This is a genomic window from Cellulomonas humilata, assembly GCF_030814415.1.
GTDB lineage: Bacteria > Actinomycetota > Actinomycetes > Actinomycetales > Cellulomonadaceae > Cellulomonas > Cellulomonas humilata_A.
In genome coordinates this window covers 1186550-1240892 of the sequence record NZ_JAUSVB010000001.1, presented here as the reverse complement: position 1 = coordinate 1240892, position 54343 = coordinate 1186550, and the positions used below count along the sequence as shown (strand labels likewise).

Below are 54343 nucleotides of genomic sequence, written 5' to 3'. Positions count from 1 at the left end.
GTTCTCCCCGGTCAAGCTGCCCTTCTGGCGCGCGACGCTGGTGCAGACCGCCGCGACGTTCGTCGGGCTGGCCGCCCCGGCCGGCATCGGCCCCGCCGCGCTCAACCTGCGGATGCTCACCCGCCGCGGCGTCTCGACGAGCCTCGCCGCGGCGACCGTCGCCCTGGTCCAGGTGAGCCAGTTCGTGGTGACCCTCGCGCTGCTCCTGGTGCTCAGCATCGCGTCCGGCTCCAACGAGTCCGCCCTGCCGATCTCGCCCGCCGTGCTGTTCGCCATCGGGATCGTCGCCGCGCTCATCGCGTCCGGCCTGCTGGTGCCCAAGGTGCGCCAGTGGGTGCTCGCCAAGACCATGCCAACCCTGCGGCAGACCTGGCCCCGGCTCATCGAGGTCCTCGGTCAGCCGTGGCGCCTGGCGCTGGCGGTCGCCGGCAACCTGCTGATGACGCTCGGCTTCATCTTCGCGTTCGACGCGAGCCTCGCCGCGTTCGGCCAGGAGGCCAGCCTGATCCAGGTGGCCCTCGTCTACCTCGCCGGCAACACCGCGGGCGCCCTCGTGCCCACCCCCGGCGGCATGGGCACCATCGAGCTGGCCCTCGCCGGCACGCTCACCAGCATCACCGGCATCAACGCCGGTATCGCCACGTCGATCGCGGTGCTGTTCCGGGTGGCCACCTACTGGCTGCGCATCCCGATCGGCTGGGCGGCCATGCGCTACCTGCAGAAGACCGGCGAGCTCTAGACACACCTCCGGGCCGGCACCTGTGCGGTACCGGCCCGGAGGGTCGAACTCGTCAGGCCAGCGCCTTGGCCTTCAGCTGGTTGAACTCGTTCTGGTCGATCGTGCCCGCGTCGAGGAGAGCCTTGGCGTCGGCGATGTGCTCCGCCGGCGACTTACCCGCGGCGACCTCGCGGATGTAGCTGTCAGTGTCCGACTTGGCCTGCTGCACGGCCTGCATCTGTCGCTCCGCCATCCCCTTGCCCCGGGCGATGATGTAGATCAAGGCCGTGAGGAATGGGACGACGATCAAGAAGATGATCCAGACGGCCTTCCACCACCCGCTGAGCGCGTGGTCACGGAAGAGGTCCCCGATGATCTGGAACAGGATGACGAGGTAGGCGAAGAACAGGAACCACCAGATCAGCAGCCAGAACCACTGTGCAAAGCTGTCCATGTGACCTTCTCTCAACGGCGGCTGTCCTCTACTGGCTAGCCCGCTGGGCAGAGGCTAACCGACGAGTCGCCCGAATTGCGAGAATGTTCACACACACGCCTGACCTGCGACATCGCAGAACCCCCCGGCCCGATGGGGCCGGGGGGTTCTGGGAAGAACGTCGTTGATCGCGGAATGCGACCGCTCTCAGGCCGCCGCGTGCTCGCGCTGCGCCGGCACCAGCTCGATCACGCTGCGACGAGCAGCGAGCCCGGCCCACGCCTTGACGCGAGGGGCCGGAAAAGCCGGGGTGGAGGTCTCGGACGGGTCTGCTGAGTACCCACGCTGGTCCATGACAGGTCCTGTCTGTTCGGTAGCCCGGCTGACCATGTAGGTCCCGTGGCTTTGCGTCCCCTCTTCGCAGAGGGTTTGCCGTTTTCGCTGACAAGTCAGACATTAGAGCAACATGAGAGTCCGTGGAAGCGTGTCAACAGACCAAAATCGGACATCCGTCCATTTCACCCGGTCGGGCGTATCACCGATAGTTTCGCGGGACTCCGCGTGGGCGTTCACCCGAACGTGAACGAGAAGGCCTGGACCCCCTCGGAGACGGACAGCTCGAGGGTCCCACGACCCACGGACTCGTCGGTGACCAGCGAGTATGCCCGCGGCGAGCCGCTGACGGCCACCTCCACGCGGTCCACCACCTGCCCGTCCTCGGCCCGAACGGTCGCCCGGACGCTCCCGGATCCTCCGAGCACCACCTGCACGACCTTCGCGTGGTAGCGCAGACGCAGCGCAGCATCGGCGCCCGCCGTCGCCCCCTGGTAGTCCGTCGTCCACGTGCCGCCGAACGACACGGTGTCCGCCGCCTGGTCCTGCGGGAGCGTGTAGGTGGCCTCCCCCTCGCGGTAGTCGCCGGCCACGTTCGACTTCTTGCTCACCGACAGGAACGTCTCCGGCGTCACGTCACCCTCGGGCGTCGTGTCGTCCACCTGGGTGCGGGCCGGCAGGTCCACCCCCGGATCGGCCTGCTGGAGCAGCTCGCGGATCAGGGACTCCGTGCGGGCGTAGCCGCCCTCGCCCTGGGACACCTGGCGGACCTGGCCGTCGGCGTCGATCAGGTAGTGCGCCGGCCAGTACCGGTTCCGGTACGCGGTCCACGTGGCGTACGCGTTGTCCTGCGCCACCGGGTATGTGATGCCCAGCCGCTGCGCACCGTCGACGACGTTGCGGGTCTCGCGCTCGAACGCGTACTCGGGGGTGTGCACGCCGATGACGACCAGGCCGTCGTCGCGGTACGCCTCCTCCCACGCCGTCACGTGCGGGACCGAGCGCTGGCAGTTGATGCAGGAGTACGCCCAGAAGTCGAGCAGCACGACCTTGCCCCGCAGGTCCGCCAGATCGACCGGCGCACCGTCCGGCGTGTTCAGCCAGGTATCGATACCTCGGATCGCCGGCGCCGGCCCGCAGTCCTCCAGCTCCGCGGAGCTGTTGGTGCACTGCGCCAGCTGCCGGTTCTCGTCCGTGACCAGCCCGCCGAGGTCGAGCTGCTCACGCACCGTCTCGTTGGCGGCGACCGACGCCTGCAGCGACTCTGTGTAGCCGGGCAGAGCGCGCTGGATCGCGTCGGTGAGGTTGAACGCCAGCGCGAGGGCCAGCGCGATCATCAGCACCCCGCCCGCCGCCCGGATCCCCCGCTGGTGCGTGCGGAACGCGGCGATGCGCTCGGCCACCTTGCGACCCGCGAGCGCGAGGATCAGCAGCGGGATCGCGGCACCGAGCGCGAACGACACCGTCAGGACGACCGTGCCCGGACCCACCGAGCCCGTCGCCCCCGCGACCGTGATCGCCGCGAGCACCGGGCCCGCGCACGGCACGTACACGGCGCCGAGGCCGAGCCCCAGCACGAAGCCGCCCCTGGCCGCACCCGGTGCCCGCTTCGGGGTCAGCCGCTGGAACGGACGCTCCAGGACCTCCTCGAACCGCGGGACCAGCAGCCCCAGGCCCAGGAGTGCCAGCACCGCGATGCCCGCCCAGCGCAGCAGGTCCTGCGGGAGGCCGAGCAGGTTGAGCAGCACCGTGCCGACGAGGGTGACCAGCGTGAAGCTGGTGACCAGCCCTGCGATGACGAGGTACGGGCGGCGGGCGGCGACGCGGTCACGTCGCCGGTCGTCCGACGTCGGGACGGGCCGGTCGAGGGTCGCGACGGAGCCGGCGCCTGCTGACCCGGCACCGCCCGACAGGAACGACGGTTGCGCCATCGCCCCCACCGACCCGGCGGCGCCCTTGGCGTTGTTCCCCGTCTTCACTGTGGGTCGCCCGCGTGCACCCTCCACGCCGCCCGCGAAGAACACCACGGGCAGCACAGGCAGGATGCACGGCGAGATGCCGGTGATGAGGCCACCGACGAGGCCGATGAGCGCGAGCGTGAGCAGGTCCATGGCCGGGGTTCGCCGCCGCGGACCCCGGGGATGGGTCGAACGGCGGTCGAGAACGGATCGAGAAGTCGTCGGCAATCCCACCCATCCGCTCCCCGGACCGCCCCGAACCCCACCCGAGAGATCACCGGGCGGGTACCCACCCGGACCACGATTCAAGGGAGAGCCACCATGCGCACCACGAACCGCACCCGCATCGCCGCCGTCCTGCTCGCCGGCGTCACGGGCCTCGCCCTGACCGCCTGCAGCTCGGGCTCGGCCGACGACACCGCAGGCTCCGACTCGTCCGCGTCGATGGAGGCGCCCATGGAGACCGAGACGCCCATGGACGACGCGATGACCGCCGACCCCGCCGCTGACCTCGTCGGCCCCGGCTGTGCCGACTACGCCGCCGCCGTCCCCGACGGCCCCGGCTCCGTGACGGGCATGTCGACCGACCCGGTCGCCGTCGCCGCGTCGAACAACCCGCTGCTCACCACGCTCGTGGCGGCCGTGTCCGGCCAGCTCAACCCGGACGTCAACCTGGTCGACACCCTGAACGGCGACGAGTTCACGGTCTTCGCGCCGGTCGACGACGCGTTCGCCAAGATCGACGCCGCGACCATCGAGGCCCTCAAGACCGACTCCGCGACGCTCTCCTCGATCCTCACGTACCACGTGGTGCCCGGGCAGCTGTCGCCGGACATGATCGACGGCACGCAGACCACCGTCCAGGGCGGCACGGTCGAGGTCACCGGCTCCGGCGACACCCTCATGGTCAACGGCGCCAAGGTCATCTGCGGCGGCGTCCACACCGCCAACGCGACCGTCTACCTCATCGACTCGGTCCTCATGCCGACGATGTGACGACCCGGCGGACCGGTCGCTGCGGCAGCCGGTCCGTCTGCGCACGCCCGGCACCCCTGACGCCGGACGAGCCGCGGAGCCCCCTCGCAGGGTACGGCGAGGGGGCTCCGTCGCGTCCGGCCGCGACTGCCGCCGCCCGGCCGCGCCCGCCGCCGCTCGCCGCGCGAGATCGTGAGTTTCCGACGAGATCGGCAGTTGCAACTGCCGATCTCGTCGGAAACTGCCAATCCCGCCGCCGCGGCGGTGGGGGTCGAGCTCGGTGGCGACAGACGCCGAGCCCGGCGCGGAGTGCCGAGCTCGAGGGTGCCGGAAGCGTGTGCCGCGACGGTCAGGTGCTGGTCAGGACGACCAGGGGGTCTGTCGTCGGCTGGGTGGATCCGCCTGCCGGTTCGATGGTGATCGCCAGGGCGTCGCCCGGCGAGAAGTCGTCGGTCAGCTGACGGACCGAGCCGGCGTCGTCGGCGAGCACGCCCGCGGACGTGGCGCCGTCGGCGTCGACGACCCACAGCTGGTAGGCCTTGTCGTCGCCGGGGTCCGGCAGGCCGGTCGCGCTGAACAGCGCGCGGTCGTCGGTGAGGATCGCCGTGGCAGCGCCGCCCCCGGTGACATCACCGTGCACGACGACCGCCGACGGGTCGGTCAGCAGGTCGGCGAGCGCCTGCTGCTGCTGCTCCGCCTGGTTCGCGCGCTGCGCCTGCTGCAGCGCGAGCGCGGTGGGCACGGCGGCGCCGACGACGACCGCGGCAGCGACGGCGAGCCACCGCGTGCGCGACGGTCGGCGGCGGTCGGCGAGGTGGGTGACCTCGGGCTGGTCGGACGTCGCGGCAGAGCGGTCGACGTGCCTGGGACCCGCGAGCGGGCCGAGCTGGGGGACGTCGGCGATCGCGTCGAGGACCGAGGCGCGCAGGGCGGCCGGGGGTTCGCCGGCGACGGCGTCGCCCAGGGTCGCGGCGACAGCGGTCAGCTGCGCCAGCTCGGCAGCGGCGGACGGGTCGGTGGCGACCAGGCGCTCGACCGCGGCGCGCTCGTCGGGGTCGACGGCGTCGAGCGCGTAGGCGCCGAGCAGGGAGCGCACGTCGTCGCCGGAGAAGGATGAGGACCCGGTCGTCATGACGTCACCCCCAAGCAGTCGCGCAGGCGGAGCAGTCCGTCGCGGATCCGCGTCTTGACCGTGGGCAGCGGCGCGGCGAGCTCGGCGGCCACCTCACGGTAGGTCCGGCCGCCGTAGTAGGCGAGGACCACGGCCTGCTTCTGCGTGGGGGTCAGCGTGCCGAGGCAGTCGCGGACGCGGACCTGCTCGAGGGCGGACTCCACCTCGTCGGCGACGACGTCGAACTCGCGCTCGGTGCTCTCGTCGAGGACCCGCTGGTCGCGGTCGCGCTGCGCCTGCACGGCACGGACGCGGTCGACGGCCCGCCGGTGGGCGAGCGTGAGGGTCCAGGTGCGAGCCGAACCGCGCGCGGCGTCGAACCGCGGGGCGGTGCGCCACACCTCGACCCACACCTCCTGGGCGACCTCGGCGGCGTGGTCCGGGTCCCGCAGGACGCCGAGGCAGGTGCCGAAGACGCCTCGGCCGAGGGTGTCGTAGAGGACGGCGAACGCCGAGTCGTCACCCCGCCCGACGTCCGAGAGCAGGGACTCGGCGGAGCGGGGCGCGTCGGCCTCGTCCGGTCCTCGCTCCACGCGGGCCAGTGTGCCCCACCGCTCGGCGGCCCGCCCTTCGGCGGGACGCGCCGGAGGCGCACAGAGCTGGGCGTGGGACATCGGGTCCTGTCGTCCGTCGCGGATGGGTCACTCGGAGTTCGTCGCCGACGGGCGCGCGGATTGCTCTGCGGCAGGAGCGGTCAGCGGTGGACGGCGAGCGCGGCGTCGCGATGGGCGTCGAGGCGCCGCTCGGACGCGACGCGCTCGGCGCGCTGCCACGGCTCGAGGATCCGACGGGCCGGACGGGCGGGCCTGCTCGGCGCACGCCGGGGGATGACGATCCGGGGGACAGGGATGCGCACGGTGCGCACGTCGTACGTCAGCGCGACCATGTCACGCCTCCTTCTGGGGCGAGGGCGGCTCGGGCGGCTCGGTGGCCGCGTCGGGGGCGTCGGACGCCTCCGGACCTGGTGCGGGAGGAAAGGTCAGATCGGGGTGGCTCGTCGCGAACCAGCGCATGAGGCGCGCGCCCGCGGGGCGGTCGGCCGTGTCCTGGACACGCCGGATGTAGGGCGCAAGCAGGGCGTTCACCGCCTGCATGAGCTCGTCGGTCTCGTCAGGCGTGGCCCAGAAGGAGTCCTTGGTCATCGAGACCGGCAGCGGGGTGCCCGCGAGCTCGTCGGCGCGGTCTGCCCGCTCCCGCAGGAAGCCGATGAACCCCTCGGCCTCCTGTCGCACGGTCACCTCGGCCAGCTCGACGACCGCCCGGATCGAGCCGGGCACCGACGGGTCGGGCTCGAAGTAGGTGCGCTCGGCGCTCCGCCACGGGCGCTCCCGGCCGCGCTGCTCCGCCGGCTCGATGAAGCCGTAGCGGGCGAGGAGGCGGAGGTGGAAGGAGCAGTTGGCCACGGACTCGCCCGTGTGCTTGGCGCACTGCGTCGCGGTCGCCTCGCCGACGTCGTCCAGGAACTCCAGGAGCGCGAGCCTCAGCGGGTGCGCGAGCGCTCGCATGCGCTCCGGGTCGCTGGGGCTGTGGCGGGTGTCGCCGGTCTCCGTGGTGCTCATGGTTCGAGAATAGAACTCGCAACACTTATTGCGCAAGAGTTATTGCGCAATGAGTGTTGCGTGATGCAGGCGATCGATGGCCCGGACGCGGCGAGGGCCCCCACCGTCGTCGGTGGGGGCCCTCGTCGGTCGTGCCGTACTAGCTCACTTGAACGCGTCCTTGACGTTCTCGCCGGCCTGCTTGAGATTCGCGCTGGCCTGGTCGCGCTTGCCTTCTGCTTCGAGACGCTCGTCGTCAGTCGCCTTGCCGGCCGATTCCTTGACCTTGCCCTTGGCTTCTTCCGCAGCGTTGCTGATCTTGTCGTCGAGACCCATCAGAATCACTCCTCTCGGGTTGGCAACGACTCGACGCTACGACGGCGACGCGGCTCCCGCATCCGCAACGACCGCGCCCCGCAGCGCCCCGAGCACCTGCGCCCAGTTGGCGGTCGCGTGCTCCGCCTCCTCCGCGGACCCGTTGCCGTCCTGCTCCAAGGTCACGTCGGTGGTCCCGTCGTGCTCCTCGAAGGTGAACGTCAGGTGGTGGTAGTTCTCGGGCACGTCCGGCTGCCCGCTGAGGGGTGAGTAGTGGGTGTAGCGCAGGCGTCTCGGCCGGTCGACCTCGAGGATCTCGCCGTGGTCCTGGAAGGGTCTGCCGTCCCACTCGCCGTCGAAGGTGATCGGCACGCCGACGACGTACGCGCTGGTCACGCGCGCGCCGAGCATCCAGGTGGCCTCCGGGTCGACGAGGGTGTCCCAGACGGTCTCGGCGGACGCGGGGATCTCGACCGTCGCGCGGGCGACGTGGTTCTCAGACATGGGCTCCTCCTCGCACGCGGTACAGGTCCGTCAGCGTGAAGATCTCCGAGCCGTGGTGGATGATCTCGCGGTTGATGTGCGCCACCAGGTGGGCGAACGGCGACTGCTGGTCGATCTCGGTGGCCTGACTGAACCCGACGGTGAAGATGTCATCGTCGGACATCCCCGCGATGCCCGCACGCCAGAGGTCGACCACCCGCGTGAGCTCGGCGACGGCCGTACCGACCTCGCCGGAGTACGTGAGCGTGGCGCGCCGGGCCTGGTGGTCGCCGAACGTCCAGTCGTAGCGCTCGGAGAGCACGTCGGTCAGGTGCGCGACGAGCCAGGCGACGGTCCGGGGTCCCGGGTGATCCCCCGACTCGGGCCACTCGACCACCCACTCGCCGACGCCGAACGCCCGCGGCGCGGTGGTCTCTCCTCGGCGACGGACGCTCAGGGCGCCGGGGCCGGGCTCCCACAGGAACTCGTCCTGGGTGACCGTCTCAAGCCGTTGCCCCAGCTCCCACCACGAGAACTCGAGCTGTCCCCGCACGACGGCGCGGGCCGTCGGCACACTGAGGATCGACCAGTCGAACTCGTCCATGAAGGGCTCCTGAGTGAGGGGGTGCCGACGGTAGCGACGACCTCAGACACTCAGCGCGGGATCCACCTCGCACCGAGCTCGGCGCCGGTGGGTCCGGGTCCCGGCAGGGTGCGCGTCCGGGCGCCCGGGCGCACGGCGTCGAGAAGCAGCGCGAGGTACCGCGCTCGCAGGACGCGCGTGCGCGCGGGGTCGTCGACACGCACGGCGGTGACCTGCTCGAAGATCATGGCGACGTCCTCCGTCACCAGGTCGTCGCGCACCGCGCCGGCGGCGACGGCTCGCTCGACGATGGCGTCGCCGAGGTCGCTCGCCTCCTGCGCGAGCTCGCTCAGCTCGGGGGTCGGCGTGAACGTCCCGGCCAGGTGGACGGTCAGCGAGTGGGTGTCCTCCTCGATGACGCCCTCGACGAACGACGCGAAGGAGTCCCACGGGTCCGCGAGCTGCGCGGCGCGGTCGGCGACGGCGATGAACCGGCGGAGCCCGTCGGCGCACAGGGTGGCCAGCAGGTCCTCCTTGCCGGCGAACCGGCGGTAGAGCGCGCTGATCCCGACGCCGGCCTCCTGCGCGACCGCGGCGATCGGGGCGTCGGGCGAGCGCATGAAGACGGTCCGGGCCGCGGCCAGGATCACCTCGTCGTTGCGCGCAGCCTGCGCCTTGCGTCCGCTGAGAGGAGTGCTCATGAGGGGACGCTAGCACTTGAACGGAATGATTCGTTCCGCTAGTCTCCTGAGTAGCGGAACGATGTGTTCCGTTCCAGATTGAGGAGGCCACCATGAGCACCATCCAGCCCTTCCGCGTCGACGTCCCGCAGGCCGAGCTCGACGACCTCCAGGACCGGCTGGCCCGCACCCGGTGGACCGACGAGATCCCCGGCTCGGGCAACGAGTACGGGGTCGCGCTCAGCCAGGTGAAGGCCTGGGCGGAGCACTGGCGCACGTCGTTCGACTGGCGCGCGCTCGAGGCCCGCCTCAACGCGCACCCGCAGTTCACGACCGAGATCGACGGTCAGACGATCCACTTCCTGCACGTCCGCTCCGGCGCCACCGACCCCGTCGCGCTGATCCTCACGCACGGCTGGCCGGGGTCGGTCGTCGAGTACCTCGACGTCATCGAGCCCCTCACGGCCGCCGGCTACGACCTGGTGATCCCGTCCCTGCCCGGCTTCGGGTTCTCGGGGCCGACGACGGACCGCGGCTGGGACATCCCGCGGACCGCGCGGGCCTGGAAGGAGCTCATGGCACGCCTGGGCTACGAGCGCTACGGCGCGGTCGGCAACGACGCGGGCTCGATGATCTCCCCCGAGCTGGGCCGGATCGACCCGCACGTGATCGGCGTGCACGTCACGCAGCTGTTCTCGTTCCCGTCGGGCGACCCCGCGGAGATGGCCGACCTCACCGAGGACGAGCAGGCGGCGATGGCCAGGCTGCAGTGGTTCTGGGAGTCGATGGGCGCCTTCAACGTGCTGCAGTCGCAGCAGCCGCAGACGCTGGCGCACGCGCTCGCGGACTCCCCGACCGGGCTGCTCGGCTGGAACGGTCAGCTGATGGTCGGGCTCGACGACGAGTTCGTCGTCGCCAACGTCGCCGTCTCGTGGTTCACGCGGACCAGCGGCTCGTCGATCCGCTTCTACAAGGAGATGACCGACTCGACAGAACAGCGGAACGGGCCGGCAGCGCCTACACAGACCCCGACGGCGCTGGCCGGCTCGACGAACGACTTCCTGTCGGTCCGCCGGTTCGCGCACCGCGACCACGCGAACATCGTGCGCTGGAACGTCTACGACACCCCCGGCCACTACGCCGCGCACGAGGCGACGGACGTGCTGGTCGAGGACGTCGACGCGTTCTTCCGCTCGCTCTGACTAGGCCGGGCCGGCCTCCGGGAGCTCCTCCCGGAGGCGCGGCTCGGTCCGGCGCGACGGCGCGAAGCCGGACTTGTCGGCGTAGAACGCGCGGACGACGTCCATGTCGGCGGCGACGTCGCCGGTCAGCCGGATCGTCGGACCGAGACCGGCGGTCATCGTGGTGCGGTCGACGTAGCCGAGGGTCACGGGCAGGTCGGTGGCGCGGGCGATCCGGTAGAACCCCGACTTCCAGCCGGAGCCGCTGCGGGTGCCCTCGGGCGTGACGACCAGGTAGAACCGGTCGCCGCCCTGGATGCGCTCCACGAGCTCGTCGACCAGCCCGGCGGGGTCGCGACGGTCCACGGGGATGCCACCGAGCCCCCGCATCAGCGGGCCGGCAGGCCCCTTGAACAGCTGGTGCTTGCCGAGCCAGCGGACCTTCAGGTCGGCCTCGCCCGAGATCGCGAGCATGAGGATGAAGTCCCAGTTCGAGGTGTGCGGCGCCCCGATGAGCAGCCCCGCCCCGTCCACCGGCACGCGCTCGGTCTGCAAGGTCCAGCGGCTGAGGCGCCAGTAGGCGCGAGCCAGGGTTCGTCGGAACGTCACGGGGTGGACGGTACCCCGAGCGGGGAAGCGCGCTCCGCACCCGTGGGAGCGCGTGCAGTCACAGCGGCGTGTGCTGTTTCTCCGGTTCCTCTTGACTCGTCCGACCCGCGTTCGTAGTGTCTGGTCACGAAGCCGCAAGAACTCGACAGGACCGACGCACAAAGTGGTGCGCATGGTCGCAACTGTCGGACGGTACACAGCTCCGCAGTTCACCGCCGTGCGCGCCGACGGGGCACCGACGCCCCTGACGGGCCGGTCCCGCGCGCCCGGAACCGGGTGGCGGTCCGAGCAGCGCGCCCGGCATCGAGCCCGCCCGGGCGGGAGAACGAGGACCACCATGAGAAGGAACGCCAGGCTCGCAGTCGCGGGCGTCACCACGGCCGCGCTCGTCGTACCGCTCGGGCTCGCCCTCGCGGCGCAGAGCGCGACCGCCGCCGAGCCCAACCTCGCCGCCGGCAAGCCCGCCACCGCCAGCAGCACGGTGGACGTCTACGGCGCCGGCAACGTCACCGACGGCAACCAGGGCACGTACTGGGAGTCGACCAACAACCAGTTCCCGCAGTGGGTGCAGGTGGACCTCGGCAGCGCCGCCACGGTCACCGACCTGACCCTCAAGCTGCCGACGGGCGCCTGGGGCACGCGCACGCAGACCATCACCGTGCAGGGCTCCACCAACGGCTCCACGTTCAGCACCCTGAAGAACCAGGCGGGCTACACGTTCGACCCTGGCCAGGCCAACACCGTGAACGTCGACGTCACCGACACGTCCGTGCGCTACGTCCGGCTGAGCATCACCGGCAACACCGGCTGGCCCGCCGGGCAGCTCTCCGAGCTCGAGGTCCACGGCACCTCGACCCCCACGCCGACGCCGACCGGCCCGATCCCGACCACTCCCCCCACCGGCCAGAACCTCGCCCTCAGCCGGCCCATCGTCGCGTCGTCGACCGAGTGGACCTACGCCGCGGGCAACGCGGTCGACGGGAACCTCGGCACCTACTGGGAGGGCGCCGGCGGCCAGTACCCGGGCAACCTCACGGTCACGCTCGCGTCGGCCAGCCAGCTCTCGGCGGTCACCGTCAAGCTCAACCCGGACGGCGCGTGGGGCAACCGCACCCAGACGTTCTCCGTCGAGGGCCGCACCGGCACCGGGGCGTTCACCACCCTGGCGCCGTCGGCCGGCCGGTCCTTCAGCCCGTCGACCGGCAACACCGTCACCGTGCCCGTGAGCGGCACCGCGACCGACGTCCGCCTCGTCTTCACCGGGAACACCGGCGCGGGCAATGGGCAGGTGGCCGAGCTCCAGGTGTTCGGCGCCGCGGCACCCAACCCTGACCTCACGGTCACGGGCGTGACCGGGCCGGCGAACGCGACGGAGTCCAGCCCCGTGACCCTCACCGCGACGGTGAAGAACATCGGCACGACGGCCTCGGCCGCCACGACCGTCGCCTTCCAGGTGGACGGGCAGAACGCCGCCAACGCGTCGGTCGGCGCACTGAACCCCGGCGCCACCGCGACGGTCACCGCGAGCGTCGGTGCCCGCGCCGCCGGCTCATACACGATCGGAGCCACCGCCGACGCGGCGAACACCGTGGTCGAGCAGAACGAGTCCAACAACGCCTACAGCAACCCGACCAAGCTGGTCGTGGCACCCGTGGCGAGCTCGGACCTGGTCCCCGTCGTCAGCTGGTCCCCGAGCAACCCGGCCGCGGGCGCGGTCGTCACGTTCACCGGGGCGGTCGCCAACAACGGCAACATCCCGACGTCCACCGCCGCGCACGGCCTGACGGTCACCATCAAGGACTCGACGACGGGCACCGTGGTCAAGACGCTCACCGGCTCGATCAGCGGCGCGATCGCCGCCGGGGCGACGAGCGGGTCCGTGAACCTGGGTACCTGGACGGCCGGGAACGGCACGTACGACGTGTCCAGCGCGGTCGCCGCGGACTCCACCGAGGTGCCCGGCAAGCAGGCGAACAACGTGGTGACCGGGGGGATCTTCGTCGGGCGCGGCGCACGTCTGCCGTTCGACATGTACGAGGCCGAGGACGGCCGCACGGGCGGCGGCGCGGTGCTCGTCGGGCCCAACCGCACGGTCGGCGACCTCGCCGGTGAAGCCTCCGGGCGTCGCGCGGCCACCCTGAGCGCCACGGGCTCCTACGTGGAGTGGACGACGAAGAACCCGACGAACACGCTGGTCACCCGCTTCTCGATCCCGGACAACGCCGCCGGCACCGGAGCCAGCGGGAGCATCGACGTCTTCGTCAACGGCACCTACCTCAAGCGCCTCGACCTGACGTCGCGGTTCGCGTGGCTGTACGGCAACGAGACCAACCCGAACAACCAGCCCGGCTCCGGAGGACCGCGGCACATCTACGACGAGGCCAGCACGCTGCTGGGCACCACCGTGCCCGCCGGCGCGACCATCCGCCTGCAGCGCACGGCCAGCAACCCGCAGCCGGTGACGATCGACTTCATCAACACCGAGCTGGCCACGGCGAACCCGAACCCGAACCCGGCGCAGTACGTGCAGCCGACCGGATTCACCCACCAGGACGTGCAGAACGCGCTCGACAAGGCGCGCATGGACACCACGGGCGCGATCAAGGGCGTCTACCTGCCCGCCGGCGACTACAGCACGTCGAGCAAGTTCCAGGTGTACGGCAAGGCGGTCGACATCGTCGGCGCCGGTCCGTGGTTCACGCGGTTCTTCGCACCGACCGGGCAGGAGAACACCGACGTCGGCTTCCGCGCGGAGGCGTCGTCGAACGGGTCGAAGTTCCGCGGGTTCGCGTACTTCGGCAACTACACCAGCCGCATCGACGGCCCCGGCAAGGTCCTGGACTTCACCAACGTGTCGAACATGACGGTCGACGACCTCTGGGTCGAGCACATGATCTGCATGTTCTGGGCGTCCAACATGGACAACAGCACGATCACCAACTCCCGCATCCGGAACACGTTCGCCGACGGCATCAACATGACCAACGGCAGCGCCAACAACCGGGTGGCCAACATCGAGGCGCGCGGCACGGGCGACGACTCGTTCGCCCTGTTCGCGGCCACCGACGCGGGCGGCACGGGCCAGACCGGCAACGTCTACGAGAACCTGACGTCCCTGGTCACGTGGCGCGCAGCCGGGCTCGCCGTCTACGGCGGCTACGGGAACGTGTTCCGGAACATCTACATCGCGGACACGCTCGTGTACTCCGGCATCACGATCAGCTCGCTCGACTTCGGGTACCCGATGGACGAGTTCGGCTCCGCGGCGCCGACGAGCTTCCAGAACATCTCGATCGTGCGCGCCGGCGGGCACTTCTGGGGCAACCAGACGTTCCCCGCGATCTGGGTGTTCTCCGCGTCGAAGAAGTTCCAGGGCATCCGGGTCAGCGACGTCGACATCGTCGACCCGACCTACTCCGGGATCATGTTCCAGACGAACTACGTGGGCAGCCAGCCGCAGAACCCGATCACCGACACCACGTTCACCAACGTGTCGATCACCGGGGCACGCAAGAGCGGGGACGCCTGGGACGCCAAGTCCGGGTTCGGCATCTGGGTCAACGAGATGCCGGAGCAGGGTCAGGGTCCGGCGGTCGGCTCGGTGACCTTCACCAACCTGCGCATGAGCGGCAACGCGCAGGACATCAAGAACACGACGTCCACGTTCACCATCAACCGGAACTAGGACTCGTCACCGACGCCCGGGCCGGGTCCCCTCCCCCGGTCCGGGCGTACGACGGCGGACGGTCGGTGTGCGGTCCCGACCGTCCGTCGCCGTACCTCTCAGTCGCGGTCCCGGCACACCAGCAGCAGCGTGACGTCGTCGACCGACGCGGGGTCCCGGCACTCGCGCAGGACCTCGTCGATGTCGACCGGACGTCCGTCGGTCCCGTCGAACTGGGCGCGCAGGCGCCGCAGCCCGTCGCGCAACGACGTCTCCCGGGAGTCGACCAGCCCGTCGCTGTACAGCACGAGGCCACCGCCGGGCGGCAGGGTGAGCCTGGTCGTCGGCGGCTCGCCCGACCCGACACCGACCGGCCGGTCGACGGGGATCTCCAGCAGCGCCGCGGAACCACCGGGATCCAGCAGCAGGGGTCTCGGGTGTCCCGCGACGGAGAGCTCGACCTCGCCCGTCGTCAGGTCCACGAGGGCGACGACGACGGTCGCCATCTCGAACGGCATCGTCCACCGGACCGCGTGGTCGAGCGACGCGAGGGTCTGCGCCGGGGAGTCACCGCGCAGGAGGTACGCCCGCAGCGCGTTGCGGACCTGCCCCATCGCGGCGGCCGCCGACAACCCGTGCCCGGCCACGTCCCCCACCACCACGGCTAGCCGGCCGTCCGGGAGCACGAGCGCGTCGTACCAGTCGCCCCCCACCCGCCCTCCGGCAGCGGGCTCGTAGCGGGCGTGCACCGCCCAGCCCTCGGGGTCCGGGACCGACGACGGGAGGAGGCTGCGCTGCACGGTCTCCGCGGCCCGGACCTGGAGCTGCGAACGCTCCAGGAGCACCTCGAGCAGCCGCGCCCGCAGCTCCTCCGCGGAGCGCACCTCACGCTCGGTCCAGGCCTCGCTGCGCCCCCGGACGGTCTCGCGCCAGAGCGCGAACGACTTGCGCGGGCTGAGGCGCACGTCATCGCCCTCGCGGGTGGCGATCGCCTTGTTGTGCGGGTCGCCGCCCCAGTCCACGTTGTGCACGGCCTCGTGCCGGAGCCACACCACGGCCTGGCCTTCCGGCAGCCGCAGCGCGAGCAGGCCGGCGAACTCCGGGAACGCGGCCGCGAGCTGCGGCTCCTGCTCCTCCAGCGCATCGCGGACGACGACCTCGGCGTCCTGCCCGGCCACCCAGGCGAGCAGCGGTGCCGGGTCGGCCGGCACCCGTCCGACGGAGTCGACCACACCGTCGGCGGACACGATCGCCCCCTGCGCGGGGACGAGGTCGAGCACCGAGGTCGTGCCGACGAGGGACGATGCCAGCGCGCGGTCGTGGTCACGGCCACGCGTCAGCAGCCGCGACAAGGTGCCCGCCGCACGGATGCGGGCCTCGAGCTCGTCCTCCTCGACGCGTGCCACCAGGCGCAGCGACAAGGTGGACCCCAGGAACTCCGCCGCGGCCCGCACCCCGAACGGCGGGTCGTGCGGGCCCGAGTAGTGGTGGCATGCGATGAGGCCCCAGAGCCGGCCGTTCCGCAGCAACGAGATCGACATCGACGCGGCGACGCCCATGTTGCGCAGGTACTCCAGGTGGATGGGCGAGACGCTGCGCAGGATCGAGTGCGTGAGGTCGAGCGGCAGGCCGGTCTCCTCGTCGAGACCCGGCACGATCCGCGACGGGGTGTAGCCGACGTCGGAGATGAGCCGCACCCAGTTCTGCTCGTAGAGCGCGCGGGCCTGCGGCGGGATGTCGGACGCCGGGTAGTGCAGGCCGAGGAACGGGTTGAGGTCGGGGCGCTTCGCCTCCGCGACGACCTCGCCGTTGTACTCGTCGTCGAAGCGGTAGATCATCACGCGGTCGAAGCCCGTGAGCGCCCTGACCTCGCGCGCGGTGATCTCGTAGAGCTGCGCCAGGTCGTGCGCGTGGTTGAGCTGCTCGACCGCGCCGCGCACCGCCTGGTACGTGTTCGGGAACGAGAACGGGCGAGGTCCCGATGCGGGCTCCAGCTCGACGATCAGCAGCGTGCTCTCGCCGCTGAGGATGCGGTGCAGGACAACGTCGAGCTCGACGTCACCGACCGTGACCACCAGCGGGTTGCGGGCTCGCAGGTTGCCCCAGGTGCGGACGTGGTGCTCGATCGCGCCGGCGGCCTCGGCGCCGAGCACGTCCTCCAGCGGATGGCCGAGGACGTCGTCGACCGGGTGCCCGAGGATCTCCGCGACGTTCTGCGAGGTGTGCCGCACCACCAGGTCCGGCTCGGTGACGGCCAGGAAGACCCCGCGCGGCTGGATGCTGCCCGGCACGTGGATGGGCTCGCGGGCGCAGTTGTCCAGGTCGACCGGTTCACCGGGCGCGAGGAATGTCGTCCCCTCCGCATCCGCCATGGTCACCTCCGACTCGCCCTGGTCCGACGCAGGATCGTAGTCGCCACCCTGCCACGGTCGAGAGCGGGGCGGTTCAGCCGGGGACGACCACCTTCGTCGCGGCCTGGGCGCTCCGCGAGCGCCGGACGAGCTCCCCGGGCACCTTCAGCGCACGGGCACGCGACGGCATGAACCGCAGGAAGAACCCGACCCGCATCAGCCACGCTACCCACCCGGTGAGCGGGAACCCGTACAGGTCCGCAACGCCGCGGCCGACCCCGAACGACGCCGCCTGACCGAGCCCGAGGTACCGGAACGGTCTTCCGGCCCGCCCTCGAAGGGCGCGCGCGACGTTGCGGCCCACCTGGTCGCCGGCCTTGATGGCCCACAGCGCGTTGGACGTCACCGGCAGGCCGCTGCGCGGGTGCGCGACGGACGCGGCATCGCCGGCGGACCAGACATCGGGCGCGACGAGCAGGTCGCGGGTGGTCACCAGCCGGCCGCGGCCGTCGCGCGGGAGGGACTCCAGGCCGGGCAGGGCGACCGCGCGCTGGCCTGTGGTCGCCAGGACGACGTGCGTGGGGACGACGGAGCCGTCGGACAGGGACACCGAGCCGTCGTCCACCGCGTCGACCCGGACGCCGGTGCGGACGTCGACCCCCAGCCGCGCGAGCTCGCGCGTGCAGCGGGCGGCCAGCCGGGGGTGCTCGGCGTGCAGCACCGGCACCACCCGGTCGGCCGACTGGACCAGCACGACCTGCGCCGTTCGGGCCGCGAGCGCGGCGGCGAGCTCGACCCCCGCGAGCCCGCCGCCGACGACCACCACGGGACCGTCGAGAACCCGTACCCGCTGCAGCAGGTCGGCGAGGTCACCCGGTCCCCGCAGCGTGAGTCCGTGTCCCGCCAGTCCGTCGACCGCGTCGAGCGGCTCGCGGCCACCGGCGCCGACGACGAGCGCGTCGTAGCCGATCTCGCCGCCGGTGAACGAGACCGTCCGCGCGAGGACGTCGACGTGCGTGACCCGGGCGTGCAGCACCCGGGCCTTCGGCATCGCCTCGGTCAGCGGGGTCTGCGTCAGCGCGATCGGGAGCAACCCCGCGACGACCTCGCCCGTGAACCCGTGGAAGTTGTGCACCGTGTCCGCGCTGATCACGACGATCTCGACCTCGCGCCGGCGCAGCTCGCCGCGCAGCCGCCGGACGAGCGCGCCGTACGCGTGCAGCGTCACGTAGCCGCCGCCGAGGAGGACGACCCGCTTCATCGGACGCTCACGAGCGGCCGGCCGAAGCTGGCCGGTGCGGCCGCCGCGAACCCGTGCTGCGCGAACCGGTCGGCCAGGCCGCGGATGTGCGCGACGTGGTCGAGGGTCGGGACCCCCGTCGAGAAGTGCCCGACGTGCCCCGCGAGCCCCAGCAGGAACGTCTCCGCGAAGCACGCGTACGCCTGCCCGCGCGGCAGCCCGATGTCGCCGCCGCGCAGGTGCATGCCGGGCACCTCGACGACCCCGCCGTCGACCACGGTCACGTCCGGGCGTGCCGCCGCGAGGTCCGGCGAGGTGTTGCGGGGCTGGGTGGCGTCCAGGACGCGTGCGCCGGGCGCCAGGTGCTCGGCCCCGAGCAGCGCGTCGGCCGACGCCGTCAGCAGCACCACCGCGTCGCAGCCGCGCACGTCGTGCATGTCCGTCGAGGTCGTCGTCGGCACCCGGCGACCCACCTCCGCGGCGAGCGCGGCGAGCTTCGGCACACCGCGTGCGACGAGGAGCAGCGAGTCGACCGCACCGGACTGCGCGAGCAGCCGGACCAGCGTGGTGCCGACGGATCCCGTCGCACCGACGACCGCGACCCGACGCTCCGGCAGGTCGGCCAGCAGAGCCATCAGCTGGTCCTCGACGATCGCCGCCGTGTACGCGTTGCCGTTGGTGACACCGATGTCTGTCCGCCCCCGCAGCGTCGCGCCACCGGCGGTGACCGTCGCGGTCAGCGCCCCCAGCCCGACGACCCCCGCACCGAGCCGAGCGGCGTGGTCGATCGCCCGACCGACGCGCACCCGGCCCTCGTGCGGCTCGGACAGCAGGTGCTTGGCGCCGAACGGCACGAGCACGACATGACCGACGGGCGCCGAGTCCAGGTGCACGCGCGCCATCGCGTACGACGGGAGCGGCAGCTTCCTGACGGCCGAGTCGATGAACCGCTCTGGCACCCGGCCGAGCGGACGCCAGACGCGAGCCAGGTCCTCCGCGATCCGGGCACGCGGATGGACCAGGAAGGCGAACGGGACGGCGCTGCTCATCACGGGGCTCCGGGGGATCGAGGTGTGCCCGGAAAGGACGCCGTGACTCGTTCCTGATACCCCCGGTGCCGGGTGAGGTGCTGGTCAGCGCCGTGAGGCATGCATCTCCAGAGATTCATCGTCTCCAACGGACAATGTGAATCTGCTAGGATTCATCGCTATGGAGGAGCCCATTGAATCTGCACAGATGCGTTGGTACCGCGCGCGGACCAAGGCCTCGCTGGGTGCCGCCCTCCAGTCCATCCGACAGCGCGCCGGGACCAACCAGAGCGACCTGGCGGCACGGGTGGGCTCCTCACGCCCGCACCTGTCTCGCCTCGAACGCGGCACGAGCCCCCAGGTGGACACGCTCATGAAGCTCCTCGACGTCCAGGGCTACGAGCTGGTGGTGGTCCCCCGCGGATCGACCGTGACGGTGGAGCCGCCCCGATGAGCATCCTGACCATGTGGCTGCACGGACAGGTCGTCGGCGAGCTCGAACAGCTCCGCAACGCCCGCCTACGCCTACGGTTCACCGAGGGCGCGCTCAGCACCTACGGCTTCGGCGCGCGCCCCCTCTCATTGTCGCTGCCCCTGACGGACAAGCGTGTCCAGGGAGATGCGCTCGAACGGTTCTGCGACAACCTCCTGCCCGAGGGGAGCGGGCGTGCAGTCCTCGAGCGCGAGCACTCGATCCGCCCCGGTGACGCGTTCGCGCTGCTCGCTCACATCGGACGCGAGTGCGCCGGCGCGATCCAGTTCACCACCGGCGACGTCACGGTCGGAGACGGCGTCCTCTCGCCGCTGACCGACGAGCAGGTCGACGTGATCGTGCGCGACCTGCCCACCCACCCGACCCGGGACGGCTTGGAGGTGTCTGCATCCCTCGGCGGCATCCAGGACAAGGTGCTGCTCACCAGGACCGCGGAGGGCTGGGCGTGGCCGTCCGGGGGTGCGATGTCGACGCACCTCATCAAGCCCGAGCCGATCAGCACACAGGTCGTCGTCCCGCAGATCATTCGGTACGAGCACTGGGCGCTCCGACTCGCCACCGACGCCGGATTGCGGGCCGCCAAGGCCGACCTGCAGACGTTCGGTGGGCGGGAGGCGCTCGTCGTGGAGAGGTTCGACCGTCGCGACGGTCGCCGTGCTCACCAAGAGGACTTCACGCAGGCACTCGGCCTCGCCGCCAGGGACAAGTACGAGGCGAGCGCCGGTGAACGCCGGCTGGCAGCACTGGCGGCTCTCGCGGCGTCCGAGGCGCTCGACCCTGTCGCGTTCCTGTCGGACCTCCTCGCCCAGGTGACGTTCAACGCCGCGATCGGCAACGGGGACGCGCACTCGAAGAACTACTCCGTGCACATCAGCCAGTCCGCGAACGTCTCGATGACACCCCTGTACGACGTCGCGCCGGTGTTCCTCGTCGCGTCGAGGCTCCGGCACGCGGGTCACGCGGTCGACCAGCAGGTCTACCTGCCCTACATCACCGCCGGCCACCTCACGTCCGAGGCCGAGCTCTGGGGGCTGTCGGCCGAGGTGGCCGCGAACGTCGTGAGGGACACGCTGCTGGCTCTCGCGCGCAGCGCGGAAGCCCTGGGCGATCCTGACGTCGAGATCTCCGTCGCCGAGGCAGTCAGAGACCGCGCCCTCACACTGCTGGGACCGATGGGCTAGCCCGGAAGATCGACCGGGACGATGCCGTCCTTCTCGATCATGAAGCGCCAGAACAGCGGGACGGCGTCGGCAGCAGGCCGCTCGATCCGGTCGCGGTGCCCGGTGACCGACGTGTGCTCGATCACCACGTCGCCCGGCCCGGGGGACCAGACCGAGTTCGGTGCTCGCACGAGAACCATGCCCAACGGCGGCTCCGGGACCGGCGTCGGCACCACCATGAGGTCGTGCATCGCGGTGCAGCCGGCGAGCAGCCCGACTGCGGTCGATGCGCGCACGCTCTCGACGATGTCGACCATGTGCTGGTAGCGCGGATGACGATCGGCCGTCTCCTCGAAGAAGGCAGCGATGTCCGCCCACGGCTTCGGCCGGAAGGGATAGGGGTGGCCGTGGCTCCGCACATCGAGAGTCTGCCAGGCGCTCCCTCAGAGGGCTCCGATGATCGAGGTGTGCGCCAGAAGACTGCCGGCTCCCGCTCCGGAGACCGTCGGAACCGGGTGAGGTGTTGTCAGACGGGCTGCTCGCGATGCCACAGGCCCTAGGGTCGCTCCATGCGATTCGGTCGACGTCAGCCCGAGGCGCTCTTCGACCCCGCGCAGATCGACGTGGTCGCCGAGTCGTCTGACGGAGTGATCGAGCTCGTCGTCGTCCAGGCGAACCGGTGGACCGGGTCGGACGCTCAGCTGGAGTCGCTCCAGGCGAAGGTCCAGACCTACGTCTCCTTCGCGCTAGACGGGGAGCTCCTGCAACGGTTCCCTGACGCAGCAGGGAAGCCCTGGCGCATCGTCGTCAACTCCCTGGACGGGGACCCTGACAGTCGCACCAGGCAGGTGCTCGAGGTGGTGGCGACGCGCCTGCCTGACCACGGCGGATCCTTGCTGCTGCGCTCCCCCTGAACGCATCGCCCGCAGCCGGAGGGAGGCCGGGCGCTCCGTCGGGTGAGCCTCAGACCTCGTCGCGCCAGGTGTGCTGCGGGTCGTAGCCGAGCAGGCGGCGGGCCTTGTCGATGGACAGCAGCGTCTCGCGGCCCTCGATCGGCCGGCGCACGGGGACGTCGGGGAAGTACTCCGCGACGAGCTCGGCGGACGGCCGCTCCAGGACGGTGTCGGGAGACGCGACGATGAACGCCTCGAACCCCGTCAGGTCGCTCTCGAGCGCGAGCCGGACGGCCAGGGCGCCGTCGCGGGCGTCGATGTAGCCCCAGAGGTTCCAGATGCGGCTGCGGGGGTCGTCGGCGAACGACGGGAACGCGGCGTAGTCGGCGACGTCCATGACGTTGGAGAACCGCAGCCCGATGAGCTTGAGGTCGGGGTCCCAGCGCGTGAAGTGCCGGGCCATCTCCTCCTCGACCGCCTTGCCCAGCGAGTAGGTGCTCTCCGGGCGGACCGCGTACTCCTCGTCGACGGGGACGTACGGCGGGGGCGTCTCGAACGGCAGCCCGAGGACGGTCTCGCTGGATGCCCAGACGACGTTCTTGATGCCGGCGCGGCGGGCGGCGCTGAACACGTGGTGGGTGGCGACGACGTTGTTGGCGAACGTCGCGCCGCTCGGGCGCAGGCCCGGCGCGGGGATCGCCGCGAGGTGGACCACCGCGTCGACGCCGTCGTACCGGTCGTCGATGCCGGTGAGCGCCTCGGTCACCTCGCCCAGGTCGGTGAGGTCGACGCGGCTGAACACCGCCTGCTGACCGGCGGGCGGCAGGGCTGTGTCGACGTTGACCACGTCATACCCGTGCGTCGCGAGATCCTCCACGACCGCACGCCCGAGCTTGCCTGACCCACCGGTGACTACGACGCGACTCATCCCGCGACGCTAACCCGCCGCGGCCCGAGGCGCGGGGTCAGTCGGCGTCGAGCCACACGTGCGGCGGCGGGACGAGCGCCTCCAGCGCCGGCCACAGCGCGTCCGGCAGCGGCTCGGACGCCAGGTCGAGCGTGCGGGCGACGCGTCCGGGACGGCTCATGCCGACGACGGTCGACGCGATCCGCTCGTCCCGCAGCGAGAACTGCAGCGCCGCGGTGCCGAGGTCCGTGTGGAAGTCGGAGCACACCCGCCGCATCGCCTCGATCGCCTGCAGCGTCTCGGGCGGTGCCGGGCGGTATCCGTAGCTCGTCGGCCCCCCGGCCTGGAACGCCAGGATCCCGCCGCCGTACACCGCGGCGTTGAGGATCCCCATCTCCTGCCGGACGGCCTCGTCGAGCAGCGCGCCGGCGCTGCGGTCGACGAGCGTCCAGCGGTTGTGCACCAGCAGGACGTCGAAGACGCCGAGGTCCAGGTACTTCGCGATCTCCTGCACCCGGCCGCCCGCCAGGCCGATCGCGCCGACCTCGCCCTCGTCGCGCAGCTGCACGAGCGCCTCGACCGGGCCGCCGGGCGCGGACATCTCCGCGAAGTCGAACGACTCCGGGTCGTGCAGGTGGACCAGCGGAAGCTTCTCGATCCCCAGCCGCGCACGGCTCTCCGCGACGGACGCGCGCACGCGCTCGGCGGAGTAGTCACGTCCCGACGGGTCCACCTTCGTGGCGATGACGACGCCCTCGGGCACCCCGCCCGCCTCGACGAGCGCGGCACCGATGCGGCGCTCGCTCTCGCCCTCGCTGTACGCGTTGGAGGTGTCGATGAAGCGGATCGGGCTGTCGAGCGCGGCGAGGACCGTCGCGACGCCCTCGTCGGCGGTGACGTCACGACCGAAGAGCGCGGGCATGCTGCCGAGCGGTCCACCGCCGAGACAGACGGCCGAGACCTGCAGGCCAGTACGACCGAGATCGCGGATCCATCCGGGTTGGCCGGGTGCGTAGACGGGCTGCTTCATGGCGACATCCCATCACGGAGCCGTCCGAGATGTCGGGTCCGGCGCTACCGTCGGTCCCGAAGCGGTTCGAGCCGAGGAGCGCGCATGAGCCAGGTCGAGGCGGCACCCCCACGATCGTTACTCCAGAAGGTCCTGGACGGGATCGAGGTGGCGGGGAACAGGGTCCCCCATCCGGTGATCATCTTCCTGATCCTCATCGCGTTCATCATGGTGCTCTCGGCGATCTTCCAGGCGGCCGGGAGCACCGTCACGTTCGAGCAGGCGCAGATCGGTGCGGAGGAACCGATCACCGTCACGGTGGCCGCGCAGAGCCTCCTCGACGCGGACGGGCTGCGGTTCGTGTTCACGTCGCCGGTCGCCAACTTCAACAACTTCGGGGTGGTCGGCGTCATCGTCGTCGCCATGATCGGCGTGGGCATGGCCGAGGAGGTCGGCCTGATCTCCTCGTTCATCAAGCGCCTGGTCAAGATCGCCCCGCCGCGGGCCATCACGTTCATCATCGTGCTGCTCGGCGTGCTGTCCTCGATCGCCACCGACGCCGGCTACCTGGTGCTGATCCCGCTGGCCGCCGCGGTGTTCCTGTCCCTGGGCCGCCACCCGCTGGCCGGCCTCGCGGCCGCGTTCGCCGGGGTCGGCGGCGGGTTCGCGGTGAACATCCTCATCACCCCGGTCGACGGGATGCTCGCGGAGATCACCAACGAGGCCATCGCCGACCCCGCCAACCACGTGTCGATCACCGGCAACCTGTACTTCGGGATCGTCTCCACGCTGCTGGTCACCGTCGTCGTCACGCTGCTCACCGAGAAGTTCGTCGAGCCGCGGCTGGGCGCCTACCACCCCTCCGAGGGACCCGAGACTGCCGACGAACCACCGTCGGGCGAGCTCAGCGCCGAGGAGAAGAACGGCCTGCGCTACGCCTTCTGGGGCTTCCTCGGCACGACCGTCGTCGTGCTCGCGCTCTCGCTCCCGCCGAACGCCCTGCTGCGCAACCCCGAGACCGGGAGCCTGATCGAGGACTCCCCGCTGCTGAACTCGATCATCTTCCTGATCCTCGTGTACTTCTTCGTGATGGGGCTCTGCTACGGCAGGGGCGCCGGCACGATCAAGGGCTCGATGGACGTCATCAACCCCATGACCAAGACCATCGCCGGCCTCTCCGGCCTGATCTTCCTGCTCCTGGTCATCAGCCAGTTCATCGCGTACTTCAACTACTCGAACCTCGGCACCATCGCCGCCGTGAACATGGCCGACACCCTCGAGGCCGCCAACCTCAGCACCGTCTGGCTGATCCTCGGGCTCATCGCCATGACGGCCGTCATCGACATCTTCATCGGCGGCGTCGTGCCCAAGTGGGCCATCTTCGCGCCCGTGTTCGTGCCCCTGTTCATCCAGCTCGGCATCTCCCCGGACCTGGCGATGGCCGCCTACCGTGTCGGCGACTCGCCCGTGAACGTGGCCACGCCGCTGATGCCGTACTTCGCGCTGATCGTGATCTTCGCCGAGCGGTACCGCCGGAAGGTCGGCGTCGGGTCCGTGATCTCGCTGATGCTCCCGTACACCGTGGTGCTGCTGATCACCTGGTCCGCGCTGCTGGTGGTCTGGTACCTGCTCGGCATCCCGCTGGGCCCGGGGGCGTCGATCTACCTGGACTAGCTCGCCCCGAACGCGACGACGCCCTCGCTGCTGACCGCGAAGAGCCGGTGGTCGACCACCGCCAGGCTCTGCACCGCGATCGGGACGGGTGCCTCCCAGACGCGTCGCCCGTCGCGCGCGTCGTAGGCGGCGACCACGGGTCCGGTCCCGACGACGGACGCGATCACGACCAGCCGGCGTCCGTCGGTGACCATGCTCTCGCCGTAGGCGGACATCGACCGGCGCCAGAGCTGCTCGCCGGTGCGGAGGTCGAGGACGGTCAGGGCGTCGTCGGTCTGGCGCGCGAGCATGCCGTCGACGACGACGAGGTTCAGGGTCCGCTCCGCCGGCCAGTCGACCCGCCACGCCAGCTGCCCGGTGGCCAGGTCGCGCGCGGCGAGCCGGTCCTCGGACTGCAGGATCAGCAGGTCGGGCTCGGACCTGTCGTCGGTGTCGATCCACGGCTCCCGGGCGTCCCCGAGCTCGATGACGCGGCCGGTGTCGAGGTCCCGCAGCTGGGTGGTCGCTGCGCCGCCGGCCGTGACGCGGTGTCCCCGGGCCTGCCACACGATGTCGGTGTCGAGGACACCTGTCGGGCCACCGTCGCCGGTGAACAGGGTCGTGGTCCCGAGCCAGCCCACGCCGATCTCGTCGCCGAGCAGCTGCACGGTGGGGTACTCCCACCCGGCCCCGCCGACCGGGTGCGGGATGTCGACGGCCCACCGCTCCGTCCCGGTCGACGGGTCGAGCCGCACCACCCGCGCCGGGCCGTCGCCCGACCGGGGGCGCTCCGCGACGACCACGTCGGAGTCGATCGGGGTGAAGGAGGCACCACTGCCGAGAGGCCGGTCCAGCACCGTCTCACCGGTCGCGGCGTCGAACGTCCGCAGCCGCACCGTGGCGGCTTCGACCAGGTCGGCCTGGGTGTCGTCGTCCGAGACGGTGAGCTGCCACGAGTCGGTCACCAGGCAGACCACGACCCCCTGTCCGGGGGCCGCCTCCGGTGACGAGCAGGTCGTCACGTCGTTGGTGGCGCGGTCGGCCGGGTCTCCCAGGTCCGGGACGCTCGAGAGGGGCGACGTCCAGAGCTCGTTCCCGGAGCCGACGTCGACGGCGCGCAGGGAGTTCGTCGAGTCGCCGGTCTGCTCCCACAGGATCAGGACGTCGTCCCGGATCCAGGCGCGATCGGACACAGTCAGCGCGAAGCTGCCCGGTGTCGCCGGGGACGTCCACGCCACGTCGGGCGCGGAGGCCAGCGGCGCGGCGATACCAGGATGCGCGGCGAGGGCGTCGAGCCGGGCACGCTCCGACCGGACCGACCAGGCCGCCGGGACGCCGACCGCGACGACGGTGGCGACGACCGTCGCGAGCGCGAGCACCCGGTGCCGACCGATCCAGCCGAGAACGCCCCGCGCACGGGCGCGGACGACGACGCGGGCACGGCCCACGTGGTCGACGGGGTCGACGACGTCGTCGTCGTGCTCGACGAGCTCGACCTCCGCCATCCCGCTGCGCGTCGCCATGCGACCGGACGCTACCTGCACGCATCGGCGCCCAGGCCTATCTCACCGGGTGACCTGGCACCCGGGTGGGGCGCGGATCGCGGCCCCACCCGGGTGTGGCGGATCAGCGCGCGGTCGCCCGCGCCGCCTCGAGGATCAGGTCGGTCACGGCGCCGGGCTGCGAGACCGTGACGGCGTGCGACGCGTCCACCTCGACCAGGTGCGCGTCGGCCCGCTCCGTCATGAAGCGCACCAGCTCGGCGGGGACGGCGAGGTCCTGCGCCGCGAGCAGCGCCCACGACTCGATGGACCGCCAGGCCGCGCGGGTCGCCGGGGCCGTGAAGGCGGCGAGCGCGAGAGGGCGCTGGGTGGCGGCCATCCGCCGTGCGACGGCCCGGTCGACGTCGCCCGCGAAGAGCTGCGGGAAGCGGCCCGGGTCGATGGTCAGCTCGGTCTCCGTGCTGCCGTCGGGCGTGCGGTACGGCGTCGGGACGGCGGCCCCGCCGAGCTGGGCGCCGGGGAACTTCTCGACGAGCTCGAGCAGGCTCTCGCCGACCTCGGCGAGGAAGCTCGCGACGTAGACGAGAGCCGTGACGTTCGGGTTCCCCTCGGCCGCGTGGCTCATGACGGATCCGCCGTACGAGTGGCCCGCGATGACGATGGGGCCGTCGATGGTCTCCAGGACGCTGCGCAGGTAGTCGCCGTCGCTCTCCAGACCTCGCAGGGGGTTGGCGACGGCGATGACGCGGTGGCCGGCCCCCTGCAGCGCGTCGATGGAGCCGTTCCAGCTCGACGAGTCCGCGTAGGCGCCGTGGACCAGGACGACGGTCTGCTTGGTGGTGCTCATGGGTCTTCCTCTCGTTGATGGGACGACAGCTCCAACACAATCGGCATGCAATATATTGCGTACTGCCGACACTCCGTCAAGACCTCCTCCATCGGGCGCCCCGGGGCGGGCACCATGGGGGCGTGCCCGTTCCCACCGACCGCCCGCCCGTCGACCGCTCACTACTGCGGGACGACGTCTACCGGCGCCTGCGCGACGCGATCACCGACGGCACCTTCGCCCCCGGCGAGCAGCTCCGGGACGGCGAGCTCGCGACCTGGCTCGGCGTGAGCCGCACCCCGGTCCGCGAGGCGCTGCTCCGGCTCGCGCAGGGCGGGCTCGTCGTCGCCCGACCGGGACGGTCGACAGTCGTCAGCTCGCTCGACGAGCGCTCCACGCGCGACGCCCGGGACGTCGTCGCCGCGATGCACGAGCTGGCGGTCCGGGAGGCGGTCGCCCGGTTCACCTCCGCCGACCTCGACGCGATGCGCGACGCAGCCCGTCGGTTCGGCGACGCCCTCGACGCCGGGGACATCGACGCCGCGATCGTCGCCGACGACGAGCTGCACGCGGTCCCGGTCGCCGTCGCCGGCAACCGGGCGGCGGCCGCGGTCCTCGAGCAGTACATGCCCGTGCTGCGCAGGATCGAGCGGCTGCGGTTCGCGTCGGCCGACGGCCTGCGCTCCCCCGACCGGCACGAGGAGCTCATCCGGATGTGCGCGGCCGGCGACGTCGACGCAGCGGCGGCGGTCGCGTTCGAGACCTGGCACACGCTCCCGACGTCGGCAGGCTGACGACGACCCGACGCGATTGACACCGCGAGCCACCCGACGACACCACGGTCGGGTTCGCGCGGCGGTGAGCAAGCCATGGGTGGCGCGGGCAGGCGCGTCAACGTCACGCATGGCTTGGTCGATCCCGACCGCGCGATGGGGGCCTGACCTGCGCAGATAGCCATCTCAGGGTTCGCGTGACACCACTTCCGTACGATCTGACACCACAGATGCTTGACCTGACACCATTGTGGTGTCATGCTGGTGCCATGGACCTGGGAACGTACGTCAACGACCTGCAGCGCCAGCTGCTGGACTCCGCAGAGAACGGCACGGACGACACCCGTGCGGTCGCCGAGCGGCTCGTCGCTGGCCTCGACTCCGCGGCGCGGCTCGTGCTGCTCGACGTCCTCTCGGCCGCGGTCGGGGAGATCACCCGCGACCTGGCACCGGGCTCGGTCGACCTGCGGCTGCGCGGCCGTGAGGTCGAGTTCGTGGTCACCCAGGCGAGCACCGAGGCCGAGAGCGACGACGAGCCCACCACCTCGGTGGACCTCGACGACGTGAGCACCTCGCGCACCACGCTCCGCCTGCCGGACGCCCTCAAGGCGAAGGTCGACGAGGCGGCCGTGGCGGACGGACTGTCCGTCAACACGTGGCTGGTGCGGGCGGTCGCCGCCGCACTCCAGCCCAAGCAACGACGATCCGCGCAGCGCACGCTGCGCACCGGCGACAGCTTCGCCGGCTGGGCGCGCTAACCCGCCCAGCCCCACAACAGACCACCAGCCACGCGGACCCGCGGGGCCGGACGAACACACTCAAAAAGGAAGGCAGGCGTCAGCATGCCCACGTACACCACGCCCACTCCGATCGACCTCGCCATCCACCTGCAGGTCGGCGCGATCGACGTCGTCGCCAGCGACCGCGCCGACACGGTCGTCACCGTGACGCCCACGAACCCGGCGAAGGCGGTCGACCGCCGGGGTGCGGAGGAGACCAAGGTCGAGTTCGACGGCCGGCGGCTCACCGTCACCGGCCCGAAGCCGCGCCTGAGCTGGATCGGCCCGGGACCGTTCGACACCGTCGACATCGTGGTGGAACTGCCCACGGGGTCGCGGTTCACCGGCGACATCGCGGTCGGAGACGTGCGCACCGTCGGGCGCCTCGGCGCCACCCGCGTCAGGGCATCGTCCGGTGGTGCCGAGATCGACACCACCGGCGACCTGTGGCTGCGCGCCGGGCACGGCAGCGCGACCGTCGGCACCGTCGAGGGCGGCGCCGAGATCACGGCCGACCACGGTCAGATCCGGCTCGGCACGGTCACCGGCGACGCGATCCTGAAGGCGTCGCACGGCAACGTCACCGTCGGTGAGGCCGGCGGCGACCTCGAGGCGAAGCTCTCCTACGGCGACCTCGAGATCGCCAAGGCACTCGCCTCCGTCACCGCGAAGACCGCCTACGGCGCCATCAACCTGCACGAGATCTCCAGCGGCTCCATCCAGGTCGAGAGCGGGTACGGCCAGATCACCCTCAGGGTGCGAGACGGTGTCCCCGCCTGGCTCGACCTGTCCTCGAGGAGCGGCCACGTCCGCAACCAGCTCGAGGGCAACCGTGCCCCCGACGAGTCCGAGCAGTCCGTCGCCGTCCGTGCCCGCACCCAGGCGGGCAACATCACCGTCCAGCGCGCCCGATGAGAACCGAGAAAGGGAACACAGACATGTCGACAACCACCGCACCTGCCATCCGCGTGCAGGGCATCCAGAAGTCCTACAAGGAGCTGCACGTCCTGCGCGGCGTCGACTTCGAGGTCGCGCCGGGCAGCATCTTCGCCCTCCTCGGCTCGAACGGGGCCGGCAAGACCACGATGATCCGGATCCTGTCCACGCTGCTGAAGCAGGACGCCGGCACGGCCGTCGTTGCCGGGTCGGACGTCGCGACCGACGCGTTCAGCGTCCGCGAGGCCATCAGCCTGACCGGGCAGTTCGCCGCGGTCGACGAGATCCTCTCCGGCAAGGAGAACCTCGTGCTGGTGGCCAAGCTGCGGCACCTGAAGAACACCGACCAGATCGCCGACGACCTCCTCGCGCGCTTCAGCCTCACCGAGGCGGGCTCGCGCAAGGTGGCGACGTACTCCGGCGGCATGCGTCGTCGCCTCGACATCGCGATGAGCCTCATCGGGCAACCGAAGGTGCTCTTCCTCGACGAGCCGACCACCGGCCTCGACCCGGAGGCGCGCATCGAGGTGTGGCAGGTCATCAAGGAGCTGGCCACGCAGGGCACCACCGTCCTGCTCACCACGCAGTACCTGGACGAGGCCGAGCAGCTGGCCGACCGGATCGCGATCCTGCACCAGGGCCGCATCATCGCCAACGGCACCCTCGGGGAGCTCAAGCAGCTCCTCCCCCCGGCGACCGTCGAGTACGTCGAGAAGCAGCCGACGCTGGAGGAGATCTTCCTCGCGCTCGTCGGCACCGGCAGCAAGAACAACGAGCTGAGTGAGGACCTGTCATGACCACCACGCACTTCTTCAGCGACACCGCCGACCTGACCGGTCGCTCGCTGCGGCACATCACCCGCAGCGTGGACACGATCATCACGACCGCGGTCACGCCGATCGCCCTGATGCTGCTCTTCGTCTACGTGTTCGGCGGGGCGATCCAGTCGGGCACCGAGAACTACGTCAACTACCTGCTGCCGGGGATCCTGCTGATCGCGATCGCGTCGGGGATCGCCTACACGGCCGTGCGGCTCTTCACCGACCTGCAGAGCGGCATCTTCGAACGGTTCCACTCGATGCCGATCTCGCGGCCGTCGGTGCTGTGGGCGCACGTGCTCACCTCGCTGGCGTCCAACGGCATCACCATCGCGATCATCGTCGTCGTCGGTCTCCTCATGGGGTTCCGCACCTCGGCCGGGATCGGGGCGTGGCTCGCCGTCGCCGGGATCCTGACCCTGTTCACCCTGGCACTCACCTGGGTCGCCGTCATCGCCGGCCTCTCGGCGAAGTCCGTCGACGGGGCCGCGGGGTTCTCCTACCCGCTGATCTTCCTGCCGTTCATCAGCTCGGCCTTCGTCCCCACGGAGACGATGTCGGGTCCGGTGCGGTGGTTCGCGGAGAACCAGCCGGTGACCTCGATCGTCAACACGATCCAGGACCTGTTCGCCGGGCAGCCGGTGGGCAACGACATCTGGGTCGCGCTGGCCTGGTGCGTCGGCATCCTCGTCGTCGCCTACGTGTTCGCGATGCGCACGTACCGCCGCAAGATCAGCTGAACCGCACGCCCCTCGACCGCCCACGATCCTGGTGGGCGGTCGTTGGCGCGTCAGCGGGCGAGTGCCGGGTCGGCGGTGAGCTCGACGTTGGCCCACAGGTCGTACCCGAGCGGCTCCAGGTGGCCGATCAGCGCGCGGCGGACGCGGTCCTCGCCGGTCACGTCCCACGCCCCCTCCGGGACCACGAAGTCGACCTCGACGTAGAGCCGGCTGCCCAGCTTGGTCGAGCGGACGAACGGCTCCTCGAGCCCGAACTCCGCCCGCACGGACGTCACGGCCTCCGCCAGGACGCGGCGGACCTCGGCCGGCGGCTCCGCCTCCAGCAGCTCCAGGCCCGCGGCCCGGAGCAGCCGCAACGGGATCGGCAGCAGCACCAGGCAGGCCACCAGGACGAGGACCGGGTCGACGTACCGGACGACGTCGCCGACGTCGGTCAGCGCCAGCGCCAGTCCCCCTCCGACGGCGAACACCAGGCTCAGCAGCGCCCCCGCCCGCCACTGGGCGACCTCCGCGGCCACGAGCTCGGAGTCGGGTGCGCGGCGGGTCAGCCAGCGGGAGATCGCGTACGAGCAGGTCATCGTGATCAGCCCGTAGGCAAGCACGGTGCCGGGCTCGACGTCCGCACCGCCGGCCGTGATGACCGCGACGGCGTCGACCGCGGCGTAGATCAGCGTGCCCAGCAGCGCCACGCCCTGGACCGCGATCGCCAGGGGCGTGACGGCCGCCTTGCCGAACGGGAACCGCGCGCTCGGCACGTCGGCAGCGGCGCGCGACGCCATGAGCGACAGCGCGGACAGCACGATGCCGAGCAGGATGAAGGCGCCGTCGAACAGCAGCACGCGCGACTGGGCGGCGATGCCCCAGACGACCGCGAGGGCGCCCAGGACGGCGGCCCCGGCGATCGACTCGTGGAGCGCGCGCCGCTCGTTCACCGGTTCGCGCTGAACGTCGACGCGACCTCCAGGAGCAGCCGGGCGCCGAAGCCGGTCGCACCCTTGGTCCGCCACGCCTCGTCCCCGTCGGACCGCATCGTCCCGGCGATGTCCAGGTGGGCCCACGGGGTCTCGCCCACCCACTCGGCCAGGAACAGCGCCGCGGTGATGGCCCCCGCGTACTCGCCGCCGAGGTTCTTGATGTCCGCGACCTCGGAGTCGAGCTGCTTGCGGTACCGGCGGTCGAGCGGCAGCCGCCAGACCTGCTCGTCGGTGCGCTCCGCTGCCGCCTCGACCAGGTCGAGCATGCCGTCGTCGTTGCCGATGACGGCCGCGGTCATCATCCCGAGCGCGGCCAGGGCGGCCCCGGTCAGCGTGGCGATGTCGACGATCGCGTCCACCTCGTCCTCGCGGGCCAGCGCGATCGCGTCGGCCATCACCAGGCGTCCCTCGGCGTCGGTGTTGACCACCTCGATGGTCCGGCCGCTCCGGCTGGTCAGCACGTCGCCCAGCTTCGTCGCGGAGCCCGACGGCATGTTGTCCGTACAGGCCAGGTAGGCGCTGACCGCGACGGGGACCTCGAGGTCCGCGAGCGCCGTCATCGCCGCGAGCACCGCGCCGGCGCCGCTCATGTCCATCTTCATGGCCGCGTGCATGGCGTTGGACGGCTTGAGGCTGATGCCACCGGAGTCGTAGGTGATGCCCTTGCCGACGAGGCCGAGGTGGCCGGTGGGCTCCGTCGCGGGGACGTACCGGATCACGATCATCCGGGGTTCGACGACGGACCCGGCGTTCACGCCGAGCAGCCCGCCGCAGCCCATCTCGATCAGGGCCTCCTCGTCGAACACCTCGATGTCGAGCCCGTGCTCGCCGGCCAGCCAGACCGCGATGTCGGCCAGGTCCGGGGCGGTGAGGTGACCGGCGGGCGTGCTGGCCAGGTCCCGGGACAGGGAGGCCGCGCGGGCGATCACGACGCCGCGGTCGGCTCCGCGCTGGGCGGCATCGACGTCCGCGTCGTCGACCAGCAGGACGATCTCCCGGACGGGGACCGCGGTCGGGTCGGACTTGAGCGCGTCGTACCGGTACCGGCCGAGCAGGATGCCCTCGACGACGGCTTGGGCGGAGGACTCGGCGGACGCTCCGGCTGCCGTGAGGTCCGTGGTGAGCACGTCGTCACGACCGGCCGCCCGGGCGAACGCGGCGGCGGCGTCGCGCAGGGCCGCCTCGGAGGGTTCGTCGCCGACGCCGGTCGCGATGACGGCTCCCCCCTCGCGCGGCAGGATCAGCGTCTCGCCGACGGCTCCGCGGAAGCCCCACTCGGTGAGCGCGGCACGGTCCAGCGGCACCCCGGACGGGACCTCGCCCGTGGCGGTCACGGCGAGCCCGAGGGCGCGACCGACGTCGGCGCCGGGCGCGGCGACCCGGACGGAGAGCTCCTCGAACCGGGCGCGGGACGGGATCGGGTCGAACGGCATGATCGTGCTCCTTACGTGGGCCAGATGACAGGGATGAGCAGCACCGCGACGACGAACCACGCCAGCGTGGTCGCGAGTCCGAGCTTCCAGTAGTCGGAGAACCGGTAGCCGCCCGCACCCATGACCATCATGTTGGCGGGGGTGGCGATCGGGGTCAGGAAGGATGCGGCCCCGGCGACGGCGACGAGCATGAGCACGGGGGCCAGCGCGACCCCCGACTCGTTGCCCATGGCCACCGCGATGGGCGCGACGATGAGCACGGTCGCGGTGTTGCTGACCACCTGACCGAGCAGCACGGTGAGCACGAAGATCGCGGCGAGGACCACCTGCGGGCTGCCGTCGCCGACGATGCCGACCAGCCAGCCGGCCACCAGGTCCGCCGCCCCGGACGACGCGATCGCGACCGACAGCGGGATGAGCCCGCCGACCAGCACCACGGTCTGCCAGGAGATCGCCCGGTAGGCCTGCGGGCCACCGACGACGCCGGTCATCACCATCGCGGTCGCGCCGATCAACCCCGCGATCGCGGGCGGGACCACGCCCGTGGCCAGCAGCGCGACCGTGCCGACCAGCACCGCGATCGCGCGCCACGCCTTCGGTCCGAGCGCCACGGTCTGCCGCCGGACCAGCTCGGGGCTGTCGACGATGAGCACGTCGTCGTCGGCCGCGAACGCCTCGACCGCGGGCCACGGCCCGTGCACCAGCAGCGAGTCGCCCTCGGCCAGCGCCAGGTGGTCGGCGCCGCGGTCCTTCCCCAGCCGCCGGACGCCGAGCACCGTGACGCCGGACCGGACCAGGCCCGCGAACACGACCTCGCCGATCACCCGCGAGCGGGGCCGGACCACCAGCTCCGCGACGCCCACCTCCCGGCCGAGCAGCGCCTCGCGGGTCCCGCGGGTCAACGGCGTCGTCGCGACGGCGAACCCGTGCCGGTCGACCAGGGACGTGATCCCGGCGCTGTCTCCCGTCACCACGACGACGTCGTCGACGCTCAGCACGTCGTCCGCGCCGGCCGGAGCACCCGAGGACCGCTGCACCCCGATGAGCACCACGCCGTCCGGAACCTCGACCTGCTCGCGTCGGCTGCCGACGACGTCGGACCCCGGCTGGACCGCGAGCCGGAAGAAGCCCACGTCGAGGCTGTAGTGCTCGACCAGGGTGTCGACGTGCGCGGAGTAGTCGGCCGGGAGCGACGTCGGCGACCGGTCGGGCAGGAGCTGTCGGCCGAGGAGGACCGAGACCGCGATGGTGACCAGCACCAGCGGCAGCCCGATCAGCCCGAACTCGAAGAACCCGAACCGCTCGCCGGTGGCCTCGAACAGCGCGTCGGACACGATGACGTTGACGGTGCTGCCGCTGAGCACCAACAGTGCTCCGGCGCTGGCCGCGAAGGCGAGCGGCATGAGCATCTGCGACGTCGACTGCTTCGACCGGCGCGACGCCAGCACCACCACCGGCAGCAGCGCTGCGGCCGCGCCGTTGGGCGTGACCAGCGCCGCCATGACCGCGGACAGGCCCATGAGCGCGATCAGCAGCCGGTTCCGCGCGGTCCCGGCGCGGGTGATCAGCTGCTGACCGGCCCACGCGGTGACCCCCGACGACTCGAGGCCCTCGCTGAGCACGAACAGGGACGCGATGAACACGACGACCGGGTCCCCGAACCCGGCGACCGCCTCGGTGGCGGTGACCAGCCCGGTCGCGTACAGGGCGAGTGCCGTGAGGATGGCGACGACGCCGACACTGAGGCGGTTCCAGATGAAGAGGCCGACGCAGCCCGCGAGGACCAGCAGGCTCAGCGTGGCGTCGGACACCTAGCCAAACTAGGGCACGAGCACGGGCTCGCGGACGGGCGCGCGCACCCCCTTGACCAGCAGCCAGCCGAGGAACGCGATCTCGGAGATCCCACCCAGCAGCCCCAGGGCCAGCGCGACGCCGTCCGCGTCGGGCGCGGCCAGCTCCACGACGAGGCCGAGCAGGTACCCGACGCCGCCGACCACGAGCACGTACCCGAAGACCCGCGGCATCATCCCCGACCGGACGACCAGGTAGCCGAGCGGGATGAGCCAACCGCCGAAGAAGACCTGCGCGATCAGGTACCCGACGCCGTGCAGGTCGAGGAACAGCACGGCGAGCTCGTCGGAACCCCGCTCCGCAGCGAGGACGGCGCCGGCGTGGTTGACCAGGTTGAGGCTCTGGATGGCCACGCTGACCGCGTTCATGGTGAGCATCGCGACCGCGGCGACGCGGTGGACGTCCTTGAACAGGGCGTACAGCGCGAGGCCGACGAGCAGGAAGCACGTGTAGGCGACGACGTCGGCGGCGAAGGCGATCCTCATGAGGTCCGCGCTGTCGCGGAGGGCTTGGGCGACGTCGTCGGCCGCCTTGATCGAGCCTCGTGCGGCCAGCTCGGCGAAGCCGCCGCAGATGGCGACGACGAGGTACAGCAGTCCTGCCAGGCGTGCGTTCATCGGACGTTCCTCTCAGAGGCATGACGGATCGCGAGACCTCGCGGCCTCGTGCGGTGTGCGGTGGGATCAGCCCGGGTACTGGAAGACGTCGTCGAGCGGGACGTCGAACACGCGGGCGATCTGGAAGGCCATCTCGAGCGACGGGGAGTAGCGCCCCTGCTCGATCGCGATGACGGTCTGACGGGTGACGCCGATGCGCTCGGCCAGCTCGGCCTGCGTCATCTCGCCGTGGGTGAAGCGCAGGGTGCGGATGGAGTTGGTGACCCGCGTGGGCTTCACCATGCGGAGAAGTCCCGCCGGTAGGCGACGAGCTTGGTGACGGAGCTGAGGATCGCCGACAGGACGAAGCAGAGGTAGACGACGTTGGCGATCCAGAACCAGTCCGCCTCCATCAGGGCGAGGACCATCGCGGCGAGGGCGCCGATGACGACGAACGACTGGCCCGTGCGCTCGCCCAGGCGGTTGATCTCCTTGTCGCGCTGGTCCGTCATGTGCCCGTCGCGCCGGTTGGCCAGCCCCACGGCGATGGAGGCGAGGATGGAGACGACGATGGCACCGCCGATGGACCACAGGAGCGGCCCGACGTACGCGACCTCGGTGAGTGGCACGTCCTGCGCCCGCGTCAGCACGACGACGACGTACACCGCGTAGGCGAGCACCGAGACGACGAACATCACCCAGACGTTGCGTTCCTCGTACGACATCAGCGCTCCTCGGCGACGGTGATGACGGTCTTGCCCCGGGCGTGCTCGGCCATCTGGCGGCGCAGCGCCTCGGGGGCGTCGCTCAGAGGGTAGGTCCGCTCGATCGCCGGGGTGAGCGACCCCGCCTCGGCGAGCTCGCGCAGCCGGTCGAGCTTCGCGCGGCTCGCGGTGGCGAACACCGGCTTCAGGTGCTGACCGACGAAGAGGTTCACGACGAGCGCCTGCACGAGCCGGGCCATCGGCCCGATCACCCGACCGCTGCCGCTGCCGGACAGGTGGAGCGTGCCGTGCGGGGTCAGTGCCCGCCGGTAGGCCGTGAGGTTCCGGTTGCTGACGAGGTCGATGATCAGGTCGTACCGGGCGCCGCTGCTGGTGAAGTCGGTGCGCTCGTAGTCGATGACATGGTCCGCACCGACCCCGCGGACCAGCTCCACGTTGCGCCCGCTGCACACCCCGGTCACCTCGGCCCCGAGCGCCGTGGCCAGCTGCACGGCGAACGTGCCGACCCCGCCGGACGCCCCGTTGACCAGGACCTTCTGCCCCGACCGGACCCCGGCGACGCAGTCGAGAGCGGTGCCGGCGGCCAGCGGGAGCGTGGCGGCCTGCTCGAAGGTCAGGTTCGCCGGCTTGGGTGCGACGAGCTTCGCCGGGACGCTCACGTACTGCGCCCACGCCCCCGCGACGGCCTCCGCGAACACCTCGTCGCCGGGCCGGAGGTCGGTCACGTTCGCGCCGACCTCCTCGACGACGCCCGCGACGTCCTTCCCGGGCACCGGGTGCTTGGGCCTGCGCAGCCCGGAGACGGCGCGGACCAGCGACGGCCGGCCGGTGATCATCGCCTTGTCGGCGAAGTTGAGCGACGACGCCCGCACGCGGATCAGGACCTCGTCCGCCTTCGGCACCGGCCGGGGCACGGTCCCGAACGTGAGCACCTCGGACGTGCCGTACGCGCGCTGGGTGATCGCCTGCATGGTGCGAGTCTCGGTCCGGGCGTCCATCGGAGTCTCCTGTGTAAAGGATTGTTGACACGGCGAAGGTATGGCGAACCAGACATCATGTCAAGAGTTCTTTACACGGCAGAATGGGCTGCATGCAGGTCGTCGCGCTCTCGGGAACCGTCGGTGCGGGCAAGTCGACGGTGGCGGTCGCCCTGCGGGACGCACTCCTCGCCCGCGGGCTCGCCGCCGGTGAGGTCGACGTCGACGCGATCGCTACCGAGACCCCGTCGCCACCCGACGACCCCTTCAACGAGCGCGTCGTCGTCGCGCACCTGCGCACGATGCGCCCGCTCTGGCGCGACGCCGGGCTGGAGGTCCTGATCCTGCCGCGCGTCATCGAGACCGTCGCGCAGCGCGACGCCTACGCGGACGCCCTCGGCGAGCCGGTCCGGGTCGTGCGGATCGACGCGCCGACGGCCACCCGGCACGCCCGCCTGGTCGCCCGGCACCCACCCGGCCCGGAGCGGGACTGGCACCTCGCCCGCACCGACGTCCTCGCCGTCCTGCTCCTCGCGGCCGGCGTGGAGGAGCTCGTCGTCACCAACGTCGACCGGCCACCCTCGGCGGTGGCCTCACAGATCGTGGACCTGCTCGGCCTCTAGCGAGCCGACGCGGAGCCGTCCCCTCCGACCGCGTTCACGACGTCCCGAGGAACTCCACCTAGAGGACCCTGGCCAGGTCCTCCAGGGCGGCGAGCGGGGCCGGGCCCACCGGCATGAGGACCGTCGTCGTGACGCCCGCATCGTGCAGCTGCCCGATGCGGCGGCGGGTGTCGTCCACGGTTCCGACGACAGCGAGCTGGTCGACCCACGCGTCGGGCATCGCCGCGGCGAACGCCTCGCGTGTCGCGGACGACGCCCGCAGTGCGCGGAACTCGTCGGCGAACGGCAGCGGCGCGATGTGCACGTCCCAGTCCGGGTCTCCGATCCACTCCAGCGCGGGCCGGGCGACGTCGCGGGCTGCCGTCGCGTCATCGTCGACCACGGCGACGCAGTAGGCGACGATCCGGTGCTCGCGCGTCGGCGCGATGTGCCGGAGCGCCTCCGCGACGTACTCCGGGGTGACCGGCTCCGCGAGGATCGTGCCGTCGGCGGACCGGCCCGCGAGCGCGAGCGACCTCGGTCCGCGGACACCCGCGAGGATGCGCGGGACGCTGCTCGGAGGGGTGGTGAGCTCGACGCCGTCGAGGTGCACGTACCGACCGTCGGCGCTCTCCCGCGAACCGGTCAGGATCGCCCGCACCGCGTCCAGGTGCTCGCCCAGCATGGTCAGCTGGCTGGCCGGCCACGCGCCGACCTGCCGCATCCAGCCCGGCATCCCGTGCCCGATACCGATGTCGACGCGGCCCGGGAACAGCTCGGCCAGCGTCGCCGCCTCCATCGCGGTGAACGCCGCGTTCCGGACCGCGGCGGGCAGGATCCCGACGCCGAGCCGGATCCGCTCCGTCATCGCGAGCGCCGCGGCCGCCTGCGCGATGCCGCCACGGAAGAAGCAGTCCTCGACCACCCAGAGCTCGTCGAACCCGAGCGTCTCGGCGCGCTGGGCGTAGGTACGGAACTGGTGGGCGGGCAGGTCCCGCGGGAGCATGACACCGACGGCGCGCTCGTTCATCAGACCTCCTTGATCACGTGGGCCGGGTTGCCGACCGCGACGACGTCAGCCCTGCGCCGCTCGCAGGAACTGCTCCAGCAGCGGCCCGGCCGTGGTCGACCCGTACTCGCCGACGTCGACGAACACCGCGACGGCCAGGTCACCCTGGATCGCGATCATCCAGACGTGGTTCTGCAGGTTCCCCGCCTCGCCGAACTGCGCGGTGCCGGTCTTGGCGGCCACCTCGTCGCCGGGGACGTCCAGCAGGAACGTCGCGCCGCCCTCGGTGACCACGCCGCGCATCAGCTGGTGCAGGGTGGCGGCCTCGTCAGCGGTCAGCGGGACGATCGGCCGGGGAGCGTCGGTGGGCTCCCCGCTGGACGCGGTGTCGTCGGGGGTCGGCTCCTGCGTGGCTGCACCGTCCGCCGGGACCACGAGCCGCGGCACGACGGTCGCCCCGCGCGCCACCGAGGCGGCCACGGTCGCCATGCCGAGCGGCGACGCGAGCACCCGCCCCTGGCCGATCATCGACGCGGCGTGGTCGGTGCCGTCCGAGTCGCCCGGGACGTCCCCGAGGAAGGCGGGGAACCCGAGGGCGGCGTGCGGGTCGAGGCCGAGCGATCCGGCGGCGTCGATGAGCGCGTCCTGGCTCGCCGCGTCACGGGCGGAGATGAAGGCGGTGTTGCACGAGTTGGCGAAGGCGGTCCGCAGCGGGATGGTGCCCAGCTTGTCCGTCGGGTACTCGGGGAAGTTGGTGAACGAGCGCCCGTCGACCGTGACCGTCGCCGGGCACGTGGTGTCGCTGTCGGCGGTCATCCCGGACCGCAGCAGCGCGAGCGCGGACGCGACCTTGAACGTCGAGCCCGGCGCGAACTGGCCCAGGGTCGCGGTCGACATCCCCTCGCCCCCGGCGCCGCTGGCCGCGGCGAGCACGTCGCCGGTGGACGGCCGGATGGCGACGACCGCACTGGCGGGTGCGATCGTGGCGACCACGGACTCGGCCGCATTCTGCAGCCCGACGTCGAGCGTCGTCGTGAGCGGGGTGCCCGGGGTGGGCTCGACCGTGTACAGCTGGCGCGGGGCGGTGCCGTCGGCCTGAGCCGCGGTGATCGTGAGGCCGGGCAGCCCACGCAGCTGGGCGTCGTACTGGCGCTGGAGCCCGGACAGGCCGGTGAGGTCGCCGTCCGAGACAGCCCCGTCCGACTTCTCGATGATCTCCGCCGTGGCCGGCCCCACCGTCCCGAGGATCGGGCGGGCGAACTGGCGGGTGGGGGCGAGCGGGATGGTGTCGGTGACGTCGTTCACGCCCGGCATCGCCGCGAGGGCCGCGACGTCGTAGTTCGGGTCGCCGTCGCGGACGGTGATCGCCTCGATGAACGCCTTCTCGCCCGCGGAGGCGACCTTGCCCGCGTACGCCTCGGCGTCGATCTCGAGGGCACCCGCGAGCTCGCGCGCGGCCGCGTCCTGCTCGGGTGCGGCGATCCGCGTCTTGTCGATGCCGAGGCGGTGGACCAGGCGCGGCTCGACGATCACGGCACCACCTGCGCCCAGCACGTTGGCGCGGTCCGCCCGCGCCCGCTCGACGGTGAGAACCTCGCCCGCGACCAGGTCAGGCGCCAGGAGCGACGGCGACCAGGTGGCGTGCCAGACGTCCTCGTCGTCCCGCGCGAGCTTCGCGTGGGTCTCGTACGTCCAGTCGGCATCGCTCTCGTCGACGTCCCACGTGTACCCGAGGGTCACCGTGGCGAGGTCCTTGTCCTGCTCGTCGATCGTCGTGGAGACGACGGCGACCTGCGGTGCCCACGGCGCGAGGCCCTCGTACGCGGCGGTCCGGGCAGCGGTCGCAGCGGATGCGTCCGCGGTGCCCCCGGCGAACGGCGCCTTGGCGAAGTTGCCGGAGGTGAGCGCGGCAGCGAGCGCCTTCGTCGCGCTGTCGGGTCCCGGCGGCTCCGACGAGCACGCCGCCAGACCGGCCGCGACCGCGACGAGCACGGTCCCGCCGACCAGGATCCGCCGCGTACGCGCTACCCGTTCACCTGCGAACGTCATGCTGTCCTCTCGTCACGTGCGACTCCGTCGCACTCACGGGCACACGACTGCTGGGTGCTGGGGCGACGCTCCGTGAGCGTGCCACCGCCCGGGTGCCGAGCGGGTGAGAACGGAGCAGCCTTCACCACTCCTCCCCAGACACCGGTCACGCGAGCACCCCTGCCGGGTCGTACGTCCGGCGCACCTGCGCCAGCCGGTCGGCCGTCGCCGGGTCCCACACCGCGGTGCCCGTCCCGGCGAAGTTCGGGTTGAGCTCCGCCGTGGTCCACGGCGCGAGGGCCTCGGCCACGGCGGCCGCCGCGGCCGGGATGCTGGTGCCGAACTGCGTCGGGTCGACGCCGACGACACCGGCGACGAACGCCGCCGTCCGCCCCGAGACGGCCGACCCGCCGGGCACGTCCACGCCCGTGGCGCCGGCGACGTGCCGCAGCTCGACGGCCACGAACGGCGGGTCGGCGTCCGGCCCGACCACGCCGAGCCAGGCCGTCGCGAGGTCGTCGTCCGCGCGGCTGAGCATGAACCCGCGCACCCAGCTGGGCGCCGGGTCGACCGGGTCGTTGTGGATCTCCGCGGACCGCGCCACCGGCAGGACGCCGACCGTGTCCAGGAACGTCGGGGCGAGCGCGCGCAGCGGTGCCGTCGCCGCCTCGCCCGCAGCCTCGTCTCCGGGCCGCGCGACCCGCAGGGTCAGCACCGTCCGCCCCCGCAGGAACGGTGGCACGGCCTCGAAGTCGGGGAAGCGGATGATCGCCGCGCTGGTCGTGGTCTCGGCATCGGCGGTCGCGGTCCATGCCAGCCAGCCGCGCAGGGCGGGCTCGATGTGCTCCGCGTCGAAGAACAGGGTGCCGGCGTAGAGCTCGGGGATCGCGACGAGCCGCAGCCGCACCTGCGTCACCACACCGAGGCCGACCTTGCCGCCGCGCAGCGCCCAGAACAGGTCGGGGTGCTCGTCGGCCGACGCCTCGACCACCTCACCCGTCCCCGTCACGACGGTGAGCGACTCGACCCGGTCGGAGCTGTACCCGTGGCTGCGCGCGAACGGCCCGATCCCGCCACCGAGCAGGTAGCCGACGACGCCGACGTGGGCGGACGAGCCGGCGACGGGGGTGAGCCCGTGCGCGTCGGTGACGGGGACGACGTCGGTCCACCGGGCGCCGGCGCCGATCGTCGCGACCCGGGTGTCCGGGTCCACGTCGACGCCACCGAGGCGGCTGGTGGTCAGGAGGACGCCGGTCGTGACGGGGGTGGTCGCGCCGTGCCCGGTGGCCAGCACGGTCAGGGGCACCCCCTGCTCGGCCGCCCAGCGCACGGCCGCGACCACGTCCTGGGTGCTCGTCGCACCGACGACGACGTCGGGGCTGTTCACGACAGCGCGGTTGTGGGGGACGACCTCGTCGGCGAACCCCTCCTGGTCCGGGGTCAGCACGGGTCCGGTGATCAGGGGTGCGAGGGGGTGAGACATGCCGGAGCTCCTTTGCAGGTCGGTCACGGGCAGGGTGCCACGCGGGCACGCAGGTGAGCACGACCTTTCCACCGACCTCCGACAGTGCGCGACGATCAGCAGGTGGCCGACGACTTCACCTACGTGACGCACGAGCCGACGGATCCGCTCGGGCGGTACGTGGCGAGCATCTGGTACGCCCGCGGCCGGCTGCGAGCGCCCGCCGAACGCGTGGCGCCGACGGGGTCGGCGGTGCTGGGGCTGGTGCTCGGGGCGCCGATCGCGCAGGTGGCGCGCAACGGCAGCGGCGACGTGCACCTGGCACGGACCGGGTTCCTGCTGGGGCCCGACGACCAGCCGATGCTGAACCGCCCGCTGGGCGAGACGTGGTGCGTCGGGGTCGTCGCGACGCCCATCGGCTGCGCGACCGCGTTCGGTGTGGACCCGCGCGTGCTGCGGGGCAGGCTGGTGGGCGCGGAGCCGTGGGCGCCGCTGCGCCGCGAGCTGCTGGGACTCGACGACCCCGGCGCCATGATCGCGACCGTCGAGGACGTGCTGCGGGAGTCGGTCGCGGTGCACGAACCCGCGCTGCCCCGCTGCACGGACGCGGTGGAGTCGGCGGTGGCCGCCCTCGTCGCCGACCCGGGCCGCCCCGTCGCGGACGTGGCGCGCGGGCTGCACCTGTCGCACGCGCACCTGGACCGCGGGTTCCGCCGCGTGGTCGGGCTCAGCCCCGGGACGTTCGCGCGGGTGACCCGGATGCGGGACCTGCTGGCGTCGTTGGACACCGGTCGGCCCGTCGGCTGGGGGCAGGCGGCCGCGGACCGTGGCTGGTACGACCAGGCGCACCTCATCCGGCACTTTCGACGTCACACGGGGACGACGCCCACCGCGTACGTGGCGGCCTACCGTGCGGTCTACGGGGACGCGCCCACGGAGCCGGGCTTCGCGCCCGTGGTCAATCCCGTCCAAGACGACCCGTCGGCCGGCGCCTAGCGTCGCACGCATGACCACCGCGATCGACACCACGACCTCCATCGCCGCACCCCCCGACGCCGTCTGGGCGGCGCTCACCGACTGGTCCCTGGCGTCGCGGTGGATGCCGGGCGTGACGGCGATGAGCGGGCCTGTGTCACCAGGCGCCGTCGTGACCTTCACCGTCCGCGGCAAGGACCGGACCGCCGTCATCGACGCCCTCGACGCGCCCCGCACGCTGGCGCTGCTCTCGCGCTCCGGCCCGGTGACCGCCCTGTACACCTACACGCTGACCGGGACCGCCGCGGGCACCGACCTCCACCTGCTCGCCGACGTCGAGGTCCGTGGGCCGCTGAGCCTCATCGCCCGCGTGATCCGCCGCTCCATCGCCAAGGAGGACGGCGTCCAGCCCGAGAACCTGCGTGCGGTCGTCGAGCCCGTCAGCCGACCAGCCGGCTGACCGCGCGGTGCAGGTCCGTGCGGACGTGCTCGGGGTCCGGTCCCGGGGCGAGCGTGACGCCGTGCACCAGCGCGAGCACCTGGCCGAGCAGCCGGTCGGCGGGCCAGCCGTCGTCCCCCCGGACCGCGCGGAGCGCCGCCACCTTCCGCTCGTGCGACGACACCGAGTGCGCGAGCTGCACGCCGGGCCGCTCGAGCGCGTGCCACAGCAGGAGCCGCACCAGGGACGGGTGCGCGAGGTTGAACTCCCAGAGCCGGACCGCGTAGCCGGGCAGGTCGACCGCGTCGAAGGGCACGGCGTCCAGCAGCTGCTCGATCCGGTCCTCGACCACCCGGTCGAACAGCTGGTCCTTGCTGCCGAAGTACGCGTAGATCCGCTGCTTGTTGGCGCCGGCCCGCTCTGCGATCCGGTCCACCCGCGCCCCGGCGAGCCCGCGCTCGGCGAACTCGTCGGCGGCCGCGTCGAGGATCCGCCGCGGGGTGTCGGCGGCCATCACGCCGGGAGAGTGGTGCCGGTCAGGTCCTGCGCCACCGCCCAGAGGCGGGCGGCCGTGTCGTCGTCGCGCATGCGGCGGCTGAGGCGGACGGGACCGGTGGGTCCGACGAGCCCGAACCGACCGGTCGGGCCGTAGTAGCCGTCCTCGACCGCGCGGGGGTCGGCCGCCGCGAACAGCATCGGCTCGGCACCCTCGGGGGGCAGCTGCGACGGGACGAACGGCAGCTTGGCGATGGACGAGCGGTGCACGGCGTCGCTGCCGAGGGACGCGCCCGCGGTCTGCAGGTTGGTCTGCGTGAACCCCGGGTGGGCCGCGTTGCTGCGCAGCGCCCAGCCGCGCCGCATCGAGACGTGGGCGAGCTGCCGGGCGAGCAGGAGGTCGGCCAGCTTGGACTGCGCGTACGACCGGGTGGGGCTGTACCGGCGACGGGTCCACTGCAGGTCGTCGAACCGGATGCGACCGACGGCCGCCATGCCGCTGCTCATCGTGGTGACCCGACCCGCCGGCGCCGCCAGCAGGAGCGGCAGGAGGCGGTTGGTCAGCGCGAAGGGGCCGAGGAAGTTGGTGCCCAGCTGCAGCTCGAACCCGTCCTCGGTCTCGAACCGGGTGGGCGGGGTCATCACGCCGGCGTTGTTGACCAGGGTGTCGAGGTGCGTCAGGTCGCGGCTGAGGTCGTCGGCGAACGTCTGCACCGAGGCCAGGGAGGCGAGGTCGGCGATCCGCACCTCGGCCGTCGCGCCCGGGTGGGCGGCCAGGATCTCCGCGAGCGCCTTCTCGCCCTTCTCCGCGCTGCGGACCGCGAGGATCACGTGGGCGCCGGCGGCGGCGAGGCGCTCGGCGGCTTCCCGGCCGGTGCCGCTGTTGGCGCCGGTGACGACGACCGTGCGTCCGGTCTGGTCGGGGACGACGTACATCTGGGGCTCCTCGCGAAGGGGACAACCAACTGGTTAGTTGGTTACCTTAACAGGCAGACGGAGCCCATGCGGGGTCGAATGGAGGCATGAGCACAGTCCCGAACATCACCCTGAACAACGGCGTGCAGATCCCCCAGCTGGGCTTCGGCGTCTTCCAGATCGACCCCGCGGAGACCAAGGACGCCGTCCTGCAGGCCTTCGAGGTGGGCTACCGCCACATCGACACCGCGCAGATGTACAAGAACGAGCAGGGCGTCGGCGAGGCCGTCGCCGCGTCCGGGCTGTCCCGCGACGAGGTCTTCATCACCAGCAAGCTCAACAACGACGCGCACGACCCGGAGGATGCGGCGATCGCGTTCGACCTGACCCTCGACACGCTCGGCCTCGAGCACGTCGACCTGTTCCTCATCCACTGGCCGCTGCCGACGGTGAGCAACTTCGTCGAGACGTGGAAGGCGATGGAGGACTTCTACCGGTCGGGCCGCGCCAAGGCCATCGGCGTCTCCAACTTCCAGCCGCAGCACCTGCGCCGCCTCCACGCCGAGACCACGATCACGCCCGCGGTGAACCAGATCGAGGTGCACCCGTACCTCACACAGTCGGAGGTGCGCGCGTTCGACGCCGAGCACGGGATCGCCACCGAGGCGTGGAGCCCCATCGCGCAGGGCAAGGTGCTGGACGACCCGACGATCGTGCGGATCGCGGAGTCGCTGGGCCGCACCCCCGCGCAGGTCACGCTCCGGTGGCACCTGCAGCGCGGCGACATCGTGTTCCCCAAGTCGGTGACCCGCAGCCGCATCGAGGAGAACTTCGCGCTGTTCGACTTCGAGCTGTCCGAGGTCGACGTCGCGGACATCTCCAGCCTGAACCGCGACGAGCGCACCGGCCCGAACCCGGACACCTTCGACTACGTTCCCCGATAGGTGTCGATCCGGCCGCTCACCCTTCGTATGGAGGGTGAGCAGCCGGCGCAGGGCCGGTGCCGCACCCCGAGGAGGACGCGATGAGCCACTACCTGCTGAGCGTGATGGAACCCGACGGCCCCATGCCTGCCCCCGAGGTCCTCGAGCCGATCATGCAGGCGGTCGGTGTGGTCGACCAGGCCATGCGCGACGCCGGCATCTGGGTCTACGCGGGCGGGCTGCACGACCCGAGCACGGCGACGGTGCTGCGCGCCAAGGACGGTGACGTGGTCACCACCGACGGACCCTTCGTCGAGGCCCGGGAGCACCTGGGCGGCTTCACCATCGTCGACGTCGACGACCTCGACGCGGCGATGGACTGGGGCGGGCAGCTGGCCGTCGCCACCGGGCTGCCCATCGAGGTCCGGCCGTTCCGCTACTGATGGCCCTCCGTGGGCACTGACGAGGACGCGATCGCGCGGGTGTTCCGCGCGGAGCACGGCCGCGCGGTCGCGGTCCTCGCCCGGTCGTTCGGTGACCTGGACGTCGCCGAGGAGTCCGTGCAGGAGGCGTTCGTCGCCGCCGTGCAGCACTGGCCGACCGACGGCGTCCCACCCAGCCCGGCCGGCTGGATCATCACGACGGCCAAGCGCAAGGCGATCGACCGGCTGCGCCGGGAGGCGTCGCGCGACGACCGGCACGCGCAGGCGGTCCTGCTGCACCAGCGCGACGACCCGGTGGAGGAGGGGCCCGTGCGCGACGACCGGCTGCGGCTCGTCTTCACGTGCTGCCACCCGGCCCTGTCCGTCGAGGCGCAGGTGGCGCTCACGCTCCGGCTGCTCGGCGGGCTGAGCACCGAGGAGATCGCGCGGGCGTTCCTCGTGCCCGAGCCGACGATGGCCCAGCGCCTGGTGCGCGCCAAGGGCAAGATCCGCGACGCCCGCATCCCTTACCGCGTGCCGTCCGACGCCGACCTGCCCGACCGGCTCCGGGCGGTGCTCGCGGTCGTCTACCTCGTGTTCACCACCGGCGCCGGCGCCCTCACGCGCGGCGACCTGTGCGCCGAGGCGATCCGGCTGGGCCGCGTGCTGGTCGAGCTCATGCCCGACGAGCCCGAGGCGCTCGGCTTGCTGGCACTCATGCTCCTCACCGACGCCCGCCGCGACGCCCGCGTAGCAGCCGACGGCTCGCTCGTCCTGCTGCGCGACCAGGACCGGTCGCTCTGGGACGAGTCCCGGCTCGACGAGGGCCGCGAGCTCGTGCGCCGGTGCCTGCGGCGCGACCACCTCGGTCCGTACCAGCTGCAGGCGGCGATGCAGGCGGTGCACAGCGAGCCCGCCGGGACCGACTGGCGGCAGATCGTCATCCTCTACGACCAGCTGATGTCGATCGCGCCGAGCCCGGTGGTCGCCCTCAACCGCGCGGTCGCCGTCGCCGAGCTGGACGGCCCTGAGGCCGGGCTCGCGCTCGTGGACGACCTGCCGCTGGAACGCTTCTACCTGTTCCACGCGGTCCGCGCCGACCTCCTGCGCCGCCTGGACCGACCGTCCGAGGCGATCGCGGCCTACGACGAAGCCGCGGCTCTGACCGTGAACGAGTCGGAGCGCGACTTCCTCCTCCGCCAACGCACCGCGACCGCACTCCCCTAGGCCGCCGCCGCGGTTCCGCCACCCGCAACGTCCGCACAACGGAGCGTTGGAACGCGTTGATGTGCGGACGTTGGAGTACACACGCGTTGCGTCCGCACAAAGGAGCGTTGGAACGCGTTGATGTGCGGACGTTGTCGCGGGCAGCGGGGGTGTGTGCGGCTGTTACGTCAGGCGGGCGACCAGGCCGGCGCGGACGACGAACCACTCCGCGGCGACGATCGAGAAGTACGCCGTGTCCCGCAGGCCGCCGTCCGTCGCGACGGTGTGGACCCGGCGGACGCCCTCGAGCCGGCCGCCGATCCGCTCGATCGCCCGCCGCGACGCCGCGTTGCGCGCATCCGTCTTCAGCGTCACGCGCAGCGACCGCCACGTCTCGAACGCGTGCGTCAGCAGGAGCAGCTTGGCCTCGGTGTTGATCGCGGTCCGCTGCGCCGACGCGGCGTACCAGGTGCTGCCGATCTCGGCGACGGACGGTGGGTTCTCGTCGCTGGGCACCGGGCCGGTCCCGATGCCGGGCGGCCAGGGCGCCGGGTTCGGGAACACCTCGAGGTCGAGGAACCGCGTGCTGCCGACGATCGCGTCGTCGGAGAGTCGTCGGACCGCGAACGGCATCGCGCGCCCGCCGGCCGCATGCTCCAGCGCCGCCTCGACGTAGGTCCGCGTCTCGTCGAGCCCGTCGGGCACCCACGTGTACCCGTAGCTGCCCCGTTCCTCCGCGGCGGCCGCCGCGAGGCCGTCGACATGGGTCAGGGCGAGCGGCTCCAGCCGGACGTGACGACCGGCGAGGGTGATCGACGCGAGCATGGCGTCATCCTGCCCGACGACGCAGCCCGACGCCGGGCCGCTCAGACCGTCGCGTGCTCGTTCGCGGCGTGCATCGCCCGCCGGCCGCCGGGCACGGCGAGCGCGAGCGCCACGACGAGCAGCAGCGCGACTCCCGCCCAGATGAGCAGCGACTCCACGCTGAACGTGTCCGCCAGCGGCCCGAACACCGCCATGCCGAACGGCATCGACAGCGCCATGACGATCCCCACGAACCCGAACACGCGCCCCTGCATCTCGGGCTCGACGGTCTCCTGCAGCACCGTGAAGGACGGCGTCGAGAAGGCGGGCACGGACAGGCCGAGCAGGAACATGAACGCGAAGAACACCCAGAGGTTGGTGGACAGCCCGAGGCCGATCGAGATGACGCCGAACACCAGCGTCGAGATCAGGATCATCCGCACGCGGTTCCACTTCCCCGCCCAGGCCGCGACGGCTGCGCCGCCGAGCACCATGCCGATGCTGAACGCGAGCTCGTTCACGGTGAGCTTCCACACCTCCTCGCCGAACGTCCGCACGATCATCAGCGGGGTCAGGAACGAGGGGGCCACGATGAGCACGAACACGACCGCGTAGAGCACGAGGATCCAGCGCACGAACGCGTGGGTGACGATGTACTTCACGCCGCCGACCAGGTCGTCGAAGTAGCCGAGGTCCTTCGACTCCTCGGAGCGGACCAGCCGCGGCACGGTGACCATCAGCAGCAGGCCGATGCCGATGACCGCGGTGACGACGTCGATGTAGAACACCGCCACGATCGACATGCTGGCGTAGACCGCGGCGGCGGCCGCGGGGGCGACGAGCATCATGGCCGACTGGATGGTGCCGTTGATGCCGTTGACCCGCATGAGCTTGTCCGCGGGGACGATCTGCGGCAGCAGGGCAGCGACGGCGGGCATCTGGATACCCGCGCCGGCCGAGCGGATGGCGATCGCGACGAAGATCAGCCAGAGGTCGGTGGCACCGGCCGCCATGAACATCGCCAGGGCCAGGGTGACGACCGCGATGGTGGCGTCCGCACCGATGATCAGCTTCTTGCGGTCCAGCCGGTCCGCCCAGACGCCGCCGAAGATCGAGATGACGGCCTGCGGCAGGAAGCCGAACACCGCGTACAGGGCCATGACCCCGCCGGACTTGGTCTCCAGGGTCAGGTGCCACATCACGGCGTACTGCACGAGCATCGAGCCGAACAGCGAGACCGTCTGCCCGGTGAGGAAGATCGTGGTCTGCCGACGCCAGCCCGGCCGCTCGTCGACGAGCGTCTCCGTGGGGGTCTCCTCGGTCATGCCCGCCATCGTCTCAGTCGCCTCCGACATCGAGCACGGGAGATTCCGCGACGGCCGCCGACCGGGCCATCAGCAGGTTCCGCTCCCGCTTCGTCGGGGCCAGGGCCGCGGCGCGCTCGAGCTCCTCGGCGGCCTCGTCGACACGCCCGAGCCGGGCCAGCACGTCAGCCCGCACCGCGCCGAGCAGGTGGTAGCGGGCGAGCCGCGGGTCGTGACGGATGGCGTCGATCGCCAGCAGCGCGGCCTCCGGGCCGTCCGCGTGCAGGACGGCGACCGCACGATTGAGCTCGACGACCGGCGACGGGGTCAGCTGCGCGAGCGCGTCGTAGAGGGCCACGATCGCCTCCCAGTCGGTGTCCTCGAACGTCCGGGCACGGCTGTGGCACGCCGCGATCGCCGCCTGCACGGTGTACGGACCGAGCGGCCTGCCCAGCGTCGTCGCCCGGTCCAGCGCCCCGAGCCCGTGCTCGATCAGGGCCTGGTCCCAGAATCGACGGTCCTGGTCCGGCAGCAGCACGCCGTCCCCGCGGGCGTCGAACCGGGACGCCTGCAGCTCCATCAGCGCGACCAGCCCGTGCACCTCCGGCTCGCGCGGCAGGAGTGCGGCGAGCACCCGGCCCAGCCGCATCGCCTCGTCGGCAAGGTCCCGACGTACCCACGTGGAACCCGACGTCGCGGCGTGCCCCTCGGTGAAGATCACGTAGAGCACCTCGAGCACCGAGCCCACGCGCGCGGGCAGCTGGTCGGTCTGCGGGACCTCGAACGGCACGTGCGCCTCCGCGAGCGTGCGCTTGGCGCGGGAGATCCGCTGCCCGACGGTCGACGACGGCACCAGGTACGCGCGCGCGATCTCGTCGGTGGTGAGCCCTCCGACGAGGCGCAGGGTGAGCGCGATCCGCGAGTCCCGCGGCAGCACCGGGTGACAGGTCAGGAACACCAGCGCGAGCAGGTCGTCGGCGATGGGCTCGTCGACGATCCGGTCCGCGGGTCCCTCGTCGGCGATCTTCGCCGCGAGCAGCGCGTACTTGGCGTCCCGGTTCTGCTCCCGCCGGATCAGGTCGATCGCCCGGTGCCGAGCCGTGACCATGAGCCACGCGCCGGGCTTGTCCGGGACACCCGTGACCGGCCACTGCTCCAGCGCGGTGACGAACGCGTCCTGCGCCAGCTCCTCGGCCAGCCCGACGTCCCGGACCAGGCGGGTCAGGGCGGCGATGAGGCGCGGCGACTCGATCCGCCAGATGATCTCGACCGTCCGCCGCGCGTCCGCCATCAGCCGTGCTGCTCCTTGACCCGGTCCACCAGCGCCTGCTCCTTCGCGAGGATCTCGGGCGACACCACCTGGGCGAAGTCCTCCATCTCGAAGAACGGCCGGATCTCCAGCTCCGAGCGCAGCTCGGGGGTCGACGGGCAGCGCTTGGCCCACTCGACGGCCTCGTCCAGCGAGCTCACCTGCCAGATCCAGTAGCCCGCGACGATCTCCTTCGACTCCGTGAACGGGCCGTCGACGACCGAGACCTCCCCGCTGGTGTCCCAGACGACCTTCGCGCCGTTGCTGCTGGACTTCAGACCTTCGCCGGCGAGCATGATCCCGGCGTTCACCAGCTGCTCGTTGTAGACGTTCATCTCGGCGAACATCTCGTCGGTGGGGGCGACCTTGTCCTCGTCGGCTCCCTCGCCCTTGATCATGACCAGGACCTTCATGGTGATCTCCTTCGTGTGGGTGCCGTCTCGACGCTAGTGCCGGTGACGGGCCTTCACCTGTGTCGTCGAACGGGGATCGCGTTCTTCGACACGGGACGACGACGAATGTCGCGCGGCAGATGGGACGCTGGTGCCGTGAGGATGTTCACGCGCCGAGGGCGGGTCACCGCCGACGTCGGCGACGGCTTCGTCGCCGGTGAGGCGGCCGCGCTGCAGATCGGCCTGGCGGCGGCGCTGACCGGCGTCGAGCGCGGCTCGTCCGCGCCCGTGCGCGTCGACCTCACGTTCGAGACGGAGGGCGGCGAGCACGTCGTGCTCGTGTGCCGCAACCACACGGTCGGCTTCGTCCCGCCGTCGCACGAGGCGTCCGTGCGCGCGCAGTTCGCCACCGCCGGCCGCGCGCGGCTCGTCACGACGGGCCAGGTGTACCGCGACGGCGACGGCCGGCGGCTCTGGGTCGGGCCGCCTCGCGCGGGCGGGTTCCCTCAGCCCGAGCCCGGCGCCGACACCCTCGCCGCACCGCAGCGCCGGATCTTCGGCCTCGCCCTGCCGGACGACTGAGCCCGCCCGGAGGCGTGCGCCCGCCCGCGGCCGTACGGTAGGTGGACTAGTTCGTCTACCAAGGAGCGCTCGTGGCCGTCCTCGACACCACCCTCGTCGCGCGGACCGCTCGCGCGTTCGCCTCCGTGCTGCGCGGCGAGGTGATCGCGGACCCGCCCACCCGAGGCAGCAGCGTGCGCCGCACGGTCGGGCGCCTGGGCCTCGGCGCAGCCCTCGCGTTCGCGGGGACGTCGCACCTGACGACCGCGCGCGAGGAGTTCCAGGCGCAGGTGCCCCCGTGGTTCCCGGCGGACCCCGACACCGTGGTGCTCGTGTCCGGGGTGGTGGAGATCGCGCTCGGCTGCGCGCTGCTCGCGGCGCCCGGTCGCCGTCGGGCGGCCGTCGGGTGGATAGTCGCCGGCTTCTTCGTGGCGATCTTCCCCGGGAACATCTCCCAGCTGGTCACGCGGACGGACGCCTTCGGGCTCGAGTCGGACACCGCGCGCGCCGTCCGCCTGGTCGGGCAGCCGCTGCTGGTGCTCTGGGCGCTCTGGTCCACCGGTGCGTGGCGCGCGCTGCGTGCGGCGGCGGCGGCGGAGACCGTCGAGCGGTGATCGTCGACGTCCCGCCGCTAGGTGCGCCCGTCGTCGGGCGGCCGACTCGCGACGGCGGCCAGTCGGAAGTGGCGCGCCGGATCCTCGACGTGGCGGCGCCGAGGTTCTACCGCGAGGGGATCCGCGCGGTCAGCGCCGACGCCGTCATGGCGGAGGTGGGGGTGACCAAGGTGACCTTCTACCGGCACTTCCCGACGAAGGACAACCTCGTCGAGGCGTACCTCGAGACCGTCGCCGCGGCGGAACGGCACGCCGTCACCACCTGGCGCGTCGAGCACGCCGGCGACCCGGCTGCGGTCCTCGCGGCCTACGCGGACCGGCTCGCGGCGCAGGTCTGCGGCGCCGGGTTCCGCGGGTGCCCGTTCCTCAACGCCGCCGCGGAGTACCCCGACGTGGCGCACCCGGTCCGTGCCGTGGCCGAGCGGCACCGCGAGTGGCTCCGGGCCGCGGCCGAGGAGCTGGTCGTCGAGCTGGGCCTGCCCGAGCCGCGGTCGGTCGCGGTGCAGCTCGTCATGCTGCGGGACGGCGCGATGGCCACGGGGACCGGGGTCGAGCCGACGGAGGTCGGCCGCGCGCTG

58 protein-coding genes and 1 riboswitch (2 of these 59 cut by a window edge) are annotated in these 54343 nt (G+C 72.0%); of the genes, 22 read left to right on the top strand and 36 right to left on the bottom strand.

Annotation, left to right across the window (positions count from 1 at the left end; translation table 11 throughout):
- On the top strand, window positions 1–739 hold the end of the coding sequence (locus tag J2X26_RS05870; RefSeq protein WP_307490582.1) for a lysylphosphatidylglycerol synthase transmembrane domain-containing protein. It extends 1817 nt beyond the left edge of the window; 739 of the gene's 2556 nt are visible here — the last part of the coding sequence; its start codon lies beyond the left edge, outside the window; it ends in the stop codon at window positions 737–739.
- A gap of 52 nt (window positions 740–791) precedes the next feature.
- Here the strand turns inward: J2X26_RS05870 and J2X26_RS05865 are convergent, their stop codons facing one another.
- The 3 genes from J2X26_RS05865 to J2X26_RS05855 form a co-directional block, all read right to left on the bottom strand.
- A complete protein-coding gene (locus J2X26_RS05865; RefSeq protein WP_307490581.1) occupies window positions 792–1172 on the bottom strand; it encodes an SHOCT domain-containing protein in 381 nt (126 codons plus the stop codon).
- Between the two features lie 186 nt (window positions 1173–1358).
- Window positions 1359–1505: a hypothetical protein gene (locus J2X26_RS05860; protein WP_156374094.1), complete on the bottom strand. Its 147-nt coding sequence runs from the start codon at window positions 1503–1505 to the stop codon at window positions 1359–1361.
- 15 nt (window positions 1506–1520) lie between these two features.
- A riboswitch (cyclic di-GMP riboswitch) is annotated at window positions 1521–1595 on the bottom strand.
- A 125-nt stretch (window positions 1596–1720) separates the two neighbouring features.
- On the bottom strand, window positions 1721–3595 hold the full coding sequence (locus tag J2X26_RS05855; RefSeq protein ID WP_307490577.1) for a cytochrome c biogenesis protein DipZ: 1875 nt from the start codon (window positions 3593–3595) through the stop codon (window positions 1721–1723).
- 168 nt (window positions 3596–3763) lie between these two features.
- Between J2X26_RS05855 and J2X26_RS05850 the strand changes: the two genes are divergently transcribed.
- Window positions 3764–4438 (top strand): fasciclin domain-containing protein, encoded by a 675-nt coding sequence (locus J2X26_RS05850; protein WP_307490575.1) that lies wholly within the window; start codon window positions 3764–3766, stop codon window positions 4436–4438.
- A 328-nt stretch (window positions 4439–4766) separates the two neighbouring features.
- On the opposite strand, the gene J2X26_RS05845 is transcribed toward J2X26_RS05850, so the two are convergent.
- The 8 genes from J2X26_RS05845 to J2X26_RS05810 form a co-directional block, all read right to left on the bottom strand.
- Entirely contained in the window at window positions 4767–5549 is a 783-nt protein-coding gene (locus J2X26_RS05845) for an anti-sigma factor (RefSeq protein WP_307490574.1), read from the bottom strand.
- Window positions 5546–6121: an ECF RNA polymerase sigma factor SigK gene (gene sigK / locus J2X26_RS05840; RefSeq protein ID WP_307490572.1), complete on the bottom strand. Its 576-nt coding sequence runs from the start codon at window positions 6119–6121 to the stop codon at window positions 5546–5548. The genes J2X26_RS05845 and sigK overlap by 4 nt, the downstream gene beginning before the upstream one ends.
- Window positions 6122–6282: 161 nt before the next feature.
- Window positions 6283–6474, bottom strand: a complete 192-nt coding sequence (locus J2X26_RS05835; protein ID WP_307490571.1) for a hypothetical protein — start codon at window positions 6472–6474, stop codon at window positions 6283–6285.
- A 1-nt stretch (window position 6475) separates the two neighbouring features.
- Window positions 6476–7147, bottom strand: coding sequence for an ArsR/SmtB family transcription factor (locus J2X26_RS05830; RefSeq protein WP_307490569.1), 672 nt, complete (start codon window positions 7145–7147; stop codon window positions 6476–6478).
- Between the two features lie 144 nt (window positions 7148–7291).
- Window positions 7292–7462: a CsbD family protein gene (locus tag J2X26_RS05825; protein WP_307490567.1), complete on the bottom strand. Its 171-nt coding sequence runs from the start codon at window positions 7460–7462 to the stop codon at window positions 7292–7294.
- A gap of 36 nt (window positions 7463–7498) precedes the next feature.
- On the bottom strand, window positions 7499–7945 hold the full coding sequence (locus J2X26_RS05820) for an SRPBCC family protein (protein ID WP_307490566.1): 447 nt from the start codon (window positions 7943–7945) through the stop codon (window positions 7499–7501).
- On the bottom strand, window positions 7938–8528 hold the full coding sequence (locus J2X26_RS05815; RefSeq protein WP_307490565.1) for a DinB family protein: 591 nt from the start codon (window positions 8526–8528) through the stop codon (window positions 7938–7940). Before J2X26_RS05815 ends, J2X26_RS05820 begins: the two co-directional genes overlap by 8 nt.
- Before the next feature lie 50 nt (window positions 8529–8578).
- On the bottom strand, window positions 8579–9208 hold the full coding sequence (locus J2X26_RS05810; protein WP_307490563.1) for a TetR/AcrR family transcriptional regulator: 630 nt from the start codon (window positions 9206–9208) through the stop codon (window positions 8579–8581).
- 92 nt (window positions 9209–9300) lie between these two features.
- On the opposite strand from J2X26_RS05810, the gene J2X26_RS05805 reads away from it, so the two are divergent.
- Window positions 9301–10389, top strand: a complete 1089-nt coding sequence (locus tag J2X26_RS05805; RefSeq protein WP_307490560.1) for an epoxide hydrolase family protein — start codon at window positions 9301–9303, stop codon at window positions 10387–10389.
- On the opposite strand, the gene J2X26_RS05800 is transcribed toward J2X26_RS05805, so the two are convergent.
- Entirely contained in the window at window positions 10390–10977 is a 588-nt protein-coding gene (locus J2X26_RS05800) for a 1-acyl-sn-glycerol-3-phosphate acyltransferase (protein ID WP_307490558.1), read from the bottom strand. It abuts the gene before it with no gap.
- 337 nt (window positions 10978–11314) lie between these two features.
- On the opposite strand from J2X26_RS05800, the gene J2X26_RS05795 reads away from it, so the two are divergent.
- Entirely contained in the window at window positions 11315–14662 is a 3348-nt protein-coding gene (locus J2X26_RS05795; RefSeq protein ID WP_307490556.1) for a discoidin domain-containing protein, read from the top strand.
- Between the two features lie 98 nt (window positions 14663–14760).
- Here J2X26_RS05795 and J2X26_RS05790 read toward each other — a convergent pair whose 3' ends face one another.
- The 3 genes from J2X26_RS05790 to J2X26_RS05780 form a co-directional block, all read right to left on the bottom strand.
- Window positions 14761–17013: a SpoIIE family protein phosphatase gene (locus tag J2X26_RS05790; RefSeq protein ID WP_307490554.1), complete on the bottom strand. Its 2253-nt coding sequence runs from the start codon at window positions 17011–17013 to the stop codon at window positions 14761–14763.
- A 73-nt stretch (window positions 17014–17086) separates the two neighbouring features.
- A complete protein-coding gene (locus J2X26_RS05785; protein ID WP_307490553.1) occupies window positions 17087–18253 on the bottom strand; it encodes an NAD(P)/FAD-dependent oxidoreductase in 1167 nt (388 codons plus the stop codon).
- The gene (locus tag J2X26_RS05780) at window positions 18250–19281 is read right to left on the bottom strand and encodes a semialdehyde dehydrogenase (protein WP_307490552.1); all 1032 of its coding nucleotides are present in this window, start codon (window positions 19279–19281) and stop codon (window positions 18250–18252) included. Before J2X26_RS05780 ends, J2X26_RS05785 begins: the two co-directional genes overlap by 4 nt.
- Before the next feature lie 187 nt (window positions 19282–19468).
- Between J2X26_RS05780 and J2X26_RS05775 the strand changes: the two genes are divergently transcribed.
- Both J2X26_RS05775 and J2X26_RS05770 read left to right on the top strand, forming a co-directional pair.
- Window positions 19469–19714, top strand: coding sequence for a helix-turn-helix domain-containing protein (locus J2X26_RS05775; RefSeq protein ID WP_307490551.1), 246 nt, complete (start codon window positions 19469–19471; stop codon window positions 19712–19714).
- A complete protein-coding gene (locus J2X26_RS05770; RefSeq protein WP_307490549.1) occupies window positions 19711–20934 on the top strand; it encodes a type II toxin-antitoxin system HipA family toxin in 1224 nt (407 codons plus the stop codon). Before J2X26_RS05775 ends, J2X26_RS05770 begins: the two co-directional genes overlap by 4 nt.
- Here J2X26_RS05770 and J2X26_RS05765 read toward each other — a convergent pair.
- A complete protein-coding gene (locus J2X26_RS05765; RefSeq protein WP_307490547.1) occupies window positions 20931–21332 on the bottom strand; it encodes a hypothetical protein in 402 nt (133 codons plus the stop codon). The two genes, J2X26_RS05770 and J2X26_RS05765, sit on opposite strands and share 4 nt — an antisense overlap.
- Window positions 21333–21482: 150 nt before the next feature.
- Between J2X26_RS05765 and J2X26_RS05760 the strand changes: the two genes are divergently transcribed.
- Entirely contained in the window at window positions 21483–21827 is a 345-nt protein-coding gene (locus J2X26_RS05760) for a DUF6572 domain-containing protein (RefSeq protein ID WP_307490546.1), read from the top strand.
- A gap of 49 nt (window positions 21828–21876) precedes the next feature.
- Here J2X26_RS05760 and J2X26_RS05755 read toward each other — a convergent pair whose 3' ends face one another.
- Both J2X26_RS05755 and J2X26_RS05750 read right to left on the bottom strand, forming a co-directional pair.
- Window positions 21877–22734, bottom strand: coding sequence for an NAD-dependent epimerase/dehydratase family protein (locus tag J2X26_RS05755; RefSeq protein WP_307490545.1), 858 nt, complete (start codon window positions 22732–22734; stop codon window positions 21877–21879).
- Window positions 22735–22771: 37 nt separating this feature from the next.
- Window positions 22772–23743 (bottom strand): aldo/keto reductase, encoded by a 972-nt coding sequence (locus J2X26_RS05750; protein WP_307490543.1) that lies wholly within the window; start codon window positions 23741–23743, stop codon window positions 22772–22774.
- 84 nt (window positions 23744–23827) lie between these two features.
- Here J2X26_RS05750 and J2X26_RS05745 point away from each other — a divergent pair, with 84 nt between their 5' ends.
- A complete protein-coding gene (locus J2X26_RS05745; RefSeq protein WP_307490541.1) occupies window positions 23828–25396 on the top strand; it encodes an AbgT family transporter in 1569 nt (522 codons plus the stop codon).
- On the opposite strand, the gene J2X26_RS05740 is transcribed toward J2X26_RS05745, so the two are convergent.
- Both J2X26_RS05740 and J2X26_RS05735 read right to left on the bottom strand, forming a co-directional pair.
- Window positions 25393–26898, bottom strand: a complete 1506-nt coding sequence (locus J2X26_RS05740) for an outer membrane protein assembly factor BamB family protein (protein WP_307490539.1) — start codon at window positions 26896–26898, stop codon at window positions 25393–25395. The two genes, J2X26_RS05745 and J2X26_RS05740, sit on opposite strands and share 4 nt — an antisense overlap.
- 103 nt (window positions 26899–27001) lie before the next feature.
- Window positions 27002–27724: an alpha/beta fold hydrolase gene (locus tag J2X26_RS05735; RefSeq protein ID WP_307490538.1), complete on the bottom strand. Its 723-nt coding sequence runs from the start codon at window positions 27722–27724 to the stop codon at window positions 27002–27004.
- A 122-nt stretch (window positions 27725–27846) separates the two neighbouring features.
- Between J2X26_RS05735 and J2X26_RS05730 the strand changes: the two genes are divergently transcribed.
- The 5 genes from J2X26_RS05730 (at window position 27847) to J2X26_RS05710 (ending at window position 31749) form a co-directional block, all read left to right on the top strand.
- Entirely contained in the window at window positions 27847–28497 is a 651-nt protein-coding gene (locus tag J2X26_RS05730) for a GntR family transcriptional regulator (protein WP_307490537.1), read from the top strand.
- A 248-nt stretch (window positions 28498–28745) separates the two neighbouring features.
- Window positions 28746–29234 (top strand): histidine kinase, encoded by a 489-nt coding sequence (locus tag J2X26_RS05725; protein WP_307490536.1) that lies wholly within the window; start codon window positions 28746–28748, stop codon window positions 29232–29234.
- A gap of 84 nt (window positions 29235–29318) precedes the next feature.
- Window positions 29319–30170 (top strand): DUF4097 family beta strand repeat-containing protein, encoded by an 852-nt coding sequence (locus tag J2X26_RS05720; RefSeq protein ID WP_307490535.1) that lies wholly within the window; start codon window positions 29319–29321, stop codon window positions 30168–30170.
- A 23-nt stretch (window positions 30171–30193) separates the two neighbouring features.
- The gene (locus J2X26_RS05715; protein WP_307490533.1) at window positions 30194–30988 is read left to right on the top strand and encodes an ABC transporter ATP-binding protein; all 795 of its coding nucleotides are present in this window, start codon (window positions 30194–30196) and stop codon (window positions 30986–30988) included.
- Window positions 30985–31749: an ABC transporter permease gene (locus J2X26_RS05710; RefSeq protein WP_307490531.1), complete on the top strand. Its 765-nt coding sequence runs from the start codon at window positions 30985–30987 to the stop codon at window positions 31747–31749. The genes J2X26_RS05715 and J2X26_RS05710 overlap by 4 nt, the downstream gene beginning before the upstream one ends.
- A 50-nt stretch (window positions 31750–31799) precedes the next feature.
- Here J2X26_RS05710 and J2X26_RS05705 read toward each other — a convergent pair whose 3' ends face one another.
- The 7 genes from J2X26_RS05705 to J2X26_RS05675 form a co-directional block, all read right to left on the bottom strand.
- Window positions 31800–32681, bottom strand: coding sequence for a cation transporter (locus tag J2X26_RS05705; RefSeq protein WP_307490530.1), 882 nt, complete (start codon window positions 32679–32681; stop codon window positions 31800–31802).
- The gene (locus J2X26_RS05700; protein ID WP_307490529.1) at window positions 32678–34156 is read right to left on the bottom strand and encodes a leucyl aminopeptidase; all 1479 of its coding nucleotides are present in this window, start codon (window positions 34154–34156) and stop codon (window positions 32678–32680) included. Before J2X26_RS05700 ends, J2X26_RS05705 begins: the two co-directional genes overlap by 4 nt.
- 11 nt (window positions 34157–34167) lie before the next feature.
- Window positions 34168–35967: an SLC13 family permease gene (locus J2X26_RS05695; protein ID WP_307490527.1), complete on the bottom strand. Its 1800-nt coding sequence runs from the start codon at window positions 35965–35967 to the stop codon at window positions 34168–34170.
- Between the two features lie 9 nt (window positions 35968–35976).
- On the bottom strand, window positions 35977–36624 hold the full coding sequence (locus J2X26_RS05690) for a DUF4386 domain-containing protein (RefSeq protein ID WP_307490526.1): 648 nt from the start codon (window positions 36622–36624) through the stop codon (window positions 35977–35979).
- A gap of 66 nt (window positions 36625–36690) precedes the next feature.
- Window positions 36691–36906, bottom strand: a complete 216-nt coding sequence (locus J2X26_RS05685) for a helix-turn-helix transcriptional regulator (protein ID WP_307490525.1) — start codon at window positions 36904–36906, stop codon at window positions 36691–36693.
- Window positions 36900–37328, bottom strand: a complete 429-nt coding sequence (locus tag J2X26_RS05680; RefSeq protein WP_307490523.1) for a hypothetical protein — start codon at window positions 37326–37328, stop codon at window positions 36900–36902. Before J2X26_RS05680 ends, J2X26_RS05685 begins: the two co-directional genes overlap by 7 nt.
- On the bottom strand, window positions 37328–38326 hold the full coding sequence (locus J2X26_RS05675) for an NAD(P)-dependent alcohol dehydrogenase (RefSeq protein ID WP_307490522.1): 999 nt from the start codon (window positions 38324–38326) through the stop codon (window positions 37328–37330). The genes J2X26_RS05680 and J2X26_RS05675 overlap by 1 nt, the downstream gene beginning before the upstream one ends.
- Before the next feature lie 92 nt (window positions 38327–38418).
- On the opposite strand from J2X26_RS05675, the gene J2X26_RS05670 reads away from it, so the two are divergent.
- Window positions 38419–38928, top strand: a complete 510-nt coding sequence (locus J2X26_RS05670; RefSeq protein ID WP_307490520.1) for an adenylyl-sulfate kinase — start codon at window positions 38419–38421, stop codon at window positions 38926–38928.
- A gap of 58 nt (window positions 38929–38986) precedes the next feature.
- On the opposite strand, the gene J2X26_RS05665 is transcribed toward J2X26_RS05670, so the two are convergent.
- From J2X26_RS05665 to J2X26_RS05655, 3 genes are all read right to left on the bottom strand, one after another.
- Window positions 38987–39937: an LLM class flavin-dependent oxidoreductase gene (locus J2X26_RS05665; protein ID WP_307490518.1), complete on the bottom strand. Its 951-nt coding sequence runs from the start codon at window positions 39935–39937 to the stop codon at window positions 38987–38989.
- A 45-nt stretch (window positions 39938–39982) separates the two neighbouring features.
- Window positions 39983–41965: a penicillin-binding transpeptidase domain-containing protein gene (locus J2X26_RS05660; protein WP_307490516.1), complete on the bottom strand. Its 1983-nt coding sequence runs from the start codon at window positions 41963–41965 to the stop codon at window positions 39983–39985.
- A 145-nt stretch (window positions 41966–42110) separates the two neighbouring features.
- A complete protein-coding gene (locus tag J2X26_RS05655) occupies window positions 42111–43427 on the bottom strand; it encodes an FAD-binding oxidoreductase (RefSeq protein WP_307490515.1) in 1317 nt (438 codons plus the stop codon).
- A gap of 102 nt (window positions 43428–43529) precedes the next feature.
- On the opposite strand from J2X26_RS05655, the gene J2X26_RS05650 reads away from it, so the two are divergent.
- Together J2X26_RS05650 and J2X26_RS05645 are read left to right on the top strand one after the other, a co-directional pair.
- Window positions 43530–44402 carry a helix-turn-helix domain-containing protein gene (locus tag J2X26_RS05650; RefSeq protein WP_307490513.1) on the top strand — a complete coding sequence of 291 codons (873 nt, stop codon included), beginning with the start codon at window positions 43530–43532 and terminating at the stop codon, window positions 44400–44402.
- A 10-nt stretch (window positions 44403–44412) separates the two neighbouring features.
- Complete coding sequence (locus J2X26_RS05645) at window positions 44413–44841, top strand: SRPBCC family protein (protein ID WP_307490511.1); 429 nt, start codon at window positions 44413–44415, stop codon at window positions 44839–44841.
- Here J2X26_RS05645 and J2X26_RS05640 read toward each other — a convergent pair.
- Window positions 44822–45334, bottom strand: coding sequence for a TetR/AcrR family transcriptional regulator (locus J2X26_RS05640; protein ID WP_307490715.1), 513 nt, complete (start codon window positions 45332–45334; stop codon window positions 44822–44824). The two genes, J2X26_RS05645 and J2X26_RS05640, sit on opposite strands and share 20 nt — an antisense overlap.
- A complete protein-coding gene (locus tag J2X26_RS05635; RefSeq protein ID WP_307490509.1) occupies window positions 45334–46251 on the bottom strand; it encodes an SDR family oxidoreductase in 918 nt (305 codons plus the stop codon). The genes J2X26_RS05640 and J2X26_RS05635 overlap by 1 nt, the downstream gene beginning before the upstream one ends.
- Window positions 46252–46337: 86 nt before the next feature.
- On the opposite strand from J2X26_RS05635, the gene J2X26_RS05630 reads away from it, so the two are divergent.
- From J2X26_RS05630 to J2X26_RS05620, 3 genes are all read left to right on the top strand, one after another.
- Window positions 46338–47174 carry an aldo/keto reductase gene (locus J2X26_RS05630; RefSeq protein WP_307490507.1) on the top strand — a complete coding sequence of 279 codons (837 nt, stop codon included), beginning with the start codon at window positions 46338–46340 and terminating at the stop codon, window positions 47172–47174.
- An 80-nt stretch (window positions 47175–47254) separates the two neighbouring features.
- Window positions 47255–47596 (top strand): YciI family protein, encoded by a 342-nt coding sequence (locus J2X26_RS05625; RefSeq protein WP_307490505.1) that lies wholly within the window; start codon window positions 47255–47257, stop codon window positions 47594–47596.
- Between the two features lie 9 nt (window positions 47597–47605).
- The gene (locus J2X26_RS05620; protein WP_307490503.1) at window positions 47606–48802 is read left to right on the top strand and encodes an RNA polymerase sigma factor; all 1197 of its coding nucleotides are present in this window, start codon (window positions 47606–47608) and stop codon (window positions 48800–48802) included.
- A 162-nt stretch (window positions 48803–48964) separates the two neighbouring features.
- Here the strand turns inward: J2X26_RS05620 and J2X26_RS05615 are convergent, their stop codons facing one another.
- From J2X26_RS05615 to J2X26_RS05600, 4 genes are read right to left on the bottom strand one after another with little or no spacing between them, the layout of a single operon-like run.
- On the bottom strand, window positions 48965–49606 hold the full coding sequence (locus J2X26_RS05615) for a GNAT family N-acetyltransferase (protein ID WP_307490501.1): 642 nt from the start codon (window positions 49604–49606) through the stop codon (window positions 48965–48967).
- Window positions 49607–49647: 41 nt separating this feature from the next.
- On the bottom strand, window positions 49648–50910 hold the full coding sequence (locus J2X26_RS05610) for an MFS transporter (protein WP_307490499.1): 1263 nt from the start codon (window positions 50908–50910) through the stop codon (window positions 49648–49650).
- Window positions 50911–50923: 13 nt separating this feature from the next.
- Window positions 50924–52180 (bottom strand): RNA polymerase sigma factor, encoded by a 1257-nt coding sequence (locus J2X26_RS05605; RefSeq protein WP_307490497.1) that lies wholly within the window; start codon window positions 52178–52180, stop codon window positions 50924–50926.
- Window positions 52180–52611 carry a YciI family protein gene (locus tag J2X26_RS05600; protein ID WP_307490495.1) on the bottom strand — a complete coding sequence of 144 codons (432 nt, stop codon included), beginning with the start codon at window positions 52609–52611 and terminating at the stop codon, window positions 52180–52182. Before J2X26_RS05600 ends, J2X26_RS05605 begins: the two co-directional genes overlap by 1 nt.
- A 135-nt stretch (window positions 52612–52746) precedes the next feature.
- Between J2X26_RS05600 and J2X26_RS05595 the strand changes: the two genes are divergently transcribed.
- The 3 genes from J2X26_RS05595 to J2X26_RS05585 all read left to right on the top strand — a co-directional run.
- Window positions 52747–53172 carry a hypothetical protein gene (locus tag J2X26_RS05595; RefSeq protein WP_307490494.1) on the top strand — a complete coding sequence of 142 codons (426 nt, stop codon included), beginning with the start codon at window positions 52747–52749 and terminating at the stop codon, window positions 53170–53172.
- Between the two features lie 128 nt (window positions 53173–53300).
- Entirely contained in the window at window positions 53301–53765 is a 465-nt protein-coding gene (locus tag J2X26_RS05590; RefSeq protein WP_307490714.1) for a DoxX family protein, read from the top strand.
- Window positions 53762–54343, top strand: partial view of a TetR/AcrR family transcriptional regulator gene (locus tag J2X26_RS05585; protein WP_307490492.1) — the 5' portion only. It continues 36 nt past the right edge of the window; the window shows 582 of its 618 coding nt (coding positions 1–582); it begins with the start codon at window positions 53762–53764; the stop codon falls past the right edge of the window. The genes J2X26_RS05590 and J2X26_RS05585 overlap by 4 nt, the downstream gene beginning before the upstream one ends.

Excerpts from the sequence above, each read along its gene's own strand:
- J2X26_RS05665 (WP_307490518.1), bottom strand. The coding sequence starts at position 39,937 with ATGAACGAGCGCGCCGTCGGTGTCATGCTCCCGCGGGACCTGCCCGCC.
- J2X26_RS05865 (WP_307490581.1), bottom strand. The coding sequence starts at position 1,172 with ATGGACAGCTTTGCACAGTGGTTCTGGCTGCTGATCTGGTGGTTCCTG.
- J2X26_RS05825 (WP_307490567.1), bottom strand. The coding sequence starts at position 7,462 with ATGGGTCTCGACGACAAGATCAGCAACGCTGCGGAAGAAGCCAAGGGC.
- J2X26_RS05810 (WP_307490563.1), bottom strand. The coding sequence starts at position 9,208 with ATGAGCACTCCTCTCAGCGGACGCAAGGCGCAGGCTGCGCGCAACGAC.
- J2X26_RS05670 (WP_307490520.1), top strand. The coding sequence starts at position 38,419 with ATGCAGGTCGTCGCGCTCTCGGGAACCGTCGGTGCGGGCAAGTCGACG.
- J2X26_RS05660 (WP_307490516.1), bottom strand. The coding sequence starts at position 41,965 with ATGACGTTCGCAGGTGAACGGGTAGCGCGTACGCGGCGGATCCTGGTC.
- J2X26_RS05655 (WP_307490515.1), bottom strand. The coding sequence starts at position 43,427 with ATGTCTCACCCCCTCGCACCCCTGATCACCGGACCCGTGCTGACCCCG.
- J2X26_RS05860 (WP_156374094.1), bottom strand. The coding sequence starts at position 1,505 with ATGGACCAGCGTGGGTACTCAGCAGACCCGTCCGAGACCTCCACCCCG.
- J2X26_RS05760 (WP_307490546.1), top strand. The coding sequence starts at position 21,483 with ATGCGATTCGGTCGACGTCAGCCCGAGGCGCTCTTCGACCCCGCGCAG.
- J2X26_RS05815 (WP_307490565.1), bottom strand. The coding sequence starts at position 8,528 with ATGGACGAGTTCGACTGGTCGATCCTCAGTGTGCCGACGGCCCGCGCC.
- J2X26_RS05700 (WP_307490529.1), bottom strand. The coding sequence starts at position 34,156 with ATGCCGTTCGACCCGATCCCGTCCCGCGCCCGGTTCGAGGAGCTCTCC.
- J2X26_RS05605 (WP_307490497.1), bottom strand. The coding sequence starts at position 52,180 with ATGGCGGACGCGCGGCGGACGGTCGAGATCATCTGGCGGATCGAGTCG.
- J2X26_RS05615 (WP_307490501.1), bottom strand. The coding sequence starts at position 49,606 with ATGCTCGCGTCGATCACCCTCGCCGGTCGTCACGTCCGGCTGGAGCCG.
- J2X26_RS05725 (WP_307490536.1), top strand. The coding sequence starts at position 28,746 with ATGGACCTGGGAACGTACGTCAACGACCTGCAGCGCCAGCTGCTGGAC.
- J2X26_RS05795 (WP_307490556.1), top strand. The coding sequence starts at position 11,315 with ATGAGAAGGAACGCCAGGCTCGCAGTCGCGGGCGTCACCACGGCCGCG.
- J2X26_RS05855 (WP_307490577.1), bottom strand. The coding sequence starts at position 3,595 with ATGGACCTGCTCACGCTCGCGCTCATCGGCCTCGTCGGTGGCCTCATC.
- J2X26_RS05845 (WP_307490574.1), bottom strand. The coding sequence starts at position 5,549 with ATGACGACCGGGTCCTCATCCTTCTCCGGCGACGACGTGCGCTCCCTG.
- J2X26_RS05775 (WP_307490551.1), top strand. The coding sequence starts at position 19,469 with ATGCGTTGGTACCGCGCGCGGACCAAGGCCTCGCTGGGTGCCGCCCTC.
- J2X26_RS05600 (WP_307490495.1), bottom strand. The coding sequence starts at position 52,611 with ATGAAGGTCCTGGTCATGATCAAGGGCGAGGGAGCCGACGAGGACAAG.
- J2X26_RS05630 (WP_307490507.1), top strand. The coding sequence starts at position 46,338 with ATGAGCACAGTCCCGAACATCACCCTGAACAACGGCGTGCAGATCCCC.
- J2X26_RS05785 (WP_307490553.1), bottom strand. The coding sequence starts at position 18,253 with ATGAAGCGGGTCGTCCTCCTCGGCGGCGGCTACGTGACGCTGCACGCG.
- J2X26_RS05850 (WP_307490575.1), top strand. The coding sequence starts at position 3,764 with ATGCGCACCACGAACCGCACCCGCATCGCCGCCGTCCTGCTCGCCGGC.
- J2X26_RS05805 (WP_307490560.1), top strand. The coding sequence starts at position 9,301 with ATGAGCACCATCCAGCCCTTCCGCGTCGACGTCCCGCAGGCCGAGCTC.
- J2X26_RS05675 (WP_307490522.1), bottom strand. The coding sequence starts at position 38,326 with ATGGACGCCCGGACCGAGACTCGCACCATGCAGGCGATCACCCAGCGC.
- J2X26_RS05645 (WP_307490511.1), top strand. The coding sequence starts at position 44,413 with ATGACCACCGCGATCGACACCACGACCTCCATCGCCGCACCCCCCGAC.
- J2X26_RS05750 (WP_307490543.1), bottom strand. The coding sequence starts at position 23,743 with ATGAAGCAGCCCGTCTACGCACCCGGCCAACCCGGATGGATCCGCGAT.
- J2X26_RS05745 (WP_307490541.1), top strand. The coding sequence starts at position 23,828 with ATGAGCCAGGTCGAGGCGGCACCCCCACGATCGTTACTCCAGAAGGTC.
- J2X26_RS05640 (WP_307490715.1), bottom strand. The coding sequence starts at position 45,334 with ATGGCCGCCGACACCCCGCGGCGGATCCTCGACGCGGCCGCCGACGAG.
- J2X26_RS05680 (WP_307490523.1), bottom strand. The coding sequence starts at position 37,328 with ATGTCGTACGAGGAACGCAACGTCTGGGTGATGTTCGTCGTCTCGGTG.
- J2X26_RS05720 (WP_307490535.1), top strand. The coding sequence starts at position 29,319 with ATGCCCACGTACACCACGCCCACTCCGATCGACCTCGCCATCCACCTG.
- J2X26_RS05740 (WP_307490539.1), bottom strand. The coding sequence starts at position 26,898 with ATGGCGACGCGCAGCGGGATGGCGGAGGTCGAGCTCGTCGAGCACGAC.
- J2X26_RS05835 (WP_307490571.1), bottom strand. The coding sequence starts at position 6,474 with ATGGTCGCGCTGACGTACGACGTGCGCACCGTGCGCATCCCTGTCCCC.
- J2X26_RS05820 (WP_307490566.1), bottom strand. The coding sequence starts at position 7,945 with ATGTCTGAGAACCACGTCGCCCGCGCGACGGTCGAGATCCCCGCGTCC.
- J2X26_RS05685 (WP_307490525.1), bottom strand. The coding sequence starts at position 36,906 with ATGGTGAAGCCCACGCGGGTCACCAACTCCATCCGCACCCTGCGCTTC.
- J2X26_RS05690 (WP_307490526.1), bottom strand. The coding sequence starts at position 36,624 with ATGAACGCACGCCTGGCAGGACTGCTGTACCTCGTCGTCGCCATCTGC.
- J2X26_RS05710 (WP_307490531.1), top strand. The coding sequence starts at position 30,985 with ATGACCACCACGCACTTCTTCAGCGACACCGCCGACCTGACCGGTCGC.
- J2X26_RS05625 (WP_307490505.1), top strand. The coding sequence starts at position 47,255 with ATGAGCCACTACCTGCTGAGCGTGATGGAACCCGACGGCCCCATGCCT.
- J2X26_RS05635 (WP_307490509.1), bottom strand. The coding sequence starts at position 46,251 with ATGTACGTCGTCCCCGACCAGACCGGACGCACGGTCGTCGTCACCGGC.
- J2X26_RS05735 (WP_307490538.1), bottom strand. The coding sequence starts at position 27,724 with ATGAGCACCACCAAGCAGACCGTCGTCCTGGTCCACGGCGCCTACGCG.
- J2X26_RS05610 (WP_307490499.1), bottom strand. The coding sequence starts at position 50,910 with ATGACCGAGGAGACCCCCACGGAGACGCTCGTCGACGAGCGGCCGGGC.
- J2X26_RS05715 (WP_307490533.1), top strand. The coding sequence starts at position 30,194 with ATGTCGACAACCACCGCACCTGCCATCCGCGTGCAGGGCATCCAGAAG.
- J2X26_RS05770 (WP_307490549.1), top strand. The coding sequence starts at position 19,711 with ATGAGCATCCTGACCATGTGGCTGCACGGACAGGTCGTCGGCGAGCTC.
- J2X26_RS05830 (WP_307490569.1), bottom strand. The coding sequence starts at position 7,147 with ATGAGCACCACGGAGACCGGCGACACCCGCCACAGCCCCAGCGACCCG.
- J2X26_RS05755 (WP_307490545.1), bottom strand. The coding sequence starts at position 22,734 with ATGAGTCGCGTCGTAGTCACCGGTGGGTCAGGCAAGCTCGGGCGTGCG.
- J2X26_RS05780 (WP_307490552.1), bottom strand. The coding sequence starts at position 19,281 with ATGAGCAGCGCCGTCCCGTTCGCCTTCCTGGTCCATCCGCGTGCCCGG.
- J2X26_RS05790 (WP_307490554.1), bottom strand. The coding sequence starts at position 17,013 with ATGGCGGATGCGGAGGGGACGACATTCCTCGCGCCCGGTGAACCGGTC.